At 70.6% G+C, this 54465-nt stretch carries 54 protein-coding genes and 1 riboswitch (1 of these 55 only partly in view); of the genes, 33 read left to right on the top strand and 21 right to left on the bottom strand.

Features of this window, described 5'->3' with window-relative positions; all coding sequences use genetic code 11:
- On the top strand, positions 1-739 hold the 3' portion of the coding sequence (locus tag BM140_RS05440; RefSeq protein WP_091942843.1) for a 2'-deoxycytidine 5'-triphosphate deaminase. The gene continues 359 nt to the left of window position 1, outside the view; 739 of the gene's 1098 nt are visible here — the last part of the coding sequence; its start codon lies beyond the left edge, outside the window; it ends in the stop codon at positions 737-739.
- Positions 740-798: 59 nt separating this feature from the next.
- Here BM140_RS05440 and BM140_RS05435 read toward each other — a convergent pair whose 3' ends face one another.
- Positions 799-1059: a PepSY domain-containing protein gene (locus BM140_RS05435; protein WP_091942841.1), complete on the bottom strand. Its 261-nt coding sequence runs from the start codon at positions 1057-1059 to the stop codon at positions 799-801.
- A gap of 165 nt (positions 1060-1224) precedes the next feature.
- On the opposite strand from BM140_RS05435, the gene BM140_RS05430 reads away from it, so the two are divergent.
- Positions 1225-2784 (top strand): YifB family Mg chelatase-like AAA ATPase, encoded by a 1560-nt coding sequence (locus BM140_RS05430; RefSeq protein ID WP_091942839.1) that lies wholly within the window; start codon positions 1225-1227, stop codon positions 2782-2784.
- Positions 2785-2887: 103 nt separating this feature from the next.
- Here BM140_RS05430 and BM140_RS05425 read toward each other — a convergent pair whose 3' ends face one another.
- Both BM140_RS05425 and BM140_RS26545 read right to left on the bottom strand, forming a co-directional pair.
- A complete protein-coding gene (locus BM140_RS05425) occupies positions 2888-3151 on the bottom strand; it encodes a hypothetical protein (protein ID WP_091942837.1) in 264 nt (87 codons plus the stop codon).
- A 195-nt stretch (positions 3152-3346) separates the two neighbouring features.
- Complete coding sequence (locus BM140_RS26545) at positions 3347-4414, bottom strand: PAS domain-containing protein (RefSeq protein WP_091942835.1); 1068 nt, start codon at positions 4412-4414, stop codon at positions 3347-3349.
- Between the two features lie 130 nt (positions 4415-4544).
- Between BM140_RS26545 and msrA the strand changes: the two genes are divergently transcribed.
- Together msrA and BM140_RS05410 are read left to right on the top strand one after the other, a co-directional pair.
- Entirely contained in the window at positions 4545-5204 is a 660-nt protein-coding gene (gene msrA / locus BM140_RS05415) for a peptide-methionine (S)-S-oxide reductase MsrA (RefSeq protein ID WP_091942833.1), read from the top strand.
- 209 nt (positions 5205-5413) lie between these two features.
- Positions 5414-5917 carry a TIGR00645 family protein gene (locus BM140_RS05410; protein ID WP_091942831.1) on the top strand — a complete coding sequence of 168 codons (504 nt, stop codon included), beginning with the start codon at positions 5414-5416 and terminating at the stop codon, positions 5915-5917.
- Between the two features lie 122 nt (positions 5918-6039).
- Here BM140_RS05410 and mepA read toward each other — a convergent pair whose 3' ends face one another.
- Positions 6040-6972: a penicillin-insensitive murein endopeptidase gene (gene mepA, locus BM140_RS05405; RefSeq protein ID WP_091942829.1), complete on the bottom strand. Its 933-nt coding sequence runs from the start codon at positions 6970-6972 to the stop codon at positions 6040-6042.
- Between the two features lie 145 nt (positions 6973-7117).
- Positions 7118-7465 carry a PetM family of cytochrome b6f complex subunit 7 gene (locus BM140_RS05400; RefSeq protein ID WP_091942827.1) on the bottom strand — a complete coding sequence of 116 codons (348 nt, stop codon included), beginning with the start codon at positions 7463-7465 and terminating at the stop codon, positions 7118-7120.
- Between the two features lie 133 nt (positions 7466-7598).
- On the opposite strand from BM140_RS05400, the gene BM140_RS05395 reads away from it, so the two are divergent.
- Positions 7599-8276 carry an HAD family hydrolase gene (locus tag BM140_RS05395; protein WP_091942825.1) on the top strand — a complete coding sequence of 226 codons (678 nt, stop codon included), beginning with the start codon at positions 7599-7601 and terminating at the stop codon, positions 8274-8276.
- A 551-nt stretch (positions 8277-8827) separates the two neighbouring features.
- Complete coding sequence (locus tag BM140_RS05390; protein WP_165616396.1) at positions 8828-9061, top strand: hypothetical protein; 234 nt, start codon at positions 8828-8830, stop codon at positions 9059-9061.
- A 147-nt stretch (positions 9062-9208) separates the two neighbouring features.
- On the opposite strand, the gene BM140_RS05385 is transcribed toward BM140_RS05390, so the two are convergent.
- From BM140_RS05385 to BM140_RS05375, 3 genes are all read right to left on the bottom strand, one after another.
- Positions 9209-9949, bottom strand: a complete 741-nt coding sequence (locus BM140_RS05385) for a phasin family protein (RefSeq protein ID WP_091942821.1) — start codon at positions 9947-9949, stop codon at positions 9209-9211.
- Positions 9950-10176: 227 nt separating this feature from the next.
- On the bottom strand, positions 10177-10530 hold the full coding sequence (locus BM140_RS05380) for a phasin (RefSeq protein ID WP_091942820.1): 354 nt from the start codon (positions 10528-10530) through the stop codon (positions 10177-10179).
- A gap of 286 nt (positions 10531-10816) precedes the next feature.
- Positions 10817-12088, bottom strand: a complete 1272-nt coding sequence (locus BM140_RS05375; protein ID WP_091942818.1) for a glycosyltransferase — start codon at positions 12086-12088, stop codon at positions 10817-10819.
- Positions 12089-12256: 168 nt separating this feature from the next.
- Between BM140_RS05375 and BM140_RS25730 the strand changes: the two genes are divergently transcribed.
- Positions 12257-12433, top strand: a complete 177-nt coding sequence (locus tag BM140_RS25730; protein WP_165616395.1) for a hypothetical protein — start codon at positions 12257-12259, stop codon at positions 12431-12433.
- A 6-nt stretch (positions 12434-12439) separates the two neighbouring features.
- Here BM140_RS25730 and BM140_RS05370 read toward each other — a convergent pair whose 3' ends face one another.
- Positions 12440-14803: a putative bifunctional diguanylate cyclase/phosphodiesterase gene (locus BM140_RS05370; protein WP_091942816.1), complete on the bottom strand. Its 2364-nt coding sequence runs from the start codon at positions 14801-14803 to the stop codon at positions 12440-12442.
- A 533-nt stretch (positions 14804-15336) separates the two neighbouring features.
- On the opposite strand from BM140_RS05370, the gene BM140_RS26655 reads away from it, so the two are divergent.
- Complete coding sequence (locus tag BM140_RS26655) at positions 15337-15954, top strand: hypothetical protein (RefSeq protein WP_207549431.1); 618 nt, start codon at positions 15337-15339, stop codon at positions 15952-15954.
- Positions 15955-16459: 505 nt separating this feature from the next.
- Here BM140_RS26655 and guaB read toward each other — a convergent pair.
- Positions 16460-17953 carry an IMP dehydrogenase gene (gene guaB / locus BM140_RS05360; RefSeq protein WP_091942814.1) on the bottom strand — a complete coding sequence of 498 codons (1494 nt, stop codon included), beginning with the start codon at positions 17951-17953 and terminating at the stop codon, positions 16460-16462.
- A 316-nt stretch (positions 17954-18269) separates the two neighbouring features.
- Here guaB and BM140_RS05355 point away from each other — a divergent pair, with 316 nt between their 5' ends.
- From BM140_RS05355 to murC, 3 genes are all read left to right on the top strand, one after another.
- Complete coding sequence (locus BM140_RS05355; RefSeq protein ID WP_091942812.1) at positions 18270-19436, top strand: FtsW/RodA/SpoVE family cell cycle protein; 1167 nt, start codon at positions 18270-18272, stop codon at positions 19434-19436.
- Between the two features lie 82 nt (positions 19437-19518).
- The gene (gene murG / locus BM140_RS05350; RefSeq protein WP_091942810.1) at positions 19519-20631 is read left to right on the top strand and encodes an undecaprenyldiphospho-muramoylpentapeptide beta-N-acetylglucosaminyltransferase; all 1113 of its coding nucleotides are present in this window, start codon (positions 19519-19521) and stop codon (positions 20629-20631) included.
- 140 nt (positions 20632-20771) lie between these two features.
- Positions 20772-22178, top strand: coding sequence for a UDP-N-acetylmuramate--L-alanine ligase (murC, locus tag BM140_RS05345; protein ID WP_091942808.1), 1407 nt, complete (start codon positions 20772-20774; stop codon positions 22176-22178).
- A gap of 16 nt (positions 22179-22194) precedes the next feature.
- Here the strand turns inward: murC and BM140_RS05340 are convergent, their stop codons facing one another.
- On the bottom strand, positions 22195-22584 hold the full coding sequence (locus BM140_RS05340) for a helix-turn-helix domain-containing protein (protein ID WP_091942806.1): 390 nt from the start codon (positions 22582-22584) through the stop codon (positions 22195-22197).
- A 10-nt stretch (positions 22585-22594) separates the two neighbouring features.
- Positions 22595-22852, bottom strand: a complete 258-nt coding sequence (locus BM140_RS05335; RefSeq protein WP_244535307.1) for a type II toxin-antitoxin system RelE family toxin — start codon at positions 22850-22852, stop codon at positions 22595-22597.
- A gap of 44 nt (positions 22853-22896) precedes the next feature.
- On the opposite strand from BM140_RS05335, the gene murB reads away from it, so the two are divergent.
- The 7 genes from murB (at position 22897) to BM140_RS05300 (ending at position 31297) form a co-directional block, all read left to right on the top strand.
- The gene (murB, locus tag BM140_RS05330) at positions 22897-23823 is read left to right on the top strand and encodes a UDP-N-acetylmuramate dehydrogenase (RefSeq protein WP_091942804.1); all 927 of its coding nucleotides are present in this window, start codon (positions 22897-22899) and stop codon (positions 23821-23823) included.
- A 49-nt stretch (positions 23824-23872) separates the two neighbouring features.
- The gene (locus tag BM140_RS05325) at positions 23873-24796 is read left to right on the top strand and encodes a D-alanine--D-alanine ligase (protein WP_091942802.1); all 924 of its coding nucleotides are present in this window, start codon (positions 23873-23875) and stop codon (positions 24794-24796) included.
- A complete protein-coding gene (locus tag BM140_RS05320; protein WP_091942800.1) occupies positions 24763-25701 on the top strand; it encodes a cell division protein FtsQ/DivIB in 939 nt (312 codons plus the stop codon). The genes BM140_RS05325 and BM140_RS05320 overlap by 34 nt, the downstream gene beginning before the upstream one ends.
- Before the next feature lie 62 nt (positions 25702-25763).
- Entirely contained in the window at positions 25764-27086 is a 1323-nt protein-coding gene (gene ftsA / locus BM140_RS05315) for a cell division protein FtsA (RefSeq protein WP_091942798.1), read from the top strand.
- Positions 27087-27193: 107 nt separating this feature from the next.
- Complete coding sequence (gene ftsZ, locus BM140_RS05310) at positions 27194-28969, top strand: cell division protein FtsZ (protein WP_091942796.1); 1776 nt, start codon at positions 27194-27196, stop codon at positions 28967-28969.
- Positions 28970-29306: 337 nt separating this feature from the next.
- Positions 29307-30254: a UDP-3-O-acyl-N-acetylglucosamine deacetylase gene (lpxC, locus tag BM140_RS05305; protein ID WP_091942794.1), complete on the top strand. Its 948-nt coding sequence runs from the start codon at positions 29307-29309 to the stop codon at positions 30252-30254.
- A gap of 164 nt (positions 30255-30418) precedes the next feature.
- Positions 30419-31297 carry an outer membrane protein assembly factor BamD gene (locus BM140_RS05300; RefSeq protein WP_091942791.1) on the top strand — a complete coding sequence of 293 codons (879 nt, stop codon included), beginning with the start codon at positions 30419-30421 and terminating at the stop codon, positions 31295-31297.
- Between the two features lie 130 nt (positions 31298-31427).
- On the opposite strand, the gene BM140_RS05295 is transcribed toward BM140_RS05300, so the two are convergent.
- The gene (locus BM140_RS05295) at positions 31428-32414 is read right to left on the bottom strand and encodes a glycosyltransferase family 2 protein (protein ID WP_091943297.1); all 987 of its coding nucleotides are present in this window, start codon (positions 32412-32414) and stop codon (positions 31428-31430) included.
- 311 nt (positions 32415-32725) lie between these two features.
- On the opposite strand from BM140_RS05295, the gene recN reads away from it, so the two are divergent.
- The 8 genes from recN to BM140_RS05255 all read left to right on the top strand — a co-directional run bounded on the left by recN (position 32726) and on the right by BM140_RS05255 (position 40038).
- Complete coding sequence (recN, locus tag BM140_RS05290) at positions 32726-34435, top strand: DNA repair protein RecN (protein WP_091943295.1); 1710 nt, start codon at positions 32726-32728, stop codon at positions 34433-34435.
- A gap of 96 nt (positions 34436-34531) precedes the next feature.
- Positions 34532-34654: riboswitch (TPP riboswitch) on the top strand.
- A 73-nt stretch (positions 34655-34727) separates the two neighbouring features.
- Positions 34728-35942 (top strand): glycine oxidase ThiO, encoded by a 1215-nt coding sequence (gene thiO, locus BM140_RS05285; RefSeq protein WP_091942789.1) that lies wholly within the window; start codon positions 34728-34730, stop codon positions 35940-35942.
- Positions 35939-36151: a sulfur carrier protein ThiS gene (gene thiS, locus BM140_RS05280; protein WP_091942787.1), complete on the top strand. Its 213-nt coding sequence runs from the start codon at positions 35939-35941 to the stop codon at positions 36149-36151. Before thiO ends, thiS begins: the two co-directional genes overlap by 4 nt.
- A gap of 4 nt (positions 36152-36155) precedes the next feature.
- Positions 36156-36959 (top strand): thiazole synthase, encoded by an 804-nt coding sequence (thiG, locus tag BM140_RS05275; RefSeq protein WP_091942784.1) that lies wholly within the window; start codon positions 36156-36158, stop codon positions 36957-36959.
- Positions 36956-37585, top strand: coding sequence for a thiamine phosphate synthase (locus tag BM140_RS05270; RefSeq protein WP_244535306.1), 630 nt, complete (start codon positions 36956-36958; stop codon positions 37583-37585). Before thiG ends, BM140_RS05270 begins: the two co-directional genes overlap by 4 nt.
- Before the next feature lie 137 nt (positions 37586-37722).
- Positions 37723-38520: an inositol monophosphatase family protein gene (locus tag BM140_RS05265; RefSeq protein ID WP_091942782.1), complete on the top strand. Its 798-nt coding sequence runs from the start codon at positions 37723-37725 to the stop codon at positions 38518-38520.
- 252 nt (positions 38521-38772) lie between these two features.
- Entirely contained in the window at positions 38773-39318 is a 546-nt protein-coding gene (locus tag BM140_RS05260) for an adenine phosphoribosyltransferase (protein ID WP_091942780.1), read from the top strand.
- A 129-nt stretch (positions 39319-39447) separates the two neighbouring features.
- Positions 39448-40038 carry a PepSY domain-containing protein gene (locus tag BM140_RS05255; protein ID WP_091942778.1) on the top strand — a complete coding sequence of 197 codons (591 nt, stop codon included), beginning with the start codon at positions 39448-39450 and terminating at the stop codon, positions 40036-40038.
- A 191-nt stretch (positions 40039-40229) separates the two neighbouring features.
- Here BM140_RS05255 and purQ read toward each other — a convergent pair whose 3' ends face one another.
- From purQ to BM140_RS05230, 5 genes are all read right to left on the bottom strand, one after another.
- Positions 40230-40910 carry a phosphoribosylformylglycinamidine synthase subunit PurQ gene (gene purQ, locus BM140_RS05250; RefSeq protein ID WP_091942776.1) on the bottom strand — a complete coding sequence of 227 codons (681 nt, stop codon included), beginning with the start codon at positions 40908-40910 and terminating at the stop codon, positions 40230-40232.
- Positions 40910-41149 (bottom strand): phosphoribosylformylglycinamidine synthase subunit PurS, encoded by a 240-nt coding sequence (purS, locus tag BM140_RS05245; protein ID WP_091943291.1) that lies wholly within the window; start codon positions 41147-41149, stop codon positions 40910-40912. Before purS ends, purQ begins: the two co-directional genes overlap by 1 nt.
- Before the next feature lie 113 nt (positions 41150-41262).
- Positions 41263-41487 (bottom strand): hypothetical protein, encoded by a 225-nt coding sequence (locus BM140_RS05240; RefSeq protein ID WP_091942774.1) that lies wholly within the window; start codon positions 41485-41487, stop codon positions 41263-41265.
- A 278-nt stretch (positions 41488-41765) separates the two neighbouring features.
- A complete protein-coding gene (locus tag BM140_RS05235) occupies positions 41766-42368 on the bottom strand; it encodes an ActR/PrrA/RegA family redox response regulator transcription factor (RefSeq protein WP_091943289.1) in 603 nt (200 codons plus the stop codon).
- A gap of 36 nt (positions 42369-42404) precedes the next feature.
- Entirely contained in the window at positions 42405-43823 is a 1419-nt protein-coding gene (locus BM140_RS05230; RefSeq protein WP_091942772.1) for an ActS/PrrB/RegB family redox-sensitive histidine kinase, read from the bottom strand.
- Positions 43824-43957: 134 nt separating this feature from the next.
- Between BM140_RS05230 and BM140_RS05225 the strand changes: the two genes are divergently transcribed.
- Both BM140_RS05225 and BM140_RS05220 read left to right on the top strand, forming a co-directional pair.
- Complete coding sequence (locus tag BM140_RS05225) at positions 43958-45205, top strand: polyhydroxyalkanoate depolymerase (RefSeq protein WP_091942770.1); 1248 nt, start codon at positions 43958-43960, stop codon at positions 45203-45205.
- Positions 45206-45290: 85 nt separating this feature from the next.
- Positions 45291-46016: a M48 family metallopeptidase gene (locus BM140_RS05220; protein ID WP_091942768.1), complete on the top strand. Its 726-nt coding sequence runs from the start codon at positions 45291-45293 to the stop codon at positions 46014-46016.
- A gap of 61 nt (positions 46017-46077) precedes the next feature.
- On the opposite strand, the gene BM140_RS05215 is transcribed toward BM140_RS05220, so the two are convergent.
- Positions 46078-46491: a hypothetical protein gene (locus tag BM140_RS05215; RefSeq protein ID WP_091943287.1), complete on the bottom strand. Its 414-nt coding sequence runs from the start codon at positions 46489-46491 to the stop codon at positions 46078-46080.
- Between the two features lie 247 nt (positions 46492-46738).
- On the opposite strand from BM140_RS05215, the gene BM140_RS05210 reads away from it, so the two are divergent.
- The 4 genes from BM140_RS05210 to BM140_RS05195 are packed head-to-tail and all read left to right on the top strand — an operon-like array spanning position 46739 to position 51691.
- Positions 46739-47251 carry an invasion associated locus B family protein gene (locus BM140_RS05210; protein WP_091943285.1) on the top strand — a complete coding sequence of 171 codons (513 nt, stop codon included), beginning with the start codon at positions 46739-46741 and terminating at the stop codon, positions 47249-47251.
- Between the two features lie 12 nt (positions 47252-47263).
- Positions 47264-47917, top strand: coding sequence for a hypothetical protein (locus BM140_RS05205; RefSeq protein WP_342030020.1), 654 nt, complete (start codon positions 47264-47266; stop codon positions 47915-47917).
- 31 nt (positions 47918-47948) lie between these two features.
- Positions 47949-49979 (top strand): glycosyltransferase, encoded by a 2031-nt coding sequence (locus BM140_RS05200; protein ID WP_091942766.1) that lies wholly within the window; start codon positions 47949-47951, stop codon positions 49977-49979.
- Positions 49976-51691, top strand: a complete 1716-nt coding sequence (locus tag BM140_RS05195; RefSeq protein ID WP_091942764.1) for a glycosyltransferase family 2 protein — start codon at positions 49976-49978, stop codon at positions 51689-51691. Before BM140_RS05200 ends, BM140_RS05195 begins: the two co-directional genes overlap by 4 nt.
- On the opposite strand, the gene purC is transcribed toward BM140_RS05195, so the two are convergent.
- Both purC and nth read right to left on the bottom strand, forming a co-directional pair.
- A complete protein-coding gene (purC, locus tag BM140_RS05190) occupies positions 51639-52433 on the bottom strand; it encodes a phosphoribosylaminoimidazolesuccinocarboxamide synthase (protein WP_012452496.1) in 795 nt (264 codons plus the stop codon). The genes BM140_RS05195 and purC overlap by 53 nt on opposite strands.
- Positions 52434-52658: 225 nt before the next feature.
- Positions 52659-53447, bottom strand: coding sequence for an endonuclease III (gene nth / locus BM140_RS05185; RefSeq protein WP_091942762.1), 789 nt, complete (start codon positions 53445-53447; stop codon positions 52659-52661).
- Positions 53448-53509: 62 nt separating this feature from the next.
- Between nth and BM140_RS05180 the strand changes: the two genes are divergently transcribed.
- Positions 53510-54031 carry a DUF2244 domain-containing protein gene (locus BM140_RS05180; RefSeq protein ID WP_091942760.1) on the top strand — a complete coding sequence of 174 codons (522 nt, stop codon included), beginning with the start codon at positions 53510-53512 and terminating at the stop codon, positions 54029-54031.
- Positions 54032-54465: the final 434 nt, after the last annotated feature.

Raw genomic sequence — 54465 nt, 5'->3', positions numbered from 1 at the left:
CGTGTTCACCCGCGTCATCACCGATTACGCCAGCGCCTTCGACCAGATCGAGGCCGGCTATCGCGGGCCGCTCTATGCCGAGATCTCGCCGCGCACCTTTCCGGTGCGGGTGCGGACCGGCTCGCGGCTGTCGCAGGTGCGCTTCCGCCGGGGCGAGCCGCGGCTGACGCTGGACGCCCTCTCGGCCCTGCACGCCCGCGACCCGCTGGTCGACGTCGCGAGCCCGTCGCTGCACGGGGGGGTCGCCGTCTCGGTCGATCTCTCGGGCTTCGGCGGCCTGATCGGCTACCGCGCCAAACGCTTCACCGGCCTGATCGACGTGGACCGCCCCGGTGCCCACCGCACCGGCGACTTCTGGGAGAAGCTGCCGGCCGACGGCACCCGCACGCTGATCCTCGATCCGGGCCAGTTCTACATCCTGGCCTCCAAGGAAGCGGTGCGCGTACCCGCCGACTTCGCGGCCGAAATGGTGCCGTTCGATCCTCTGGTCGGCGAGTTCCGCGTCCACTACGCCGGCTTCTTCGATCCGGGCTTCGGCCTCGGCGAGGCGGGCGGCACGGGGGCCCGGGCGGTGCTGGAGGTGCGCTCCCGCGACGTGCCGTTCCTGCTGGAGGACGGCCAGATCGTCGGCCGCCTCGTCTACGAGCGCATGCTGGAACGGCCGGCGACGCTCTACGGCGCGGGGGCGGGCTCCAATTATCAGGCCCAGGGGCTCAAGCTCTCGAAGCACTTCGCCTGAGCAGCGTGGCGGCGTGATCGGGGCGCGTCCATGCGCGCCCCGATCCGACAGCCGGAAGGCTATTCCGCCTTGCGCTTGACGATCTCCAGCGTCTTCGGATCGAGCTTGAGATCGAACTGCTTGCCGTTGGCGTCGATGGCGTCGTCCACCTCGATCATGCCGTCGTCGAGCTCGACCTCTTTCCACTTGGTGAAGCCCTCCTTCTTCAGGATTTCTTCCACCTTGGCCTGCTGATCCGGCGGCAGCTTCTCGTCGGCCAGGGCCGGGCCGGTGAGCAGGGCCACGCCGACGAGGGCAGCGGCGAGCGGGCGAAACGACATTCAGGCACTCCATCACGGGGGACGTACCGAGCGAACGGCCGGATTTCCCCGCGGTTCCGTCTTCTTTTGCCGGCTCGTCTTCGCCGTGACGGCTCAGCTCGTGATTGTCAGCCCGCGAAGGGCCGCCTAGGCTGCAACTTCCACGATTCGAGACGTCTCCGCCGCATGGTCACCCGCGTCGCCACCGTCGCCTTCGAGGGGATCGAGGCGCGTGCCGTCGACGTGCAGGTGCAGATCGCCCCCGGCGCCGTCGCCTTCACCGTGGTCGGGCTGCCCGACAAGGCGGTGGCGGAATCGCGCGAGCGGGTGCGCTCCGCGCTGATCGCCTCGGGGCTCGCGCTGCCGGCCAAGCGCATCACCGTCAACCTCGCCCCCGCGGACCTGCCCAAGGAGGGTTCGCATTACGATCTGCCGATCGCGCTGGCCGTGATGGGGGCCATCGGCGCGCTGCCGGAGGACGCGCTCTCCGGCTATTGCGTGCTCGGCGAACTCGCCCTCGACGGCTCGATCACCGCGGTCGCGGGCGTGCTGCCGGCCGCGATGGCGGCGAACGGCCGGGGGCTCGGGCTGATCTGCCCGGCCGCGACCGGGCCGGAGGCGGCCTGGGCGGCGGGCGACATGGACGTGCTGGCGCCGCGCTCGCTCATCCAGCTCGCCAACCATTTCAAGGGCAGCCAGGTGATGGCCCGGCCGCAACCGGCCATCGCGGCACCATCCGGTGCGATGCCGGATCTGCGCGACATCAAGGGACAGGAAGGCGCCAAGCGCGCCCTGGAGATCGCCGCGGCGGGCGGCCACAACCTGATCTTCAACGGCCCCCCCGGTGCCGGCAAGTCGATGCTGGCGGCGCGTCTCCCCTCGATCCTGCCGCCCCTCGGCCCCCGCGAGCTGCTCGAAGTGTCGATGATCCAGTCGGTGGCGGGCGTGCTGAAGGATGGGGCTCTGTCGAACCGTCGTCCGTTCCGCCAGCCGCATCATTCGGCCTCCATGGCGGCGCTGGTCGGCGGCGGCCTCAACGCGCGGCCGGGCGAGGTGTCGCTGGCCCATGGCGGGGTGCTGTTCCTCGACGAATTGCCCGAATTCACCCCCCAGGTGCTCGATTCCCTGCGCCAGCCGATGGAGACCGGCGAGGTGATGATCGCGCGGGCCAACCATCGGGTCACCTATCCGGCCCGCTTCCAGTTGGTCGCCGCGATGAATCCGTGCCGCTGCGGCATGGCGCTGGAGCCGGGCTATACCTGCCGCAAGGGCCCGAACGAGCGCTGCGCCGCGCAATACGGCGCCCGCATCTCCGGCCCGCTCCTCGACCGGATCGACCTGCGGGTCGAGGTCGCCGCCGTCACCGCCGCCGACCTGATCCTGCCGCCGCCCGTGGAAGGCTCCGCGGAAGCCGCCGCCCGCGTCGCCGCGGCCCGCGCCCGGCAGGTCGCGCGCTTTGCCGCCAAGGACTTGCCCGCCTCCACCACCAACGCGACCTGCCCGGCGCCGGTGATCGAGGAGGCCGCCGCCCCCGATGCGGAGGGCGCCGCCCTCATCCGCAACGCCGCCGAGACGATGCGGCTGTCGGCCCGCGGCTTCCACCGGACCCTGCGGGTCGCCCGGACGCTCGCCGACCTCGACGGTGAGGCGCGGGTGCGGCGGATGCATCTGGCGGAGGCGCTGTCCTATCGCGGCCGCGGTGAAGCGCCGCCCGGCCGCCGGCCCGAAGCGCAGCCGCGGGCGTGAGCTTGAGAATCGTCCCGGATCTCACAGCCCGGGCGATTCTTTGGGTTGCGGAGCCGCATCGTCGCTTTCCCGAACGCCGGAAGCCGGCCTTCGGGACGATGCCCTATCGGCACTGCTCCTCGAGCATCCGCGCGATGTCGAGCCCGCCGAACGACATGCCGGGCTTGAACGGCGGCCCGGGCATGATCCGGACGCGCCCGTTGTCGCTGAACAGTTCGAGGGGCTGCTTCACGCTCCACGATCCGTCCGGGTTGCGCGTGAACTGCGCGCAGTTCAGCTCCGTCTGCCCGGTCGGCTGCTGCGCCTGAGCCGCACTCGTGACGAGCGCCAGGGCGGACAGACCCAGCAGGGCGGATCGCGACGGCATGGACGGTTCCTCGGCATCGGGTTTCCCGCGAGGAAGTAGGCGGCTCGATGGCGAAGGCCAGGCGGGGCGCCGTCGCGACCGGCCCCGAGACCGGCTAGAGCATCGTCCCGAAAGGTGGTTTCCGGCTTTCGGAAACAGACGATGCGGCACAACAACGTAGAGCATCGTCCTGGATCCGATATCCGGGACGATGCTCTAAAGGCCGATCCGCCGCGCCGGAAAGCGGAACACGATCCGGGTGCCGCCGGCGGGCTCCGGTTCGACGCTGCGGGTGCCGTCGAGCTGACGCACCAGGATATCGACCAAGCCCCTGCCGGCCGCCGCGTGCTCCCCCGAGGGCGCGGGCAAGCCGATCCCGTCATCCGCCACGGTCAGCACCCACGCGTCGTCCTCCGGTGCGAGGCGGATCGCGAGCCGGCCGGGTCGGTCGGGGAAGGCTTGGCGCAGCGCGTCGGAGACGCTCTCGCTGAGGACGAGCGCGAGCGGCCCGGCCGCGTCGGCCCGGATCGGGGCCGGCGCGAGGTCGAGGATGAGGGCGACGTCGTCGCGTCCGGTCGCCTCCACCAGCGTTCCGGCGACCTCGCGCGTCAGGTCGGCGAGGTCGCGCCCCTCCTGCTCGCCCTGCGGCATCCGGTAGAGCGCGGCCAGCGCGTCGATCCGGCCGATGGCGATGGCGAGGGCCGCCCGCACCGCCGGGTCGAGGCTGTCGCCGCTCTGGTGGACCAGCATCGCGCTGATCATCTGCAGATCGTTGCGGGAGCGGTGCCCGACCTCGCGCAGCAGATGCGCGTTGGCATCGAGCGCGGCACGGGTGCGGTCACGCTCGTCGCGCAGCGCGTAGCGGTCGCTCACGTCGAGCTGGGAGGCGAAGAAGAACAGCAGCTGGCCGTCCTCGTCGTGGACGGGGCTGAGGAACAGCGCGTTGTGGAAGGCCGTGCCGTCCTTGCGGTAGTTCAGCAGCTCGGCGTGGATGTCCTGCTCGGCGGCGATGGCTTCGCGCACCCGCGCGACCTCGTTGCGGTCGGTGCCCGGCCCCTGCAGGAAACGGCAATTGCGGCCCGCGACCTCGGAACGGGTGTAGCCGGTGAGCGCCAGGAAGGCGTCGTTGGCGAAGACGATCGGGTTGTCGGGCTGGCGCGGGTCCGTGATGATCATCGCCATCCGGGTCGCCCGCACGGCGGCGGCGAAGGGGTCGCCCTTGCCGGATCGGCGGGCGCTGGCCCGCACCCGCTCGGTCAACTGCCAGTCGTCGTCGGGCCCCATCCGCTGCTGAAAGCTCCCGTATCGCGGTCCTCGGATCAGACTCGCCGGGCCGTCGTCAACGCACGCGGCAATGACCATATCAGGGAAATCGTTCCGCGACGCGAATCTCCACCACGATCGAGGGAAGTCTATGCTGTTCTTCCGCAAGCGACCCGAGATGCCCAAGGCCTCCGAGGCCCTGCCGGGCCGCGCCCGGCCGTTGCCGACGGCGCAGGCCCACTTCGTCAACGGCCATCCGCTCAAAGGCCCCTATCCGCCGGGCATCGAGACGATCGTACTCGGGCTCGGCTGCTTCTGGGGCGCCGAGCGCAAGTTCTGGCAATGGCCCCGCGGCGTCTACGTGACGGCGGTCGGCTATGCCGGCGGCTTCACGCCGAACCCGACATACGAGGAGGTCTGCACCGGCGGCACCGGCCACAACGAGGTCGTGCTGGTGGCCTTCGATCCGGCCGTGCTGCCCTTGGCCGAACTCCTCAAGGTGTTCTTCGAGAGTCACGACCCGACGCAAGGCTATCGCCAGGGCAACGATGTCGGCACGCAGTACCGCTCCGGCATCTACACCGCGGACGCGGCACAGGCCGAGACGGCGCGGGCCGTGCGCGACGCCTACGCCGCCGCGCTCCAGGCCCGCGGCTACGGGCCGATCACCACCGAGATCGAGCCGCTCGACGCGTTCTACTTCGCCGAAGAATACCACCAGCAATATCTGGCCAAGAATCCGGGCGGCTATTGCGGGCTCGGCGGCACCGGCGTGTCCTGCCCGATCGGAACCGGCCTCGCCGCGCCGTGACGACCCCACGCCGGGGACCGCCCCGGTGTGAAGCCCCGTTGCCGCATGACCGGCCCAAGCTCGGCCGTCTTGCGGCGGCCGCGAGGCCCGTGGCATCCCGCCCGTCTCTCCATCGGTGCCCCACGCAAACCCGCATGTCTCCGCCCGGACGGGGCGGCGTGGCGGGCCTTCCCGCGAGGGGCGCCCAGACGGCCGGGACGCCTGACGACATGCTGGAACGCGCTTTCGAACGCTATCTCTTCGCCTGCCGCTGGCTGCTGGCGCCGTTCTACGCGGCGCTGACCGTCGCGCTCGCCGTGCTGCTCATCAAGCTTCTGCAGGAGCTGGGACATTTCGCGATGCACGCCTGGGAGGCCGGTGAGTCGCAGACCGTGCTCGGCGTGCTGACGATGGTCGATCTGACCTTCACCGCCTCGCTGCTGATCATCGTGATCTTCTCCGGCTACGAGAACTTCGTCTCGAAGCTCGATTTGTCGGAGCACAAGGACTGGCCGGAATGGATGGGCACCATCGATTTCACCGGCCTCAAGCTGAAGCTCATCTCCTCGATCGTCGCGATCTCGGCGATTCAGCTCCTCAAGTCCTTCATGGACATCAAGAGCTACAGCGATCGCGACCTCGCCTGGCTGGTCGGCATCCATATGATCTTCGTCGTCTCCGGCATCCTCATGGCGCTGACGGACCGGATCTCGGCGGGACATCACGAGAAGTAGGGACGGTTCGGACGGCCCGATGCGTATCGGGCGCGGTGCCGGAGCCGCAAGGCCGGGTGCTCCCCTCTCGATCAGGAGAGGAGAGCGCTTATCCGTGCTGCCTCGGCGCCCGAGGAATGTCCCTATCGCGCGTGCAGCACCGCGCGGCAGGCATCCGGCAGTCCGGCCAGCGTCATCGGCGGCCGGGGCTTGGGCGGAGTCTTGGGCTTGGGCGGGTGGAGGATCGCCGGGCTGAACCAGTAGTCGAGTTCGGCGCCGCAGCCGTCGCCGGGGGGCGGCGGGGCCTGGTCGTCGCAGGAGCCCTCGCCGCCGGGGCAGGCGAGGCGGATATGGTAGTGATAATTGTGCCCGTACATCGGGCGCACCTTGTTGAGCCAGCCGCGGTCCCCGCCGGCCTCGCGGCAGAGCGCCTTCTTGATCGCCGGGTTGACGAAGATGCGCGCCACCTCAGGCTGGCGCGCCGTCATGCGGATCAGCGCGGTGTGCTGCGGCGTCCAGGTGTCGGGGTCGATGTCGAGCCGGTCGGCGCGCACCACGTCGGTCGCCGAGGTCTCCTCGCGCTCGGCGCGGCTCATGCGGTGACCCGGCATCGGGGTGAGCCAGACGTCGACGTCGAGGCCGAGCTGGTGCGAGGCGTGGCCCGTCAGCATCGGCCCGCCGCGAGGCTGCGACATGTCGCCGACGAGCAGGCCCGGCCAGCCGGCCCGCGGCGCCTGGGCGGCCAAGCGCTCGATGAAGTTGACGAGATGCGGCACGCCCCACATCCGGTTGCGCGAGGGGCGCATCACCTGCCAGTTGGCCCCGTCCATCGGCAGGGCCTCGCCGCCGGCGAAGCAGCCCTTGGCGTAGGAACCGAAGGATTGCGGCTGGCCGCCGGTCGGCCCGGTCACGCGCCCGAACAGGGCCTTGGCCGGCGTCGAGGGATCGTTGGGGTTGGCGAGCGGCGGCAGTGGCTTCGGGTTCACGCTGCCGCGATCCTGCGCGGCGGCCGGCCCCAGGGCGGCCAGGACGGCCAGGGAGACGAGGGCGGAGAGGGACAGGCGGGGCAGCGTCATGCGCGTCGGTTCGTCCGGATGAGGGGCGGGACTCGATGAGTGGCAAGAGTCGGTCAGCGCCCCGACCGTGCCCGGCGAGGTGGGCGTTTTTCAAGGCAGGGCGTCACACTGTTGCAGCTCCGCCCGCGGCGAGGCTGCGTTCGCCTCACGGCCCGGTCAGGAAACCGATCGGCTCCCGCGGCGGCTGGCCGAGCCAGATCAGCACGGCGCCGAGCCCGAGGGCGAACAGCGAGGCGGGCACGAGGCCGAGCGGCGCCAGCAGCACCGCGTCGGCCCAGGGCGCGACCTTCTCGACGGTCTGGCCGAGGGCCGCGGTGCGGTCCTGGGGCAGGGTGTGGATCCAGTCGGCGAGGGTGGTGATGCGCAGGCCGTTGTTGGCGATGGAGCGTGCCCCGTCGTAGCAGAGCTGCACGAAGCCCCCCGCCATGACGACGAGCCCGATCGCGCGGCTGAGGAACGGCAGTCCGAGGAAGCGGGCGACGTTTCGCAGCATGTCCGACCTCGCGCGGGCTCGAGCCGCCGCGCTTGGCCGACTGACTAGGCCGAGCTCGGTCATCCTGGCAAGCCTTCCGGGCGCTCCCGCCGCGTTGCCAGGGCCCGCGCGCCCGTGCGAGAGGCCGGGTCCGATGACGGACGCGCATTCTCCTCCCGCCCTGGTGATCTTCGACTGCGACGGCGTGCTGGTCGACAGCGAGCCGATCAGCCTCGGCGTGCTGACCCGTGGGCTCAACCAAATCGGCCTCTGCCTCGACGTCGAGACGGTGCGGGCGCGCTATGCCGGCACCTCCATGGTCTCGATCATGCAGCGGGTTGCGACGGAGGACGGCATCGCGCCGCCGGAGGGCTTTGCCGAGCGGGTGAAGGCCGAGACGCTGGAGGCGTTCGAGGCGGAGCTCACGGCCATGGCCGGCATCGCCGCGGCGCTGACGGAGTTTCGCCTGCCGTTCTGCGTCGCCTCCAGCAGCGATCCGGTACGGCTGCGCCGATCCCTCGGCCTCACCGGCCTTTTGCCGTTCTTCGACGGCCGCATCTTCTCCTCCGCCGAGGTGGCCCGCGGGAAGCCGTTCCCGGACCTGTTCCTGCACGCCGCGGCGCGGATGGGGGCCGAACCGGCCGCCTGCCTCGTGATCGAGGATAGCGTGCCGGGCGTCCAGGCCGCCCGCGCCGCGGGGATGCGGGTCGCGGGCTTCACCGGCGGCGGCCATTGGGGCCATGACCGCACCGGGCGGGAACTGCTGGCGGCGGGGGCGGCTCGCGTCTTCACGGCCCATGCCGATCTCGGCCGGATCGTCGCCGCAGGCTGAGCCCCGGGCCTCGTCCCGAAAGGCGGTTTCCGGCTTTCGGAAAAAGACGATTCTCGTGCGCTGCGGCCCGCTCCTGTCGGGTCGCACCGTCACGTCGTCGCCCAAACGCGGCTGTCCCCGAGACGAGCCGGCTTCCGCCGTGGCGGACAGCGCTTCGGACCCGAAAGGTCGGACACGTCGGAATCGGGCCGAAGCCCGGCCTGATCTTTCCCTGTCAAGCTGATCTTCGAAAGAACATTCCGTTGACGGTTAAGGCCTGAGCGCTCATCTTGTGAGCGTGCGGTCGTCTCCGCACCGCGGTGATTTGTCATGGCACGCTTGCGCCGCGTTATCAAACGCTAATGCATCACGAAGCATTGTGCTTCGTGGTCCTCGCCAATCAGGAGGACTTGCCTTGAACGATATTTCGCATTTGAAAACTTCCAAACGTGCCGGCGGCGGGGCCGGGCGGGGGCGGTCGTGTTGTCGGGCAGTCATGTTGGTGGGTTAGGAGCCCACGCGAACGCCTCACCGACACCGGCCCTGAAGTGGCCGCAGGAGTTCACCCCGTCATGACCCGTGTTCAACCCTTCGCCGACGTCCTCTCTACCGAGGACGGCCCGCCCACGCGCGTGATCGAGATCGGCGATCTCACCGCCGGCATCGCCGTCCCCGAGCGCGGCGGCGTGCGCTTCTTCTCGTCCGAGTCCCGCTTCGACGGCCTCGACGGCACCCTGTTCCGCAATGTCGAGCAGGCGGCCCGCGCCGCCCGCGACAAGAGCCGCGTCGGCCGGTTGCGCGCCTAGAGCAACGATCCCGCGGCGAAACGCATGCCGGCGGCCTTCCGAGGGCCGCCGGTTTTTTCATGCGCCGACGGCCTGTCCTTCACAGCAAAAACCCCCGCACCGGCCGGTGCGGGGGTTTTTGCGGTTTGGGACCCGTTCGAAAAAGGATCAATTCCAGCGGGCTGGGCCGCCGAGGCGGTTGGCGCTGCGCAGGATGTGGCTGAAGCAGGTCAGCGAGGCGTCGGCGGCCCGCTGGAACTCACTCACCTGAAGGCGGATCGCCTCGGCCGGGGTCTTCACCTTCGTCAGCGCCTGGAGATGCGCCATCGCCGCCTCGCCCTCGCCGCGGGCAAAGGCCAGCAGGGTCGCGTTGATCTCGTTCAGCGGCTCGAAGGTCGGGATAAAGGCGAAGCGCCCGCCCGCCGTCCCGTCGAAGGCCTTGGCGCCGCCAAGCGGGGCGCGGGCGGCCTCGGTGACTGCCTCGGCGGCGGCGAGCGGAGCGGCCGCCAGCGCCATGGCGGTCTCGGCGACCTGATCGACCGTCTCGGCGGCGTGCTCGACGGCCCGATCCTGTACGGCCTCGACCGTGGTCTCGACCTGCGCGACCGCCTCGGCCGTCGGCTCGGTGGTCTCGGCGACGGTTGTGGCGGCCTCGTGCCGGACCGCCTCCACGCCGTCCGCCGCCTGCTCGGCCGTCTCGGACACGCTTTCCGTCACGGCCGCCTGCACCGTCTCGGGCGAGGTCTCGGCCGGAACCTCGGGAATCGCGGCCGTGTCGGTCTGCGCTTCGGCCGCCGCGCTCACGGCGTCGGTCGCCGCATCGGCGGCTTCGACCGGCGCTGTGGTGTGGGAATTCTCGTTCGCCTCGGCGGCGACCGCTTCCGGGACGGTCTCCGGTGCGGTGTCCACGGTGGAAGCCGGCCGGCCCGTGGCGGGCGATCCCGACGAACGTCCTCTGCGGCGGCTCGACGACATGGACTTCACTCCTCGATCAAGGGTCGCTCTCACCGGTCACCCCGGACCGGGGTCCGGGGCGCCGTGGGAGAGCGTAGCGTCGGTGCATGACACCTTCGGGACCTGAAACGTTCCCGACGGCTCAGGCCGTTGCGCCCCCGGTCAGGCCGGGGGCGTCGCCATCAGCGGGCGGCGCTCTGAGCGAGGGCGCCGTATTCCTTGAACTGGCTCTGGAGCGCGGCGAACTGCGACTTCACGAACTCCGACTGGATCTCGAACGCCTCGCGGACGTCCTTCGCGCGCACGACGCGCTGAGCGTAGTCGAAGGTGGCGTCGGCATTGGTCTTGGCGTGGTCGAGGCCCTTCAGCACGGCGGCGTGCAGGGTCGACTGAGCGGTGGTGGCCGAGGTGCGGAACTGCTCGGAGGTCTTCACGGCGCCGTTGAGGAGGGTGCCGAAGGCGTTGCGCGCCTGATCGACGCTCTTGTCGGCGAAGTCGCGGAACTCGGTGGGGATCTCGAAATTCGGGGTGCTCATGTCGCTCTCCTGTCTTGCAGGACCGGGAGATGGGCGCGCCGCCTGGAGCGGGCGCCTTCCGTGTCGGATGACCGGCCCGCCCTCCTTATGTTGCGGTGCAACATGGAAGTCAAGGGAGTATCCGGCGCGACGAAGCCCATTGGCGGGCCGCTTCTATGTTGCTGACTACAATAACGAACCGTCCGGCGCCCGCCCCGGCGTCCGACGCCCGTCGAACCGCGCGGACGGCACTATAATGACGGAAACCGTCTCGGCCAACCGCTTCGCCGCCGCGAAGGCCGCTTCGTCACCGCATTGCAGCGACGACCGGCTCGCCGTTCGAATGTCCCGCCCGGTCGCCGTGGTGATGCGCGGCCTCGTCCGTCAGCCCTCCGTAGAGACCGAGCAGCGCCTGCGCATGGGCCGCAAGCGTCGGCGGTGCCTGCCAATAGGCGGCATGCGCGGCCCGGCCGAGGCGCGCGACCAGGGAATCGTCCTTGAGGGTCCGGAACGCCTCGGCCAGGGCCTCCGCCTCCGGCGCGACCACGAGGCCGGTCTCGCCGTGCCGGACCTTTTCCGCCGCACCCGAGCGGTTCGAGGCGATGGCCGGGATGCCCTGGGCCAGCGCCTCGTAGATCGTGAGCGGCCCGGTCTCGTACCAGCGCGAGGGCGCGCAGACCGCCCGCGCCCGTGACCGCAGGATCTCTCCGACTTCCGAGGGGCTGCGCCAGCCGATCACCTCGGCTCCCTGCGCGCGCAACGCGTCGTCCAGCGGGCCGGCCCCGATGAACAGCGCCGGCAGCCCGGCGCGGCGGGCGGCCTCGGCCACGAGATCGGCCCCCTTCTCCGCCGTCAGCCGACCGACATAGGCGACCGCGTCGCCCCGCTCGGGCTCGGCCGGGGCGCCGGGGGCGACCCGCACGGGATTGTCGATGCGGTGATGGCGCAGGGCGCGGCCCGCCAGCATCCCGGCCATCCGGGCGAGGCTCGCGTCGCTGACATGGATCACGTCGAGGCGGTCCCGGCCCGCCGCGACCCGCAGGGCCGCGGCCCGCCCGACCCGGACCGCCTTGTGCAGGCGGCTCTTGGGATCGCAGGGGGCGGCCAGGCACCGGGCCGACATCGGCTCCAGGGAACAGGGCGCCCCCTGGTCGAAGCGGTAGAAGACGCCGTTCGGGCAGGCCAGGAAATAGTCGTGCAAGGTCAGGACCAGCGGCGCGGATTGGGCCAGCAGCACCGGCAGCACGGCGGGGGAGAAGGCGCGGCTCCACTGGTGCAGGTGCAAGCAATCGGCCGGCTCGGGCAACGCCGCGAGGGCCGCCGTGAGCCGCCGGGCGGCCTCGCCGTTCCAGATGCCCGCCACCGCCCCGCGCCAAGCGGGCAGAGACCATACGTCGGGCAGGCTCAAAGGCACCCGGCCGATGCCCGGATGATCGAGCAGGGCATCGGCCGGCCCGTCCACCGCCTGGATGAAGGTCACCCGCGCGCCCGCCTCGGCGAGGCCGCGGGCGGATTCCACCGCCACCTTCTCGGCGCCCCCGCTCGCGGTGGCGAACTCGGCCAGGATCACGACGTGCATGGGCGTTTCCGAACCGGCCAGGCCACGAGGATGGCGGCAAAGCTCCTGTCGTTCGGTAAACGGATCGCCGTCGATACGGCGGCGGCGACGAAACACCCCGCCGCCCCTCCGCGTTGAGTCTCCATCCCCCGCCGCCGGTTGCGCGGCGCACACCAGGCGAGACACCGGATGACCGACCAGACCACTCCGAAGGACGACCCCAAGGCCGCCGGCTTCCGCCAGGACGGCAAGGGCGACAAGGCCAACCCCGAGAACCGCCAGGACAAGGCCAGCGAACGCCTCGACGAGGCCCTGGAGGAGACGTTCCCCTCGAGCGATCCGGTCTCGGTGAAGATCACGAAGTAGGCGCCCTCAGGCGCAGGCGGCCCGGTCCGCCCAGTCCGCCCGGTCCCGTTCGGCGATCAGGCCGCGCGCCTCGGCCGCCGGCATCGGGCGGCCGAGGAGGTAGCCCTGCACCTCGTCGCAGCCTTCCTCCCGCAGCCATTCCAGCTGCGCGCCGGTCTCGATGCCCTCGGCGACGGTGACGATGCCGAGGCTGGCGCCGAGCCCGATCACCGCCTTCACGATGGCCGCCGACTGGGCGTTCTCGCCGACCTGCTGCACGAAGGAGCGATCGATCTTGATCTTGTCGAACGGGAAGGCGCGCAGGTAGCTCAGGGACGAGTAGCCCGTGCCGAAATCGTCCATGGCGATGTGCACGCCGAGGCGGCGCAGGGCGTGGAGCATGGCGACGTTGGCGTCGCTGGCGGCCAGCAGCACCGACTCGGTGACTTCGAGTTCCAGCCGGCTCGGATGGAGGCCGGTGGCATCGAGCGTCCGGCGCACCACCTGCACCAGCGACCCATCGCGGAACTGGGCCGGCGACAGGTTCACCGCCACCCGGGCCGAGCTCGGCCAGGAGGCGGCCTCACGGCAGGCGGTCTGCAGGACCCAGGCGCCGATCGTCCCGATCAGGCCGGTCTCCTCGGCGAGCGGCACGAACTCGCCCGGCGGAATCGGCCCCTCTACGGGATGATGCCAGCGCAGCAGCGCCTCGAAGGCCGTGAGCCGGCCGGACCGGCTCTCGATCACCGGCTGGTAGGCCAGGGAGAGTTCGCCGCGGGTGAGCGCCTCCCGCAGGTCCGTCTCCCGGCGGCGCCGGCGCCGGACCGCCTCGTCCATGTCGGCGGCGAAGCGTCGCCAGCCGCCGCGCCCCCCCGCCTTGGCGCGGTAGAGCGCGATGTCGGCGTTGCGCATCAGCACGTCCGGATCGGTCCCGTGCAGCGGCAGGTGGGCGATGCCGATGCTGGCGCCGACATGGCATTCCTGCTCCTGGATCAGGAACGGGCGGGCGAGCGCGGCGACGATGCGTTCCGCCACCGCCTCGGCGGCCGGCAGATCGGCGCCGCCCAGCAGAATCGCGAACTCGTCGCCGCCGAGACGGGCGACGGGATCCTCCGGTTTCAGGCAGCCGGCGATGCGCTGGGCCGCCTGCTGCAGCAGCTGGTCGCCCGCGGGATGGCCGAGGGTGTCGTTGACGAGCTTGAACTTGTCGAGGTCGAGGCAGAGCAGCGCGGCGGAGGTGCCCTCGCATTGATGGGCCGCGATGGTCTCGGTCAGGCGCACCATGAAGAGGACGCGGTTCGGCAGCCCGGTGAGCGCGTCGTGCTGCGCCATGTGGGCGATGCGGGCCTCGGCCCGGCGGCGCTCGGTCAGGTCGATCGCCGCCCCGAGCAGCACCGGCTTGCCCTCGAAGGCGAGGGAGCGCTCCACCAGCGTGACCTCGATGACCGAGCCGTCGGCCCGCCGCTGGCGGCGCAGGCCCGCCTCGTGGGCGACCAAGGGGGCCGCCGCTTCGCCCGGCTCGGCGAGGTCGCACAGGCGCCGGGTCAGGAATTCCGTCCGGCTGAAGCCGTAATGGGCGATGGCGGCCTCGTTGACCGCGACGAACCGGGCCGTGCCGGGTTCCACGAGCCACATCGGCAAGGGGTTGTTGTCGAACAGCAGGCGGAACGATTCCTCGCGGGCCTTGATGTCTCCGACATCGGTCATGGCGACGGCGATCAGGTCGCCGATCGCCCGCGCCTCCACCTTGAGATGGAGGGTCGGAGCGCCGGAGCGGGGGATGGCCAGTTCGAACGCCGCCCGTTCCGTCCGGGCGACGACGCCGGCCAGCACCCCGGTCATGCCGAGATGCCGGGGCACCAGCCCGCTCAGGCGTTGCCATTGCAGGGCGGAAGCGGGCCGGCCGAACAGCAGGGCCGCGCCCTGATTCAGGGCGACGATCTTGAAGTCGGTGATCGCTCCATCGGCATCGCGCACCGTCCCGAGGGCCATCAGCCCCTGGCCGGTGGCGCCGAACATCGCCTGCACCAGCTCGGTGCGGGTGCAAACCGGGTCGACATGCACGAGCACCAGGGTCGCCCCGTCTCCATGGGCGAGCGGCACGCCGACGAGGTTCCAGGTCGCGACGACGCCGTCGGTGATGCGGTCGCAGCGCGTGCGGGCCGGCTCGCCCGCCTGCAGGGCTGCCGTCACGATCTCCTCGATCGGCCAACGGACCTCGTCGGCGAGCCGGGCGACCGGATGGTCCTGCACCTCGTCGTCGAGCCAGTCGCGGAAGGCCGATCCCCCCCACAGGAGCCGTTCGGCCCGGCCCTCATGCGTGGCGACGAGGGCGCAGCGGTCCGCGAGCCGCCCGAGCCGGCCCAGCACGACCGCCTCGTAACGCGGCATCGCATCGGGATGAGGGCGGCAGCTGATCCAGTGATGAATCAGAGAACCGTCCTGCGGTGATGCGGTCGTGGAAGGCGGCACGAAGGAGAGCCTCAGTCGAATCCAGGGCTCTTCATGGTTCGGCCTTCGTTGAGACCAAGTATATGAGCCGGCTCATCGAAGGCGGCGGCCCCGTTGGGGCAGATCTCTGTGTCGGAAACGTCGGCAGCCGCGCCCGGCATACCAAGCGGCATGGAGCAGGCCGATGGTCCCCTTCCGTGCGTCCGGCGGACGCCCGCCGCCTCGCCGTCGCGGGGCAATCGGCTTGGTATGAGCCGGCGGCAGTCCGGAGGCGAGGCGCGAGGACCGTCCTCGGGCGGTCCGGCAACGGCTCAGCTAACCCGTTCACGCCGCTTGTGATTTGCATCGCCGGCCGATGCTGTGGTCTCCTGTCGGCTCACGCCGCCGCCTCGAAGCCGAGCGGTGAATCGAACCGTTCGGGGCCGTTCGTCCACGTGCGAGGCTCCGTCCGAACCGTGAACGGAGGCTCGCTCTTGACCACCTTCCCGAAGCTCGCCCTGCTTCTGCCGCTGCTGGCCGCCTCGCCGGCGCTTGCGCAGGGAACCGAGGCGCAGCGCGCCGCCTGCGGGCCGGATGCGTTCCGGCTCTGCGCCTCGTCGATCCCCGATCCGGGCCGCACCGCCGCCTGCCTCCGGCGCGAGCGCGAGCGGCTGAGCAGCGATTGCCGGGCGATGTTCGACGCGGCCGATGCCAAAACCGGCACGGCGGCCAAAACCGGCACGGCGGCCAAGACCCGTACGGCGGCCAAGCCCGCCGAGGCCGCGGCACCGGTGCGTACGGCCCGCGCCGCCGCGCCGCGGCTTCCGCGCCAGGAGACACAGCGAGAGGCCGCCGCCACGCCGCGCGCGCATCCGGCCCGAGCCGAGACCCGTCGGACGGCGCGGGTGGCGCGGCTCGATCGGACAGCGCGGACTAATCCCGGCACCGTGACCGGCGCCGACGATTTCGGGGGCTTCTCCGGCCTGGAAGCGCAGGCTCACGGCTGGCACCGGACGCTCGCCGGCTATGCCGACTCGATCGAGCGGCGCTTCGCCCGTCTGGGCAGCGCCGATGCGGGCGGGCTGGATCTCGGGCGTCTGCCCGGCCTGTGACGCCGCTCGGGGCCGTTGCGGCGGATCCTGCGATGGCCCCGGCGGTGTGGACGTCGCCGGTCCCGGGCATGGGCCCCCCGTCCGGTTCGGCCAGAAAATGCCGCCACGCTCAATCCATGTGAAGGATTTCGGACGGCATCGCGGCTGATCTGGGTGCAGGCCGCGTGGTCCACCCGGTCTGACTCCGGCGGTCGATATTGCCTTCCGCCGGGGCCGGTTTCTCTCGAGACTTCAGCTCCGCGGCCCCGAGGGCTCGCGGAGTTTTTTTCTTCCCGTGGAAAGTGTTTCCGGCGTTTGGCCTAAACTACGTCAACGCGTGGCGAAAACGGCCCGCCTACCCATCGTGACGGACGGGGAGGCGGCGATGACCGAAGACGACCTTGCGGACCCGTCGGCAGGCGACGATCACTGGGTGACCTACCTGCTCGGGACGCTGCTCGCCTTCGAATGCACGATCCTCGTCGTCAGCCTGATCTGGCTGTGAAACGGCCCGATGGCCGGGCGATCAGGCCCGGCTCGGATAGTTCGGGCTCTCGCGGGTGATGGTCACGTCGTGGACGTGGCTCTCGCGCAGGCCCGCATTGGTGATGCGCACGAACTGCGCCCGCTCCTGGAATTCCGGCACGGTCGCGGCGCCGACATAGCCCATGGCGGCGCGCAGGCCCCCGGCGAGCTGGTGCAGCACGGCGGCCACCGGGCCCTTGTAAGGCACCTGGCCTTCGATGCCCTCCGGCACGAGCTTGTGGGTGTCGCTGACCTCGGCCTGGAAGTAGCGGTCGGCCGAGCCGCGAGCCATGGCGCCCACCGAGCCCATGCCCCGGTAGCTCTTGTACGAACGCCCCTGATACAAAAAGACCTCGCCCGGCGCCTCGTCGGTGCCGGCGAGCAGCGAGCCGAGCATGGCGACCGAGGCGCCGGCCGCGATCGCCTTGGCGAGGTCGCCCGAGAACTTGATGCCGCCGTCGGCGATCACCGGCACGTCCGCGCCTTGAGCGGCCTCGACGGCCTCCATCAGCGCGGTGAGCTGGGGCACGCCGACGCCCGCGACGATGCGGGTGGTGCAGATCGAGCCCGGGCCGATGCCGACCTTGATCGCGTCCGCGCCCGCATCGATCAGCGCGCGGGCGCCTTCCGCCGTGGCGACGTTGCCCGCGATGATCTGCACGGCGTTGGAGAGCTGCTTCACCCGGGCGACGCTGTCGAGCACCTTGCGGGAATGGCCGTGGGCGGTGTCGACCACGATCACGTCGCAGCCCGCATCGATCAGGCGCTCGGCCCGCTCGAAGCCGGAATCGCCTGTGGTCGTGGCGGCAGCGACCCGCAGGCGGCCCTGCTCGTCCTTGACGGCGTTGGGGTAGGCGACCTGCTTCTCGATGTCCTTGACGGTGATCAGGCCGATGCAACGGTAGTGGTCGTCGACGACGAGCAGCTTCTCGATGCGGAATTGGTGCAGCAGGCGCTTGGCCTCGTCCTGGGTCACGCCCTCGCGCACCGTGATGAGGCGGTCGCGGGTCATCAGCTCGGCCACCGGCTGGCCGGTGTTCGTCGCGAAGCGCACGTCGCGGTTCGTCAGGATGCCGACGAGCTTGCCGCGCGAGCCGTTGGGGCCGCGCTCGACCACCGGGATGCCGGAGATCCGGTTCTTCTTCATCACCTCGAAGGCGTCGGCCAGCGTCTCGTCGGGGTGGATGGTGATCGGGTTGAGCACCATGCCCGACTCGTACTTCTTGACGAGGCGGACCTGCTCGGCCTGCTCGGCCGGCTCGAGGTTGCGGTGGATGACGCCGAGCCCCCCGTTCTGCGCCATGGCGATGGCCATGGGCGCCTCCGTCACCGTGTCCATGGCGGAGGCGATGATCGGCAGGTTGAGGTGGATCGTGCGGGTCAGCCGCGTGGCCACGTCGACTTCCGTCGGCATCACCGAGGAGGCGGCGGGACGCAGCAGCACGTCGTCGAAGGTGAGGCCCTCGATGATCGAATCTGCGCTGATACGGGCCATGAACCAACTCCGGTGACGAAGAAAGCGCCGGGCCGAAGCGTTCGGCCAGCGGTATCGGGTTGGCAGGGGCCAGTATCACGCGACCGGCCCCGCGCCTAGCGGCGGATGCGCGCGGATGTGCATGGCTGGGGGATTGTTTTCGGGTGGCCTCCGTCGCCTTTCGCTCCCCCCTCCGCGGGGGAGGGGGATTTGCGTTGCGCTTCACGAGGGCATCCACGTTCGGCGCAACAGACCATTAACCCTTACGGACCACGATCACGGCGGGCCGCCCGCGTCTCGTCGCGGGATGACGCGCCCTTCGGAGTCGAGCCCCGCCATGATGTCGCGCGCCGAACGCAGCCCCCTGGCAGATTGGTGGTGGACGGTGGATCGCGGCCTGCTCGCGGGCCTCGGCTGCCTGATGGTGGCCGGCCTCGTCTTCCTGATGGGCGGCGGCCCCCCGGTGGCCGAGCGCATCGGCCTGCCGACCTTCTACTTCCTCAACCGTCAGGCGCTCTACCTCGCGCCCACGATCCTGCTCATCATCGCGGTCTCGTTCCTGTCGGTGCGCCACATCCGGCGCTTCGCCCTGGTGACGTGGATGAGCGGCGTCGCCCTCTGCATCCTGGCCGGCAAGTTCGGCCCCGAGATCAAGGGCGCGCATCGCTGGATCCAGTTCGGCTCCTTCGGCCTGCAGCCCTCCGAGTTCGTGAAGCCGGCCTTCGTGGTGGTGGCCGCCTGGGCCTTCTCGGAAGGCGCGCAGCGCCGCGACATGCCGGGCGGGTTCCTCGCCATCCTGCTCCTGCCGGTCACCATCGTGCCGCTGATCCTCCAGCCGGATTTCGGCCAGACCATGCTGATCACCATGGTGTGGTGCGCGCTGTTCTTCGTCGCCGGCCTGCACTGGTTCTGGGTGGCGGGGCTCGGCGCGCTGGGGCTCACCGGCGTGTTCGCCGCCTACACCTTCCTCCACCACGTGCGCGAGCGCATCAACCGCTTCATGGACCGCGATTCGGGCGACAGCTTCCAGGAGTTCTGGTCGCGGGAATCGTTCAATTCCGGCGGCTGGTTCGGCACCGGGCCGGGCGAGGGCGTGGCCAAGCGTCACCTGCCCGACGCGCATACCGACTTCATCTTCTCCGTCACCGGCGAGGAATTCGGCGTGATCGTCTGCCTGGGCCTCGTGGCCCTCTTCGCCTACATCGTCCTGCGCGGGCTCAAGCTCGCGCGCCGCACCGACGACACGTTTTCGAGGCTCGCCATCACCGGTCTGACCACCCTGTTCGGCCTCCAGGCCTGCATCAACATGGCGGTGAACACGCAGCTCATGCCGGCCAAGGGCATGACCCTGCCGTTCGTCTCCTATGGCGGCTCGTCGCTGATCTCGCTGGCGCTCGGCATGGGCTTCCTCGTGGCGCTCACTCGCAAGCGCCCGCGCACGACGATGGTGAGCCAGCGCCCGCCCGGCACGCTGCCCTCGGCCGTTCCGGGGATCATGCAGTGAATCCGACGGCGCGCCCGACCCTCACCGCCTCGCCGACGCCACCTGCCCGCACGCAGGGGCGTCGGCATCGAGGACACGCTCAATGACCGTCTTCACGCCTCTGGTTCTGGTCTGTGCCGGCGGCACGGGCGGCCACCTGTTCCCGGCCCAGAGCCTCGCCTACGCCCTGAAGGCGCGCGGCATCCGGGTTGCGCTCGCCACCGACGCGCGGGTCGATTCCATCGCCGGCGACTTCCCCGCCGACGAGGTCGTCACCATCGCCTCGGCCACGCCCTCGGGCCGCTCGCCCCTGCGGCGGGCCGGTGCCATGGTGACGCTGGGGCGCGGCTTCGGGCAGGCGGCCCGCGCCGTGCGGCGGCTCAACCCGGCCGCGGTCGTGGGCTTCGGCGGCTACCCGACCGTGCCGCCGATGCTGGCCGCGCAACTTCTCAAGGTGCCGACGATCCTGCACGAGCAGAACGCCGTGATGGGCCGCGCCAACGGCTTCCTGGCCAAGGGCGCCCGGGTCATCGCCACCGGTTTCAAGGACGTGCGCGGCGTGCCCGAGAAGGCGACGGCGCGCCGCGTCCACACCGGCAACCCGATCCGCCCGGCGGTGCTGAGCGTGGCCGACACGCCCTATCCGTCCGTCGAGGGGGAGGCGCCCCTGCGCCTCCTCGTGTTCGGCGGCAGCCAGGGCGCCCGCGTGATGAGCGAGGTCGTGCCCGCCGCCCTGGAAAAGCTGCCGAATGACCTGCGCGCGCGGATCCATCTCGTCCAGCAGGCCCGGCCCGAGGACCTGACCGCGGTGCAGAACCGCTATCTGGCGATGGGTCTCGGCGGGATCGAGGCGGCGCCCTTCTTCAAGGACTTGCCCGGCCGGATGGCCGCCGCCCACCTCGTCGTGGCGCGCTCGGGCGCCTCCACGGTGTCGGAACTCGCCGCCATCGGCCGCCCTGCGATCCTCGTGCCGCTGCCCGGCGCCCTCGATCAGGATCAGGCCGCCAACGCCGCGACGCTGGCCGGCATCGGCGCGGCGCTCTCGATCCAGCAGAGCGGCTTCACGCCGGATCGGCTGGCCGCCGAACTTGTGGACCTGTTCGGCGCCCCCCGGAAATTGACCGAAGCGGCGGCGGCGGCCAAAACCGCCCGCATCCTCGATGCCGCCGACCGCCTCGCCGCCGTGGTGGTCGAGACGGCTGCCGCATCATCCTAGGTGCGACAGGTCCTTCGGACCTATCGCGTCCGGCGGACGACCGCCGCCCCGCAGCCGCGGGGGCGGATCGCGCATCGGCGCGTTCCGGTAGAGAATTCATCGGGGCGCGCTTGCGCCCCGGACCCGCGAAGGTTCGAGACATGAAGCTGCCCGAAAAGCTCGGCCCCATCCATTTCATCGGCATCGGCGGCATCGGCATGTCCGGCATCGCCGAGGTGATGGCCAATCTCGGCTACACCGTGCAGGGCTCGGACGCGAACGACAACGCCAACGTCCGGCGGCTGGCCGAGAAGGGCATCCGCACCTTCGTCGGCCACCGGGCCGAGAACGTCGAGAACGCCGCCCTCGTCGTGGTCTCGACCGCGATCCGCCGCGACAACCCGGAGCTGGTCGAGGCCCGCGAGCGCCGCCTGCCCGTCGTGCGCCGGGCCGAGATGCTGGCCGAGCTGATGCGGTTCAAGTCCTGCGTCGCGGTCGCCGGCACCCACGGCAAGACCACGACGACCTCGCTGGTCGCCACCCTGCTCGACGCCGGTAATCTCGACCCGACGGTGATCAACGGCGGCATCATCAACGCCTACGGCACCAACGCCCGCATGGGCGCGGGCGACTGGATGGTGGTGGAGGCCGACGAATCCGACGGCACTTTCCTCAAGCTGCCGGCGGACGTGGCCATCGTCACCAACATCGACCCCGAGCATCTCGACCATTTCGGCTCGTTCGACGCGATCAAGGACGCCTTCCGGCGCTTCATCGACAACATCCCGTTCTACGGCTTCGCGGTGATGTGCATCGACCACCCGATCGTGCAGGACCTCGTCGGCCATATCGAGGACCGGCGCATCATCACCTACGGCGAGAACCCGCAGGCCGACGTGCGCCTCCTCGACATCGACCTGAAGGGGGGGCAGAGCCGCTTCCGGGTGATGATCCGCGACCGCCGCCCCGGCTTCCGCTTGGAGATGCAGGATCTCGTCCTGCCGATGCCGGGCAAGCACAACGCGCTCAACGCCACCGCGGCGCTGGCGGTGGCCCACGAACTCGGCGTCTCCGAGGACGCGATCCGCAAGGCGCTGTCGGGCTTCGGCGGCGTCAAGCGCCGCTTCACCCGCACCGGCGAGTGGAACGGCGCGACGATCTTCGACGATTACGGCCATCACCCGGTGGAGATCGCGGCCGTCCTGCGGGCCGCCCGCGCCTCGACCGACGGCAACGTCGTCGCCGTGGTGCAGCCGCACCGCTATACCCGGCTGCAATCCCTGTTCGAGGATTTCTGCACCTGCTTCAACGACGCCGACACGGTGATCGTCGCGCCCGTCTACGCCGCGGGCGAGGCGCCGATCGAGGGCTTCGACCGCGATTCGCTGGTGGCGGGTCTGAAGTCCCGCGGCCACCGCGACGCGCTGGCGCTGAACGCCCCGGAAGAGCTGGCCGGGCTCGTCGCCGGCCGGGCGCAGGCCGGCGATTACGTGGTGTGCCTGGGCGCCGGCACGATCACCCAGTGGGCCTACGCACTGCCGGGGGAGCTGGCGGCGTTGAAGGGGTGAGGCGCGTGAGCCGGTCTCACGCCTCGGCCGGCTCCGGCATCAGATCCTCGGCATCGATGCCGAGGATTTTTGCCAATCGCGCCGTCGTAGCGGGATCGGCCGCGCGCTCGCCCCGCTCGATCGCCGCCAGAAGCTCCGGCTCGATGGCTGTGTCCTGCGCCAGCGCGCTCGCCGCCATGCCGCGGCGCTCGCGCCAGAAGGCGAGCGGGCTCGGGGCGGCGCGCAGAGCATCGAGGGCGGCCTCATCCAGCAGCTCCTCGGTGCCGGCCTGCAGGCGCGCTTCGGACGCATCGACGGCGCGCGCATCGAGCGCGTCCTCGGCCAGCTCCCGCAGCCGCTCGAACTCGGCTTCGGGCAGGATCACGATCGCCTCGCCCGACGGGGTCCGGGTGCGCACGACGGTCATCGGGCCGCTCCTATCCATAGATCGAGCCCCGCGGGCCGACCTCGTGGACAATGATCCGATCCGGCTCGATGGTGAAGACCGCGCGCCAATCGCCGACCCGCAGGCGGTAGCGTTCTTCCCCGCCCTTGAGCGCCTTGACGTTGTTGGCGAGCGCGGACGGGTCGTCGGCGAGCTGTCGGAGCTTGCCGCGGATCAATTCCTCGGTATTGCGCGGCATCCGGCTCAAAACGCGCGCGGCGGCGCGGGTGAAGACGACGCTCCTGCCCAAACCCGCCTCCCGTCGATTCCGCCCGCTCCAGGCGACAGGCTAGCATGACTTCGAACGCCCTCACCGACGCCATCCGCGCCGCCGCGCCCAACCTCCGCGGCCGGCTCCTCGAAAACCAGTCGCTGGCCGACCTCACGTGGTTCCGCGTCGGCGGGCCGGCGCAGGTGCTGTTCAGCCCGGCCGACGAGGAAGATCTCTCCGTCTTCCTCGCCGCCCTCGATCCGGCCGTCCCGGTCACCGTGATCGGCCTCGGCTCGAACTTGATCGTGCGCGACGGCGGGATTCCCGGCGTGACGATCCGGCTCGGCGGCAAGGCGTTCGGCTCGGTCGAGATCGACGGCGAGACCATCCGGGCCGGTACCGCCGTGCCCGACATGCGGTTGGCGAAGGCGGCGGCGGAGGCCTCGCTGGACGGGCTCGCCTTCTTCCGCGGCATCCCCGGCTCGGTCGGCGGGGCGCTGCGCATGAACGCCGGGGCGCATGGCGGCGAGACCACTGACGTGCTGATCCAGGCCCGCGGCATCGACCGCAAGGGCGAGGCCCGGACCTTCACCCATGCCGAGATGGGCTTCCGCTATCGCCACTCCTCGGCCCCCGACGACGTGATCTTTACCCAAGCCACGTTCCGTGGACGCCCCGGACACCGCGAAGAGATCGAAGCCGAGATGGAGCGGGTGACTGCGGCCCGCGAGGCTGCCCAGCCGATCCGCGAACGCACCGGCGGCTCGACCTTCAAGAACCCCGACGGCGGCAAGGCCTGGCAGCTCATCGACGCCGCCGGTTGCCGCGGGCTCACCATGGGCGGGGCCCAGGTCTCGGAGATGCACTGCAACTTCCTGATCAACCGCGGTGGCGCGACGGCCGCCGACATCGAGGGCCTCGGCGAAGAGGTCCGCCGCCGGGTCCGCGAGTCGTCCGGTGTCGAGCTCCACTGGGAGATCAAGCGGATCGGCGTCGCCGCCGAAGCCTGATCGCCGCACCGCCTCACCGATCGCCGAAATCCCCGACGGAGAAGCCACCATGTCCAAGCACGTCGCCGTCCTGATGGGTGGCTGGTCCTCCGAGCGGGAGATCTCGCTCCGTTCCGGCAATGCCTGCGCCCGCGCGCTCGAAGGGGAGGGGTTCCGGGTCACGCCGGTCGATGTCGGGCCCGACATCGCCACCGTGCTGACCGAACTGAAGCCCGATGTGGCTCTGAACGCCCTGCACGGGCCGGCGGGCGAGGACGGGACGATCCAGGGCCTCCTAGAGATCCTCAAGATCCCCTACACCCATTCCGGCGTGCTGGCCTCCGCGCTCGCCATGCACAAGGAGCGTGCCAAAACGGTCATGAAAGCGGCCGGCGTGTCCGTGCCGGAGGGCCGCGTCGTTAACCGTCATGATGCGGCGAAGTCACACCCGTTAACTCCTCCCTATGTCGTGAAGCCCATCGCCGAGGGCTCTTCCATGGGGGTCATCATCGTCCGCGAGGAGCGATCGCATCCGCCGCAAATTCTCGCCTCCGAGGCGTGGACCTACGGCGAGGAAGTCCTTGCAGAGACTTACGTTGCCGGCCGTGAGCTGACCTGCGCCGTGATCGGCGACCGGGCGCTGGGGGTGACCGAGATCAAGCCGGTGTCGGGGGAGTGGTACGACTTCGATGCGAAGTACGCCGGAGGGGGGTCGATCCACGTCCTTCCCGCCGATCTTAAACCAAATGTTTACCAGCGTGTCCAAGAGTTGGCGTTAACGGCGCATCAAGCACTGGGATGCCGTGGCGTCAGCCGTGCCGACCTACGTTACGACGATACGCCGGGGGGAACCGGCGCCCTCGTCGTGCTGGAGGTCAACACGCAGCCCGGCATGACCCAGACGAGCCTTGTGCCGGAGATCGCGGCCCACGCAGGCCTGAGTTTCGGTGAACTCGTCCGATGGATGGTGGAGGACGCTTCTCTCAGTCGCTGAACGCTTCCGGCCTCGGAAGCGGCGGAGCCCCTGCGGGGTTCCGGCTGCGGCTGCCCCGGTTCCTGCGGCGGTTCTCCGCCCGGCGCCTGCGCGCGGCTGCGCCGATCGAGCAGCGCGTGCCGCGGCTCGCGGGCATCGCCCTGGTCTCCGGTCTCTCCGGAGTCCTGGCGCTCGCTGGCTTCGTCGCGAGCGGGCGCTACGACGCCTTCGTCATCGAGAACGGGCGCCCCCTCGACATCGCCGCGCGCCTCGCCGGCTTCGGCGTCGAGCGGGTGACCATCACCGGCATCTCCCGGATGTACGAGCGCGAGGTGCTCTCCGCCGCCGGGATCGACTGGCGCTCCTCCGTGCCGTTCCTCGATCTCGAGAAGGCGCGCGAGCGCCTGCTCGCCGAGCCGCTGATCGCCAGCGTGTCGGTGCGCAAGCTCTATCCCAATGAGATCGTGATCAATCAGGTCGAGCGCGAGCCCGCCGCCCTGTGGCAGCGCAACGGCGAGATCCAAGTGATCGCCGCCGATGGCACCGTGATCGACGAGATGCGCGACGAGCGCTACGTCAACCTGCCGCTGGTGGTGGGGGAGGGGGCCAATGCCCGCCTCACCGAATACCTCGGCCTGATCGAGGCCGCCGGCCCGCTGGGCTCCCGCATCAAGGCCGGCACCTTCGTGTCCGGCCGGCGCTGGACGCTCAAGCTCGACGGCGTCGACATCCGCCTGCCCGAGACCGGGGCCGCCGAGGCGCTGACCCGGCTGGTGCGGCTGGAGCGCGACAACCGCATCCTCGAGAAGGACATCATCGCCGTCGACCTGCGCATGGCCGACCGCGTCGTGGTGCGCCTCACCGAGGAAGCCGCCGCCGCCCGGGCCGAGAGTCGCAAGAAGCCGAAGAAGGCGCAGCCCACATGAGCGCGCCCCGCCGTTACGCCCTCCGCTCCGTTCCCCGTCGCGTTTTCGCAAAGTAGCGTCCGATGCAGACCTCCCACTGCCTCACGCCGCGCCTGAAGCCGCTCTCCGCCCGCCGGAGCGCGACGATGTCGGTGCTCGACATCGGCACCAGCAAGGTCGTGTGCCTCATCGCCGAGCTGCAGCCGGCCGAGGCGATCTCGACCCTGCGGGGCCGGACGCACCTCGCCCGCATCATCGGCATCGGCCATCAGCGCTCGCTCGGGCTGAAGGGCGGCGCCATCGTCGATCTGGAGGCCGCCGAGGGCGCGATCCGTCACGCGGTCCACGCCGCCGAGCGGATGGCCAAGGCCGAGGTCCAGTCGGTCATCGTCAACATCTCCGGCGGGCGCCTCGCCTCGCAGCATTTCGAGGCGCGGGTGAACGTCCGCTCCGGCACCGTCACGGGCTCGGACGTCGAGCGCGTGCTGGAGACCGCGAGCGCCCACGGCGTCAGCCCCGGCCGCGCCGTGCTCCACGCCCTGCCGACCGGCTACGCGCTGGACGGCCAGGGCGCGGTGATCGACCCCTCGGGCATGATCGGCGACGCGCTCGGCGTCGATCTCCACGTCGTCACCGCGGAAGCGGCCGCCGCCCGCAACCTGATGCTCGCGGTGGAGCATTGCCATCTCGGCGTCGATGCCGTGATCGCGACCCCCTACGCCGCCGGCCTCTCGGCGCTGGTCGACGACGAGGCCGAACTCGGCTGCGCCGTCGTCGACATGGGCGGCGGCACCACCAGCGTCGGCGTGTTCACCGGCGGGCACCTCGTCCATTGCGACGCCGTCGCGGTCGGCGGGCACCACGTCACCATGGACATCGCCCGCGGCCTCTCGACCCGCGTCTCGGTCGCCGAGCGGCTGAAGACCCTCTACGGCTCGGCCATCGCCACGCCGTCCGACGAGCGCGACATGATCGCGGTCCACGGCGTCGGCGAGGACGAGGGCGAGGCTCCCTCCCACGTGCCGCGCTCGCAGCTCGTGCGCATCGTCAAGCCGCGGGTCGAAGAGGTGCTCGAACTGGTGCGCGACCGCCTGCGCGGGGCCGGCTTCGGTGCCCAGGCCGGCCGCCGGGTGATCCTGACGGGCGGCGCGAGCCAGCTCGTCGGCCTGCCGGAGACGGCGCGGCGCATCCTCCAGGGACAGGTCCGCATCGGTCGCCCGCTGGGCATCCGCGGCCTGCCGGAGGCCGCCAAGGGCCCCGCCTTCTCGGCCTCGGTCGGGATGCTGGTCTACCCGCAGGTCGCCCATGCGGAGCATTTCGAGCCGCGGGGGCAGGGCGCCTTCGCCGGCACGGGAACGGACGGATACTTCTCGCGGGTCGGTCGCTGGATCCGCGAGAGCTTCTGAAAAACGGCCCGTCCCGCCGGAAGGTGAGGGCGGAGAAAACAACAGGGCAGGCGTCCTCAGGGCGTCGATCAGGCAATCGCTTCAAAAGTCACGAAGGGCACGACCAAATGGCCATCTCTCTTCAGGCTCCGGACATCCGGGAACTCAAGCCCCGCATCACCGTCTTCGGCGTCGGCGGCGCGGGCGGCAACGCCGTCAACAACATGATCGAGTCCGGCCTGCTGGGCTGCGAATTCGTCGTGGCCAACACCGACGCCCAGGCGCTCACCTCCTCGAAGGCCGAGCGGGTGATCCAGATGGGCATCGGCGTCACGCAGGGTCTCGGCGCCGGCTCGCACCCGGAAGTCGGCTCGGCGGCCGCCGAAGAGGTGATCGACGAGATCCGCGACCAGCTCTCAGGCGCGCATATGTGCTTCATCACCGCCGGCATGGGCGGCGGCACCGGCACCGGCGCGGCCCCGGTCATCGCCCGCGCGGCGCGGGATATGGGCATCCTCACCGTCGGCGTCGTGACCAAGCCGTTCCAGTTCGAGGGCATGCGCCGGATGCGCACGGCCGAGGCCGGCATCCAGGAGCTTCAGGCCGCGGTCGATACCCTGATCGTGATCCCGAACCAGAACCTGTTCCGCGTCGCCAACGAGAAGACCACCTTCGCCGACGCCTTCGCGATGGCCGACCAGGTGCTCTATTCGGGCGTGGCCTGCATCACCGACCTGATGGTCAAGGAAGGCCTGATCAACCTCGACTTCGCCGACGTGCGCGCGATCATGCGCGGCATGGGCAAGGCGATGATGGGCACCGGCGAGGCGTCCGGCGAGAACCGCGCCAACCGCGCCGCGGAAGCCGCCATCGCCAACCCGCTCCTCGACGAGGTGTCGATGAAGGGCGCCCGCGGCCTGCTGATCTCGATCACCGGCGGCTCGGACCTCACCCTCTACGAACTCGACGAGGCCGCCACCCGCATCCGCGAGGAGGTCGATCAGGACGCCAACATCATCCTCGGCGCCACCTTCGACGAGAGCCTCGACGGCATCATCCGCGTGTCGGTGGTGGCCACCGGCATCGAGCCGGCGCTGATCTCGGCCGATTCGCCGAACAACCCGGAGATCGCCCAGACCGAGCAGCGCATCGCCGAGGTGGCCGAGCGCCTGCGCGCCGAAGCCCGCGCCCGGGCCTCGGCCGCGCTCTCGCCCGCCAGCCAGACCGCCGCCCCGCTTCACGCCCAGCGCCCGGCCCCCGAGCCGGTGCGGGCGGCCGAGCCGGCGCCGGCCCCCGCCCCGCGTCCGGTGATGCCGGAGGCGGTCGCCCCCGAGCCGATCCGTGCCGAGACCTTTCGCCCCGAGCCGGCTTCGGTGATGCACCACCACGACGTGATGCTGACCCAGGCGCCCGCCCGCGTCGCCGCCCCGGCCTACGAGCCGCCGGCGCCGGTCGCTCCGGTGCAGGACGCCGCGCCGCTCGGTGCCGGCCCCTACGTGCCCCCGCGTCCGCAGCTCGCCCGCCCGCCGCGCATGCCGCAGATCTCGGACCTGCCGCCCCACACCCAGGCGCAGATCCTCAAGAGCCGCGGCGACGAGCAGCCGGCGGAGCCCGCCCCGGACTCCAAGCGCATGACCCTGCTGCGCCGTCTCGCCACCGTCGGCTTCGGCGGACGCCGCGAGGAGGCCGAGGCGGCCCCGATGCCGGCCCCCCGCGCCGCCGCGCCGGCCCCGTCGATCCCGGCGCCCCGCGTCGAGCATGCGGTACGCGCGCCGGCCCCCCAGGCGCCGCAATACCGCCCGGCGGCCGGCAACCTCGACCCGCAGGGTCGCGCGCTGCCGCCGCGGATGATGGAGGACGATCAGCTGGAGATTCCGGCCTTCCTGCGCCGTCAGGCGAACTGAGAAGCGTCGCCGTGATGGTCTGACGCCGCGCGTCAGCCGTCACTGGGATATTTCGGCCACAGACCCGGGACCGTAAGGTCCCGGGTTTAGCTGCTTGTTAACGCCCTGCCGATAAAAGGCTTTTCAGAGATCGTGGCGAAACCGTGGCTGTAACAGATCGTAAGAATCCGTGATTTGGCCGAGGTGTGCGCCGCAGCTATACACCTCTCCGGAACGACGAAAGGCGCGAACGGCGGTCACAGCCGGAGCGCCCGCAGGGGCTTCAAGCAGCGGACGGACTTCACGCATCGTGCCTCCACAAGGGGTCGCGCGAAGGATCCTGGCCGAGGGCTAAGGTATGCGGACGAACCAACAAACAACCATCAAGGCGTCCGTGACCCTCACGGGGATCGGCGTCCACTCCGGGAACCCGGCGGAGATCGTTCTCCATCCCGCTCCCGCCAATCACGGCATCGCCTTCCTCCGCACCGGGACGCCCACCGGCAACGACCGGCTCATCAAGGCCCATTACGCCTGCGTCTCCGCCACCGAACTCTGCACCGTCATCGGTGACAACGAGACCGGCGCCGTCGCCACCATCGAGCACCTGATGTCCGCCCTCTACGGGCTCGGCATTGACAACGCTCTGGTCGAGATCGACGGACCCGAGATGCCGATCCTCGACGGCAGCGCCCGCCTCTTCGTCCAAGCGATCGACGGCGTCGGCGTCACCACCTGCGGCGCCCCGCGCCGCTGGATCAAGGTGCTCCAGCCGGTCCGGATCGAGCAGGGCCGCGCCTTCGCCGAACTCCGCCCGCTCGACCGCGGCTTCCGCCTCGACGTCGAGATCGACTTCGAATCCCCGGTGATCGGCCGCTCGCGCAAGGCGATGGACCTGACGCCCGCCGCCTACCGCAAGGAGATCGCGGGCGCCCGCACCTTCGGCATGATGAAGGACGTCGAGCGCTACTGGAAAGCCGGCTTCGCGCTGGGCGCCTCCCTCGACAACACGGTCGCCGTCGGCGAAACCGCGGTCGTCAACCCCGAGGGCCTGCGCTATCCGGACGAGTTCGTCCGCCACAAGTTCCTCGATGCCGTCGGCGACCTCGCGCTGGCCGGCCTTCCGATCCAGGGCGCCTACCGCTCCTATTGCGGCGGCCACCGCATGAATGTCGGCATCCTCCAGGCCCTGTTCGCCGACCGCGCGAACTACGCCATCGTCGAGGGCCAGGGCACCCGCCGCGAGCCCGCTCGGGCCGAGTACGGCACCGCCCTCGGTCTGGCCGCCTTCGCCGCCGAACTGTAACCGCCAAGACACAGGTCCGCCGCTCCGGCGCGCCGCACGGGATTCCTTAACGTCTCGTCGGAACCTGCCGCTTTCGCGCCAGAATCGGACTTCAACGCTAGAGCCTGCGCGTAGGACGCGTGCCGCTCCCGAAGTGGCCCGTGCCTGACAGGGATTTGACCGCGATGCCTCTGACCTTCCCGACCCGTGGCGCGATGGCGGCCGTGCTCCTCAGCCTCGGGGTCGGCCTCGGCGGCTGCGACGCCCTCGACCCGACGAACCTGTTCGCCGAGAAGTACAAGCCCGAGGTGGTCGCCGACACGCCGGCCGACAAGCTGTACAGCGACGGCCTCGCCAAGATGGAGGACCGCGACTTCGATGGCGCGGCCAAGTCCTTCGATCAGCTCGACAAGCAGTATTCCTATTCCGACTGGTCGCGCAAAGCGCTGCTGATGACCGCCTACTCGAACTACGAAGGCGCGAAGTACGACGACGCGATCAACGCCTCGAAGCGCTATCTCCAGCGCCATCCCGCCAGCAAGGATGCGGCCTACGCCCAGTACCTGATGGCGATGTCGCAATATAAGCAGATCCCGGACGCGACCCGCGATCAGGAGCGCTCGGAGCGCGCCCTCGTGGCCCTGACCGAACTCGTCCAGAAATACCCGAATTCCGAATACGCCACCGACGCCAAGGCCAAGATCCAGATCACCCGCGACCAGCTCGCGGCGAAAGAGATGGAGATCGGCCGCTTCTACCTCGAGAAGCGCTCGTTTCCGGCGGCGATCAACCGCTTCCGCGACGTGATCTCGAAGTACCAGACCACTCGCCACACCGAGGAGGCGCTGGAGCGTCTGGTCGAGGCCTACATGGCGCTCGGCATCACCGGCGAGGCGCAGAACGCCGCGGCCGTGCTCGGCCACAACTTCCCGGACAGCCCCTGGTACAAGGACGCCTACGCGCTCCTGCAGACCGGCGGCCTGGAGCCCCGCGAGGAGAAGGGCTCCTGGCTGAGCCGCGCCTTCCGCAGCGTGACGGGCCAGAAGACCGCCTCGGCGGATTAACGATCGGGCCTCGTCCCGAAAGCCGGCCCGCCTCTGAGGCGCGGCCGGCTTTTTTGGTTGGAGCATCGGCCCGGAAGGTGGAAACAGGCTTTCGGGAACGAGCCGAGGCGGCACGATCCGCGAGCGTCTCTCAGAACAGCCGGTCGATGCGCCGTTCGATGCTCTCCGAATGCGCCCTCGCCTCCGGCACCGCGTCCAGAAGCTCGCCGTAGCGGGTCGTCACCGCCGAGAGATAGCCGACGAGCGCCCGGACCGCCTGCATCTCGGGATCGTAGGGCGGCGTGTAGCGCAGGGGCCCGCCGCGGTAATCCATCGGATCGTTCACGGCGTTGCGGCCCTCGTTCTTGCGGGTCAGGAAGGCCTCGGAGCGCAAAAGTTTGTGCGGCCGGTCCCGCAGCAGCTCGAACGGGCCGCGATAATGCCCATTGAACCCTTGGGCGCGGGCATGCTCCCCGGCCGATAGGACCTTGGCCCAGCCGCGTACGAACTTGGTGACGTATTGGGCGGGGTTCCGCTCCGAGAAATGGGCGATCCAGGCCCGCTCCTCGGTCACCACCTTGCCGGTGCTCTCTGGGGGCAGCTGCACGCCGTGCTGCCCCTCGACCACCAGCCCCTTCTCCTTGGCGAGCCGCCAGCTGACGATGACCTTGTAATCCTTCGACACCTCTGCGCGATGGGTGATGCGGCGCGGCACGATCCGCTCGGAGGCGTCGTCCTTCCGGGTGTAGTTGTAATGGGCCCAGGGCAGGCGGACCGCCACGACGTTCTCGCGCGAGTTCTCCAACGCGGCGAGGGTGGCCCGCAACCCGCCGGGCAGGCCGCGCTCGTCGTAGAACTCGTCCCCGTCGAGACAGGCGACCCAGTCGGCATCGTGCTGGCGGACGGCTTGGTCGTAGAGCCAGTTGTTCATGTCCCGCTCCGAGAAGCAGATCGAAGGGGACCGGTAGACCGTCAGCGGCAGGCCTTCCGCGGCCAGCGATTTCAGCACCTCGATCGTGCCGTCGCAGCTGCCGTTGTCCAGGACGATGTGGTGATCGACGAAGGCCGCACTGTGCCGGATGAACGCCTCGATGATGTCGACCTCATCGAGGATGCGGCTGACGGCGACGATACGCATGAACGTCTTCCCTCCGCCGATGGGCGGATTCCGGTCGGTTGCGGCTTCCTCGGTCTCCCCGTCCTCGGCCGTTTCGCTCGGTCTCGCGGCGCCCATCGTGCCGGATCGAAAGCGACCGCGATGGGGAGCTTCGTGACGGACGCTCAGAGACACCAAGTCCGGGACCGGATCAACCGGAGCGGTGCCGCGCGGGGCGGTGCGCGCGCCGTCCCGGCCCCGCGACCCGGCGCCCCTTACTTTCCGGGTGAAGTTCCGGCCGCTTGCGGCTACACCGGCCCGAATTCCCGTTCATGGGCCCCGGCGCCGCCTGCATGCTCGTCCAGCTCGCGATCCGCGACATCGTTCTGATCGACAAGCTCGACCTCGCCTTTTCCGGGGGGCTCACGGTCCTCACCGGCGAGACCGGCGCGGGCAAGTCGATCCTCCTCGACGCTTTCGCTCTCGCCCTCGGCGGACGCGGCGATGGCGGGCTCGTGCGCCACGGCGAGGCGCAGGGCGGCGTCACCGCGGTGTTCGACGTGGCCCTGGATCACCCCGCCCGCGCCATCGCGGCCTCGGCCGAGATCGACACCGACGGCGACCTGATCCTGCGCCGCACCCAGTTCGCCGACGGGCGCACCCGCGCCTTCGTCAACGACCAGCCGGTCGGCGTGCAGACCATGCGGGCGATCGGCACGGCGCTCGTGGAGATCCACGGCCAGCACGACGACCGGGCGCTCGCCGACCCCACCACCCACCGCGCCATCCTCGACGCCTTCGGCGGCCTGCAAGGGCCGCTCGCTTCGGTCGCGGCGGCGGCCAAGCGCGTGCGCGCCGCCCGCACGGCGCTCACCGAGCAGCGCGCCCGCGTGGAAGCCGCGCAGAAGGAGGCCGACTTCCTGCGCCACGCGGTGGAGGAACTCGGCGCCCTCGATCCGCAGGCCGGCGAGGAGGCGAGTCTGGCCGAGCGCCGCACCCTGATGCAGCAGGGCGAGAAGGTGGCCCGCGAGCTGAACGAGGCGCTCGACCTCGTCGGCGGCTCGGGCTCGATGGTGCCGCACCTGTCGTCCGCCGTGCGCAAGCTGGAGCGCCGCGCCGCCACCGTGCCGAGCCTGGTCGAGCCGAGCATCGCGGCCCTCGACGCGGCGCTGACCGCGCTGGACGAGGCCCGCACGGCGCTCGACGCGGCGGTGCTCGCCGCCGAGTTCGATCCGCGTGAGCTGGAGCGGGTCGAGGAGCGGCTGTTCGCCCTGCGCGCCGCCTCGCGCAAATACGCGGTGCCGGCCGACGACCTCGCCGACCTGCGCAGCCGCTACGACGCCGACGTCGCCGCGCTCGACGCGGGCGAGAAGGCACTTTCGGGTTTGGAGGCCGAGCAGAACGCGGCGGAAGCCGCCTACGCGGCAGCCGCGAAAAAACTCGGCGACGGGCGCCGCCGCGCCGCCAAGGCGCTCGACGCCGCGGTCCAGGCCGAGCTGCCGCCGCTGAAGCTGGAGGGCGCCCGCTTCATCACCCAGATCAGCGTCGACGAGACCTCGCGCGACGCCGCCGGCACCGAGCGGGTCGAGTTCTGGGCCCAGACCAATCCGGGCACCCGCGCCGGCCCGATGATGAAGGTCGCCTCCGGCGGCGAACTCTCGCGCTTCATGCTGGCGCTCAAGGTCGTGCTCGCCGGCAAGGGCTCGGCCCCGACGCTGATCTTCGACGAGATCGACACCGGCCTCGGCGGCGCGGTGGCCGACGCCATCGGCGCCCGCCTCGGGCGGCTCGCCGCGCAGGTTCAGGTGGTGGCCGTCACCCACGCCCCCCAGGTGGCGGCGCGGGCCGGCACGCATTTCCGCATCGCCAAGGATACCGTGAAGGATGCCGTGAAGGGGGCGGCCAGGGCGAAGGGCAAGGCCGAGGAGCGTGTTACCACCCGGGTCGTCGGCCTCGCCGCGGAGGCGCGCCGGGAGGAGATCGCCCGGATGCTGGCCGGCGCCACCATCACCGACGAGGCCCGCGCGGCTGCGGCGCGCCTGCTTCAGGGGGCCGAGGGCTGAGGGGCGACGGCCGGGCCGATCGGCGCCCCGCGTGACAGCGACACGATCCCGTTGTGACGGGGGATTGACCCGCGGCGCCCGTGGGCCCACATCGAAAATCGTTCCAGGGAGATCCCCGCCAAGGGGCTGAGAAACCGCTAGAGCCGTCACCGGCAGCGCGGAAATCCTTCGAACCTGATCCGGCTCATACCGGCGTAGGGATTGGACCTGAAGGGTTGCCGCGAGGCGGACCCGCTTCATCGGAAGCGCACGGTATCCAGTTCCTGCGGGCAACCCCGCGGACGGCGTAGCGATGTCCGAGACCTTGATTTCCCCGTTCGAGCGGCGGCGCGGCCTCGACGCGCGCCCTCGCTTCGCAACTCTGCCTCCGCGCGCCGATGTCGTCGTGGTCGGCGGCGGGCTGATCGGCCTGTCGATCGCGTGGCGGCTGGCGCAAGGCCGCCGCTCCGTCGCGGTGATCGAGCGTGGCCGCGTCGGCGACGGCGCGAGCCTCGCCGCCACCGGCATGCTGGCGCCGGCCGCCGAGCACGAGCCCGGCTCCGACCACCTGCTGCCGCTGGCGCTCGAATCGCTGCATCGCTGGCCGGGTTTTCGCGATGCGCTTCGGGCAGCATCGGGCACCGATATCGATTATCGCGAGGACGGCACCGTGGTGCTGGCGGTCGGCCGCGACGAGGTCGAGCGCCTGCGCTTCCGTTACGATCTCCAGAAACGTTCCGGCGTCGCCGCCGAGTGGCTGAGCGGCCCCCAGGTCCGCGCCCGCGAGCCGTTGCTGCGCCCGAACGTGACCGCGGGCATCCTCTGTCCGCTGGACGCCCAGGTCGATCCCCGCCTCGTCATGGCGGCCCTGCTGCGCGCCTGCGAGGCAGCGGGCGTTGATATCATCGAGGAAACCGCGGTCGATGGCCTGGAGCGCCGCGGCGGCCGGGTCGTCGGGGTGCGGGCCGGTGAGACCACGATCTCCGCCGAAACGGTGATTCTCGCCGCCGGCGCCTGGAGCGGGCAGCCCGGGCTGCTGCCCGATGGCCTCGCTCTCCCGGTTCGGCCGCTCAAGGGGCAGTCGCTGGCGCTCCGCACCACGCGGCGCACCGGCACGCTCTCCGGCATGGTCTGGACCGCCGAGGTCCACATGGCGCCGAAGGGCGATGGCGGGCTCATCGTCGGCGCCACGGTGGAGGATTGCGGTTTCAAGCCCGGCGTCACAGCGGGCGGCCTGTTCGCCTTGCTCGAAGGGGCGCGACGTATCCTGCCGGGCGTCGAGGAGATGGAGGTCGAGGCGGTGTGGAGCGGCTTCCGCCCGACCTCGGACGACGACGCGCCGATCATCGAGGAGGCCGCCCGCGGCCTCGTCGTCGCCACCGGCCACCACCGCAACGGATACCTGCTGGCGCCGGCCACCGCCGACGCCGTCGCCGCCCTGGTTCAGGACGGTGCGCTGCCGGACTTCGCCCGCGGCTTCGGCCGGGCGCGCTTCCCATCGACGGGCGAGGGGAGGGCCGTCGCATGAGGCTGACCGTCAACGGAGAGGCCTGCGAGCGGGAGGCTTCGGATCTCGCCGCCCTGTTCGCCGCGGAGGCCGAGGAGCGGGGCATCGAGAGCCCCGAAGGCATCGCCATCGCGGTCAACGGCCGCGTCGTGCGCCGCGCCGCCTGGGGGCAGACGACGATCAACGAGGGCGACCGCATCGAGATCGTCCGCGCCATGCAGGGAGGCTGAGGCCATGAACCATCACGACACCACGCTGCATCCCGCTCTCGCCGACGACGCCCTGGAGATCGCGGGCGTTCGACTGAGTTCGCGCCTGTTCATCGGCACCGCGGGCTATCCGAGCCAGGAGATCATGGCGCAATCGGTGCGCGCCTCGGGCGCCGAGGTCGTCACCGCCTCGATCCGCCGGGTCTCGCTCCAGGGCCACGGCTCGGACACGTTCCAGAAGCTCAAAGGGGCCCGCTTCCTGCCCAACACCGCCGGCTGCGAGACGGCGCGGGACGCGATCATGACCGCCGAGCTCGCCCGCGAGGCGCTGGGGACCGACTGGATCAAGGTCGAGGTGATCGGCGACCGCGAGACGCTCTACCCGGACGTCACCGAGCTGATGGAGGCCTGCCGCCACCTCGTGGACGACGGCTTCACCGTGCTGCCCTATTGCAACGACGATCCCGTCATCTGCGAGCGGCTCGCCGACATCGGCTGCGCCGCGGTGATGCCGATGGGCTCGCTGATCGGCTCCGGCATGGGCATCGCCAACCCGGCCAACATCGAACTCATCTGCCGTCGGGCCAAGGTGCCGGTGATCGTCGATGCCGGCATCGGCACCGCCTCGGATGCGGTGATCGCCATGGAACTCGGGGCGGCGGCCTGCCTCATCAACACCGCGGTCGCCAAGGCGGACGATCCGGTGCGGATGGCGGGCGCCATGCGCCACGCCGTCGAGGCGGGCCGTCTCGCGCATCTCGCCGGCCGCATCCCCCGCCGCGGCCGGGCCGAGCCGTCGAGCCCACAGCTCGGCCTCGTCGGATCGTGACCGGCCTCGGCCTGCCGCCGCTCCTCGTCGTCACCGACCGGCACGGCGCGCCTCGGCCGCTCGCCGAGACGGTGCGGGCGGCGGTGTCGGGCGGCGCCCGCTTCGTCTGGCTGCGCGACCGCGACCTCGACCGCGCGGCCCGCCGGGCCTTCGCCCTCGATGTTTTGGCCGCTTTGGCGCCTCTCGGTGGACGTCTCGTCATCGGGGGCGATGTCGCGCTCGCCGCGGAAACGGGTGCCCACGGCGTCCATCTCGGCGGCGCGGCGACGGCGGCGGACATCGCGCAGGCGCGGGCCGCGCTCGGTCCGAAGGCCCCGATCGGCGTCTCGGCACATAGCCCCACTGAGGTCGCCGCCGCGGCGGAAGCCGGTGCCGACTACGCGACCCTGAGCCCGATCTTTCCGACCGCCAGCAAGCCCGGCTACGGCCCGGCCCTGGGCCTCTCTGCCCTCGAAGCCTGCCGCGGCCTGCCGATCCCGGTCTTCGCGCTCGGCGGCGTCGGGGCGGCGCAGGCACCCGCCTGCCTCGGCGCGGGCGCGGCCGGGATCGCCGTGATGGGCGGGCTGATGCGCGCGGCCGATTCCGAGGCCGAAACCCGCATTCTGCTGCAAACCCTCGCCGGCTGAGGCCTTTTGCGGTCTCGCGACATGCCCGATCTGCGGAAGAGCCATGGCATGCGGCGCCAACCCGTATAGAACCGGGCCGAGAATCATTTCCCCGCTATCCAAAGAGCGCGCCCGTCCGGGGCCCTGAGCCGAATCGCATGATCAACTCTCCCCTCATGACCGTGATGGTCGATGCCGTGCGCAAGGCCGCCCGCGGGCTCAAGCGCGATTTCGGCGAGATCGAGAATCTTCAGGTCTCGCGGAAAGGCCCCGGCAACTTCGTCTCCGCCGCCGACCGGAAGGCCGAGGAGGTGCTGAAGGAGGCGCTGATGAAGGCGCGTCCCGGCTACGGCCTCATCCTGGAAGAGACCGGCAACATCGAGGGCACCGACAAGAGCCACACCTGGCACGTCGATCCCCTCGACGGCACCACCAACTTCCTCCACGGCATCCCGCATTTCGCGATCTCGGTCGGGCTGGAGCGCGACGGGCAGATCGTGGCCGGCGTGATCTACGATCCGATCAAGGACGAGCTGTTCATCGCCGAGCGCGGCAAGGGCGCCTATCTCAACAACCGCCGCCTGCGCGTCTCCGGCCGCCAGGATTTCGCCGACGCCCTGGTCGCCTACGGCACCCCCTATCTCGGCCGCGGCAGCCACGGGCGCCTGCTCAAGGAAGTCGCCGCCGTGATGGCGGTCTCCGGCGGCACCCGTCGCTTCGGCTCGGCGGCGCTCGATCTCGCCTACGTCGCCTGCGGCCGCACCGATCTCTACTGGGAGCGCGATCTCCAGACCTGGGACATCGCGGCGGGCATCATCCTCGTGCGCGAGGCCGGCGGGTTCGTCTCCAGCGCCGATGGCGGCGCCGAGCCGCTGGCCGCCCGCTCGGTCGCCTGCGGCAACGAAGTGTTGCAACGGGAGCTGGTCGCGCTGCTGCGGAAGGCCAACGCGTCCTGAGCGCCACCGCCGTCATTCCGGGGCCGCGCAGCGGAACCCGGAATCCACGACGGGCCGCGACCCCGACCGAAGCCGCGCATCACGGGTGGATTCCGGGTTCTCGCCTTCGGCGAGCCCCGGAATGACGGCGGTGGCGGGTAAGGCTCGGATCGCTTCAGCGTTTCGGCAACGCGACCTTTCCCCGGCCGCTGGCCCTCCACGCCGCCATCTGATCTAACCCGCGGCAAGTCTTCGAAAAAAGCGAGTCCGAGCATGGAAGCCCGCCGCCACTCCGCCCTCAAGGAATCGATCCGCTCGATTCCCGATTACCCGAAGCCCGGCATCATATTCCGCGACATCACCACCCTGTTGAGCGACCCGCGGGCGTTCCGGCGGGCGGTCGATTCGCTGGTGCATCCCTTCGCGGGCGGGCGGATCGATCAGGTGGCCGGCATCGAGGCGCGCGGCTTCATCCTCGGCGGCGCGGTGGCGCACCAGCTCTCGTCGGGCTTCGTGCCGATCCGCAAGAAGGGCAAGCTGCCCCACAAGACCGTCTCGACCGCCTACGCCCTCGAATACGGCACCGACGAGATCGAGATTCACGTGGACGCCATCCGCCCCGGCGACCGGGTGATTTTGGTGGACGACCTCATCGCCACCGGCGGCACGGCGACCGCGGCGGTGAACCTTCTGCGCCAGCTCGGCGCCGAGGTGGTGGCCGCCTGCTTCGTCATCGACCTGCCGGAGATCGGTGGCGCCCAGCGCCTGCGCGACCTCGGCGTGACCGTCCGCACCCTCATGGAGTTCGAGGGACACTGAACTTGCTGCGTAAGCGGCAAAAGGTTCCCTATCCTATGTAAAATCCTGTTGTTGCTGCGCGGCAACCAACGGGCGGGATTGGCGTTTCCAGCGACCCGATAAGGGCCTCGCCAGAAGGAAAGTCCCGCCATGTTCACGCGTTTGACCACCGCCGCCGCCCTCGTGGCGCTCTCCGCCGGCTTCGCTTCGGCCCAGACCAACACGACCACCACGGCTCCGGCCGACAAGCCCGCCGCCTCCGGCACGGCGACGGCCGCCGGCAAGGACATGAAGGAGTGGCAGGCCGCTCCGCTCGCCAAGACCAGCCTCGCCACGGCGATCGCCACCGCCGAGGGCAAGGAAGCCGGCGGTCGCGCCATCGACGCCGACTTCGAACTCGCCGACGGCAAGAACCCGGCTCATTACAGCATCAAGGTCGTCTATCCCGACGGCAAGCTGGTCGAGCACGGCATCAACGCCGACACCGGTGAGCTCTACAAGAGCGAGAACCAGCCGTTCGAGCGTTACTTCACCCGCCTGAAGGTGGCCGACTTCAACAACGCCAAGGTTTCTCTGAAGGACGCGCTGAAAATCGCCGAGCAGAAGGCCGGCGGCGGCAAGGCCTACGAGGCCGAGGTCGAGCGCGAGGGCAACGCGGTCGAGTACGAGATCTCGGTGGCGCTCCCCGACGGTTCGAAGGAGATCAAGGTCGGTCCGGACGGCGTCGCGAAGGCCGACTGATTTTTCCGCCATTGCAAGCGGAGCGAAGCAATCCAGCGGCGCGACCTCTCCGGAGCGTTCGGAGCCCTGGATTGCTTCGGCTCCGCCTCGCAATGGCGGCGTGAGGGGAAATCGACGCGTTCCAGCCCTTGCCCGAAGGCAACAAAAAAGCTCCTCCCGCGAGGGAGGAGCTTTTTTCGTCGAGATGAGGCTTACGCAGCGAGGCTGTCGAACAACCCGCGTCCGTCGGTGCCGCCGACCAGATCGTCCACGAAGTTCTCCGGATGGGGCATCATGCCGAGCACGTTGCGCTGCTCCGAATAGATGCCGGCGATGGAGTTGAGCGAGCCGTTGCGGTTGGCGTCCTCGGTGAGGGTGCCGGCGGCGTCGCAGTAGCGGAAGGCGACGCGGCCCTCGCCCTCGAGCCGGGCCAGCGTGTCGGCATCGGCGAAGTAGTTGCCCTCGCCATGCGCCACGCAGACATCGATCACCTGGCCCTTGCGATAGGCCGAGGCGAAGCGGGTGTCGGTCTGCTCGACCCGCAGGAACTGCCGGTGGCAGATGAAGCGGCGCTGGACGTTGCGCATCAGCACCCCGGGCAGCAGGCCCGATTCGCACAGGATCTGGAAGCCGTTGCAGATGCCGAGCACGAGCCCGCCGCGGGCCGCGTGCGCCCGCACCGCGTCCATGGCGGCGGCGCGCCCCGCGATGGCGCCGCAGCGCAGGTAATCGCCGTAGGAGAAGCCGCCGGGGACGACGGCGAGGTCGGTGCCGGCGGGAAGCTCGGTCTCGGCGTGCCAGACCTTGACGACGTCGGCGCCGGAGCGGGTCAGGGCCCGGGCGACGTCGCCGTCGCGGTTCGAGCCGGGGAAGACGACGACGGCCGCGCGCATCAGGCGATCTCGATCGTGTAGTTCTCGACCACGGTGTTCGCGAGCAGCTTCTCGCAGGCTGCCTTCAGCGTCGCCTCGGCCTGCTCCCGGTTCTCGGAGGCGATCTCGAGGTCGAACACCTTGCCCTGGCGGACACCCGAGACGTCGTCGATGCTCAGCGACTTCAGCGCCGCCTCGATCGCCTTACCCTGAGGGTCGAGGACGCCGGACTTCAAGGTGACGACGATGCGGGCTTTCATGATGGGCACTCGGTTGAGATACGCGACGGATGCCGGTTCGTCGGCACCGGGGAAGAGCGGAGAACCTCTGAGGCGCGAACGGACGACGGTTGCGCGACGTCGCTGCGAGCGCCTCAGGAGCCCTTGACCGGCCGCAGCGGCTCGGCCTTGACCGCGCGCTGCCAGAGTTGAAGCATGATCCAGGCGGCCAGCAGGCTGAACAGGCCCATCAGCACGTGGCCCACGGTGTCGCCGAGGTCGAACAAGCCGGCGAGCGCCCAGCCTGCCGCGATGGCGGCGGCGAACACTTCCGTTCCGACGAGCACCATCAGGCTCAGAATCGTGATCATGTTGCGCATGCGCAGGCGGTCCGTTCGAGTCCGGTCGCGCACGGACTAGCCCGACGCTCATGCTCCGCGCAACTGTCAGCGGCGCATGACACGGGGACGTCGGGGCGCAAATCTGACTTTCGCCGGAGGGGAACCGGTAACATCGGGAAACAAAAGCCTGACGATTCCGGCCTGGACCTCTGCCGCCACGGATCCCGAGGCACAATATTCGGGGCTTGGGTGCGGCCCGATCGGGAATAAAAAAAGCCGGCGCGTCGGCGCCGGCCTGTTTCCATCGTATTGCGCGATCAGCGCGGGGCGCGCTTGGCCAGGATCCGCTGCAAGGTGCGGCGATGCATGTTGAGGCGCCGCGCCGTCTCGGAGACGTTGCGCCCACACAGCTCGTAGACCCGCTGGATATGTTCCCAGCGCACCCGGTCGGCCGACATCGGGTTCTCCGGCGGGTCGGCCCGCTCGCCCGGCTGCGCCATCAGCGTGCCGTGGATTTCGTCCGCGTCCGCCGGCTTGGCGAGGTAGTCGAAGGCGCCGAGCTTCACCGCCGTCACGGCGGTCGCGATGTTGCCGTAGCCGGTCAGGATCACGCCGCGGGCCTCGGGCCGGCGCTCCTTCAGGCGGGCGATCACGTCGAGGCCGTTGCCATCGCCGAGGCGCATGTCGATCACGGCGAAGGCGGGCGCCCTGGCCTCGACGGCGGCGACGCCCTCGCTGACGCTCTCGGCGACCTGCACGGCGTAGCCGCGGCCTTCCATCGCCCGGGCGAGGCGGGTGGAGAAGGGCTTGTCGTCGTCCACGATCAGCAGGCTGCGGTCGGAGAAGGCGGACAGGGGATCGGTTTCGGAAAGGAAGGCGGTGTCCTGGCTCGGCACCGACGTCCCGCTCTGCGTCAGCATGCGGTGCTCCTCATCGCTCGCATTCATCTGAATGTTTTATATGGGTGCGGCATCGCGTTCTGGCAGGGGTCGTAGAGAATTGTGCGCAACAGGCTGCGCCGCAATCACGTCCCTCTCGAAAATGTGACGAGCCCAGGACACCCGCACCAATGCGCCGTGGTCGTCGGCCCCGGTGATGTTGGATAGGACCAGCTGCGCGCCCGAGCGCTCGATCAGGGTCTTGGCGATGAACAGCCCGAGACCGAGGCCCGCGCCGACAGCGTCGCCGCCGGCATCCGCGCCCCGCGCGCCCCCCTTCGAGCGTTCCGGGCCGCGGGTCGTCACGTAGGGTTCGCCGGCCCGCAACAGGACCTCGCTGGGGAAGCCCGGGCCGTCGTCGCGGATGGTGAGCCAGACCCGGTCGAGGTTCCAGCGCGCCTCGATCTCGACGCGGGTGTCGGCGAAGTCGACCGCGTTGTCGACGATATTGGCGAGACCGAACATGACGCCGGGGTTGCGGCGGCAGACCGGCTCGGGCCCCTCGCCCTGCTTCTTCACCGCCACCGCGACGCCGAGCGCGCGTTGCGGCGCCACCAGCTCCTCGACGACGTGGCCGAAGGTGACGGTCTGGAGGAAGCCCTCGCCCTCCTCGTTGTCCTCGCCGAGCGAGGTCAGCTTCGAGAGGATGCCGCGGCAGCGCGACACCTGATCGCGTAGCAGCGCCAGATCCTCGGCGACTTCCGGCGTGGCGGTGGGGCCGAGCAGGCGGTCGAGTTCCTTGGCCACCACCATGATGGTGCCGAGCGGCGTGCCGAGTTCATGCGCGGCGGCCGCCGCCAGCCCGTCGAGCTGCGACAGGTGCTGCTCGCGGGCGAGCACGAGTTCGGTCGCCGCCAGCGCCTGGGCGAGCTGGCGGGTCTCCTCGGCGACTCGCCACGCATAGACGCCGGTGAAGGCGGTGCCGAGCAGGATCGCGGTCCAGACCCCCGACACGTAGAGGAAGGGCAGTTCGATCCGCCCGTCGGCGAACCAGGGCAGGGGCCGGTGGACCAGGGCGAGCAGCGTCGCGAGCCCGACCGCGAGGAGCCCGAGCGCCAGCGTGCGGTCCGGCGGGAGCGCGGTGGCCGAGATCAGCACGGGGGCGAGGAACAGCAGAGAGAACGGGTTCTGCAGTCCGCCGGTCAGGAACAGGAGGGCGGCGAGCTGGACGATGTCGAAGGCGAGCAGCAGCGCGGCCGAATCGTCGCTGAGCCGGTAGCTTGCCGGAAAGCGGATGCGCAGCGCGAGGTTCAGCCAGCAGGAGGCCGCGATGACGAGGAAGCACCAGCCGAACGGCAGGTTCAGCCCGAGCCCGAACTGCGCGCCCACCACCGCCGCGCTCTGGCCCGTGAGCGCGAGCCAGCGCAGCCGGACGAAGGTGTCGAGCCGCAGGTGGCGGCCGGCCGGTCGGCCGATTTCGGGGGCAGCATCGATCATGGTGCGGCAGACGATAGGGTCGCGCGCGGCGTCGGAAATGGGTGTCGCGGCGCCGCACCCGAAAATCCGGGGTCCGCTCGAAACCAACATCGGTTAAGAGAGGCGCGAAGACGGTCGCGAAGGGGAGCGACGAGATGGACTTGGCCTACGCTTGGTACGAGACGGCGCGCGCGATGCTGGCGCCCGCCCGCCTCGCCGCGGACATGACGCGGCACAGCCTGGAACATCCCGGCAACCCCTTCGCCTACGGCCCCTATGCCCGTTCGACCGCGGCGGCGCTGCAGATGTTCGAGCGCGCGACCCGGCGCTACGGCAAGCCGCATTTCGGCATTGCGACCACGAACGTCGAGGGGCAATCCGCCTCGGTGTTCGAGCGCGTGGTGTGGGAACGGCCGTTCTGCCGCGTCATCGCCTTCGAGCGGGCGCTGGCCCGGGGCCCGTCGGAGCCGCAGCCCAAGCTCCTCGTGGTGGCGCCGATGTCCGGCCATTACGCGACGCTCCTGCGCGGCACGGTCGAGGCGATGCTGCCGAACCATCAGGTGTTCATCACCGACTGGTCGGACGCCCGCATGGTGCCGCTGTTGGAAGGCCGCTTCGATCTCGACACCTATATCGAATACCTGACCGCGATGTTCCGCGACCTCGGTCCGGATCTGCACGTGATGGCGGTGTGCCAGCCCGCCGTTCCGGTCTTCGCCGCGGTGGCCCTGATGGAGGCCGAGAACGATCCCGCCGTCCCGGTCTCGATGACCCTGATGGGCGGACCGATCGACACCCGCCGCTCGCCCACCGCCGTGAACTGCCTCGCCCAGGAGCGCGGCATGGGCTGGTTCGAGAAAAACTGCATCACGGTGGTGCCGCCGCCCAATCCGGGGGCCCTGCGCCGGGTCTATCCGGGCTTCCTGCAACTGTCGGGCTTCATGGCGATGAACCTCGACCGGCATGTCACGGCCCATTCCGACATGTTCCACCACCTCGTCACCGGCGACGGTGATTCGGCGGAGAAGCACCGCGAGTTCTACGACGAGTACCTCGCCGTGATGGACCTGACCGCCGAGTTCTATCTCCAGACGGTGCAGACGGTGTTCGTCGATCACGCCCTGCCGCGCGGCCTGATGCGGCACAGGGGCCAACCGGTCGATCTCTCGGCGATCCGCCGTTGCGCGATCCTCGCGGTCGAGGGCGAGAACGACGACATCTCCGGCGTCGGCCAGACCAAGGCGGCGCTGGACCTGACGCCGAATCTGCCCGATTCCCGCAAGGCCTACCACCTGCAGGAGAAGGTCGGGCATTACGGCGTGTTCAACGGCTCGCGCTTCCGCGCGGTCATCGCCCCGCGCATCGCCGCCTTCATCCGCGAGATGCAGGCAAATCCCGCCTGATCGGCGTGGCTTGGGTGCCGAAAATCACGTGAACGGGCTTCGGGCGGGATGGTTCGGGCGGCGCCCGCCGGTTAACGTCCCCTCCATGTTGCGCGCGCTCCTGCGACGGCCCGATCCGGATCATATCGAGATCGACCACGACGGCCGGACCTTCCGCATCGCCGTCCTCCGGCGCCCGACGGCCCGCCGCCTGACCCTGCGGGTGTCGAGCGCGACCGGCGCGGTGATCCTGACGCTTCCGACCCGCTCCTCGCTGTCGGCGGCCCAGAAATTCGCGCAAGCCCATGGCGGCTGGATCGCCGCCCGCCTCGCCCGCATCCCCGAACGGGTGCCGTTCGTGCCCGGCGCCACGATCCCCCTGCGGGGCGTGCCGCACGCGCTGATTCATCGCGAGGGGCGCGGCACGGTCGAGGTCGATCCGGAGGCCGCCACCGTCACGGTGCCGGGGGAGGCGCCGCACGTGCCCCGCCGCGTGCGCGAGTTCCTGCAGCGCGAGGCCCGGCGCGACCTGTCGGAGGCGATCGCTGCCTATTCCGACCGGCTCGGCCGGCGCCCGGCCGGGCTGACCCTGCGCGACACCCGCAGCCGCTGGGGCTCCTGCACCGCGAAGGGCGAGCTGAACTTTTCCTGGCGGCTGATCCTCGCGCCCCCGATCGTGCTGGACTACCTCGTCGCCCACGAGATGGCGCACTTGCGCGAGATGAACCACTCGGCCCGCTTCTGGGCGCTGGCGCACGAACTCTGCCCGAACGTCGATGCGGCGGAGGCGTGGCTGAAGCGGCACGGCTCGGAGCTGCACCGCTACGGCTGATCCGGCATCGGCCCGAAAGCCGCTCGCGGCTTCCGGAGAAGGCAAGTGTTCGAGGCCGGTCTCAGTACTTCGTCACGATCGCCCGGCTGCGCACGCGCGCCCGCTCCGCCGGCCAGGCCGGGCGCGGATCGACGTGGCCGGGCCACATCTGGCGCGGGGAGACGTTGTCGCAGACCTCGCGCTGCCGGAGATAGGCCGGGCGGCCGAGCTCGTCGCGGCGCATGATCGTGCCGCCGTCGCGGCAGAAGCCGGCGATGGCCGCGGAATCGCCCCGGCGCCCGCGCGGATTCCGCTCGACCGGCGGGTGCTCGATGGTGAGCGGGGCCTGATGGTTGAGGGAGCGCTCCACGTAGGTCGTGGTCGCCTCCGGCGGCAGGTAGGTCGATTCCTCGAAGGGCAGCGACAGGGCGAAGGCGCTTCCGCTGCCGGCGATGAGGAGAGCCGGCAGAAGAGCCGAGAGGGCGAGGCGGCGCATGGTGTGGATCCCGGTGAGGGCGAGCTTGACCATTATGTAGAGCAGGCGGCGTCCCGGCGGTAGCCGCCGACATCCGAGGCCCGACAGGATGCGGGGTGATCTCGCCGCGATTGCCCCGTGACACATCCTCGCCGCGATTGCTTGACACCGGGTGACCCGCATGGTCCCACCCTCGGGCTTTCGCGGGATGGGGGCGAGAGCGGCGAGGGACTGGCGCGTGAGTGTGTTTTCGGACCTGGGTCGGGCGATGCGGTCGGTTGCGGGGCGCCGTCTCGCCCTGGCCTCTCTCTCGGCCGGCGCGGGTCTGCTCCTGGTCGGCCCGGCCGCGGCGCAGGGCACCGTGCGCAACACCTTCGACGATTGGCAGCTGCGCTGCGAGACGCCCGCCGGCGCCAAGGCCGAGCAATGCGCCCTCGTGCAGTACGTGGCGGCCGAGGATCGGCCAAATCTGACGCTGGTCGTCATCATCCTCAAGACGGCCGACAACCGCGGCTACCTGCTGCGGGTGGTGGCGCCGCTCGGCGTGCTCCTGCCCTCCGGCCTCGGCCTCAAGATCGATCAGACCGATATCGGCCGGGCCAGCTTCGTGCGCTGCCTGACCACCGGCTGCGTCGCCGAGGTCGTGATGGACGACGGCCTGATCCGCTCGCTCAAGAACGGCGCGCAGGCGACCTTCAGCGTGTTCCAGACTCCGGAAGAGGGAGTCGGCATCCCGGTCTCGATGAAGGGATTCGGCCCCGGCTTCGATGCCCTGAAGTAAGAGGGAAACGGCATGCGCGGGATGACCACGACGGCGCGGCTCGCCGCGATCATCGGGCTGGCGCTCACCGGCGGCGCGCAGGCCGAGTCCGGCGGCTTCTTCAAGAACATGTTCGGTGGCGGCAGCGGTGAGGGCGGCGGCGGAGGCGGCAGTCTCATGGCCCCGAAGGCGTTCGACCCCAACGACGTCTATTGCCCCAACGTGTTCGTGCCGGATGGCGGCGCCGCGATCCAGTCGTTTGCGGGAGCGGCCGGCGACAACACCCGCCTGCGCCATCAGATCGTGGTGTCGCGCCTCAGCCGGGAGTGCCGGGCAATGGGCGACGGCTCGGTCTCGGTGCGGGTCGGCGTCGAGCTGCGCGCCATGCTCGGGCCTGCGGGCGCTCCCGGCCGCTTCGACGCGCCGGTCACCGTCTCGATCACGTATGGCGACAAGCCGGTGATGAGCCGACCCCACCGCGTCACGATCCCGATAGCCGCCGGCACCGCCCAGGGCGAGGCGAGTCTGATCGAGAACGATCTCGTCGTGCCCGCCGACAAGGCCTGGGGCTACGACATCGAGGTGACCCTGGCCGGCCGAAAGGCTGCCCCGGTCGCGCGCCGCCGCAAGTCTGCCCCGGCGGCCGCCGAAGCGGCTCAGACCGAAGCCCCGGTGCCGGGTCAATGACGGCCGGTCGCCCCGCCCGGGGAGCGGCCGCCTGACGAACCCCAAGGACGGCTCCGCCCCGGCGGCCGGTGCATGGCAGGGCCGTGAGACGCCCTTCTCCTTCATCGCGAACGACGACCCGCTCTTCGATCGCCGTCTCGTCCTGCCGCCCGAGGTGGCGGGCCGCTGGATCGTGCTGCGCTACACGATGCCGGTGCGCGCCCGGCCGCAGCGCCCGCTGCTGCGCCTGCGCCGCGCGAGGGGGCGCATCGACCGCTTCGTCCTGCCGGGCATCGCCCTCGGCGGCGCCGTCTGGCTCGGCTACGTCCCCGCCGATTGCGAGGGAATCGAGATCGCCGGAGGCGAAGGCTTCGAGCTGGAGCGGGTCGGCGTGCGAAGCGCGCGCCACGTCTTCGCCGAATGCCTCGCCAAGCGTCCCCTGCGCGCCGCCGGGGCGTTGCGCGCGCTCCTGCGGCGCGACGAGCGGCGCTGGCGCGATTCCCTGCGCGGCGCCTGCGCGGTCACGCCCCTGTCCGGCTACGCCGCTTGGCGGGCAGCCCGCGGCACGCCGCCTGCGCCGGACAAGCCCGCCCCGGACATCGGCATCCGCCTCGTCCTCGCGGCGGAGGGCGCGTCGGCCGCGGCGGTGGCCGACACGCTCGCGGCGCTGACGGCGCAAAGCCATACGCATTGGACGCTGCGTCTCTCCGGCGCCGAGGCCGGAATCGCCGCGGATCCGCGCATCCATCTCACCGCCTGGGATCCGGACGCCCCGGCACTCTCCCTCTGCGGTGAGGCCGATCTGTTCGGGATCCTGCAACCCGGCGACCGCCTCGCGCCGCACGCCCTCGCCCTTCTGGCGGCGGCGTTCCATGAGGCGAACCCGGATCTGATCTATGCCGACGAAGAGATCGGCGCCGCCGATCCCGTGCCCCGGCTCAAGCCGGATTGGAGCCCCGACCTCGCCCGCGTCACCGGCTTCCTCGGGGGCCCGGCCCTCGTCGCCCGCAATTTCCTCGCCGGGCTGCCCGCGCGCCCGGTCGGCGCCGCCGACGCCTTCGCGACGAGTCTCGATCTCGACTGCGCCGGTGCGACCCGCGTCGTCCATCTCCCGCGCATCCTGTGTCGGCGCGCCGACCTGCCCGACGACACGGCGAAGCGCTCCGCTCTCCTCGAAGCGCGGCTGTCCGCAGCGGGCGACCCCGCGCGCCCGATCCTGCGCAGCGGAATCCTCGACCTGCACCGTCCCCGGCCCGAGCCCGCGCCGCTCGTCACCGTCGTCATCCCGTCCCGCGACCGCCCCGACCTGATCACCCGCGTCACGGGGGACATCTTGGGGCGGACCGACTATCCGGCGATCGAACTCGTCATCGTCGATAACGGCTCGACCGATCCGGCGGTGCTGGCGCTCTACGAGCGGTTGCGGGGCGACGGCCGCGTGCGCATCGAAGCGTTTCCGCAACCGTTCAACTTCGCCGCGATGGTCAATCGGGGCGCCGCGGTCGCGCGCGGAGACATCCTCGTGCTGCTCAACAACGACGTGGCCGTGCTGCGGCCCGACTGGCTCGACGCCCTGGTCGCCGAGGCCGTGCGGCCGGAGGTCGGCGCCGTGGGCGCAAAACTCCTCTACGGCGATGGGCGTCTCCAGCATGCCGGCGTCGTCGTCGGCCTCGGCGGCGAGGCCGGTCACATCCTGCGCCGCCGTCCCGCCGATACGCCGGGCCATCTCTGCCGGTTGGGCGTCGCCCACGAGGTCTCTGCGGTCACCGCCGCCTGCCTCGCCGTCGGCGCGGAGAAGTACCGCGCGGTCGGCGGCTTCGACGCCGCCACCTTCGCGGTCGATTTCAACGATGTCGATTTCTGCCTGCGCCTCGGGGCGGCCGGCTGGAAGACGGTCTGGACGCCCCACGCCGTCCTGTCCCACCTCGAATCGGTGAGCCGGGGCCGTCCGTCGGGCGCCGCCCGCCGACTGTTCGAGCGCGAGGCTTCCGCCTTTGCGGAACGCTGGCGCGACATCATCCGCCACGACCCGTTCTACCACCCCGCCCTGTCGCTCACGACCTTCGGCGAGGATCTCGAATGACGGGCGCGCCGCTCCCCGACGCCCTGCTCTTCGCCGCCGAGACTGCCCCGAGCCTTTTCAGGCGTATCGTCGGCGCGGCCGGGCATCCGTCGCGCTTGGTGCCGATCCTGATCGCCCGACTGACCGGCCGCCGGGTGCGGGCCGCCACGGCCCTGACCGCGCTGACCGGCGCGCATCATCGCCTCCGGTGGCCCGGCCCGGTGCCGCCTGCCGAGCCGGACGCGAGCCTCGCACGTCACGGAATCGAGCGGATCGAGCCCATGGCGGACGGCACCGTGCGGATCGCCCCCGCGGGCACGCCGCTCGTTCTCCTCGCCGGCCCCGGCCACACCCTCGTCGACGGTGCGGCGGAAGCCATCGCCGCCGCCTTCGCGGACCCGTCGATCCACGCCCTCTACGGCGACGCCCTCGTCCGCATCCGGCCGGGCGGCCCCTGGTTGCCGCTCCTGCGCCCTGCCTTCGACCCGGATTTCCTGCGCGCGGTCGATTGGCTCGGGCCCGTTCTCGCCCTGCGCCGGGCGAGCGCGGCGGCGATCGAGCCCGTGCCCGGTGCCGCTGCATCGGACATCGCCCTCGACCTCGCCGCCCGCCTCGGCCCGCGCGCCCTGCGCCACCTGCCGCGCCTCCTCTCGTTCTCGGCCTTGCCCGCCGAGGGGGGAGGGGAGGGGGCCCGCGCCGAGACCCGCCGCGCCCGCCTCAAGGCCGTGCGGCGCGACCTCGACCGGAGGGGGGAGGGCGACACCCTCGCCTTCGTCGAGCCCGACGGCGTGATCCGCCTGGAGCGGCCCCTGCCGGTGCCGCGCCCCCTCGTCAGCCTGATCGTGCCGACCCGCGACCGACTCGACCTGCTGCGCCCCTGCATCGAGAGCCTGCGCGCCCGAACCGACTGGCCGGCGAAAGACATTCTGATCTGCGACAACGGCAGCCGGGAGCCGGAGACGCTCGCCTATTTCGACGAGCTTCGCGCCGCGGGGGCCGCGCGCATCCTCGACTGCGCCGGTCCGTTCGATTTCGCCGCCATCAACAACCGCGCCGCCCACGCCGCCCGGGGAACCCTGCTCGCCTTCGTCAACAACGATGTCGAGGCCGAGCGTCCCGACTGGCTGGAACGCATGGTGCGCGAAGCCCTGCGCCCCGAGATCGGCGCCGTCGGCGCCCGGCTGATCGACGGCGAGGGCCGCATCCAGCATGGCGGCATCGTGCTGGGCACCGGCGGGCTCGCCACCCACGGCCACCGACACTTCTCAGGAGACGCGCCGGGCTATCTTTCGGGGTTGCGGGCGACCCGCTCCGTCGCCGCGGTGACGGCTGCCTGTCTCGTGATCGAGACGCGCAAATTTGGGGAGGTAGGCGGCTTCGATCCGACCTTCGCGGTCGATTTCAACGATCTCGACCTCTGTTTGCGCCTGAACGCGGCGGGCCTGCGCACGCTCTATGTCGGCGGCGCGAGGCTCCACCACCGCGAATCGGCGAGCCGCCGCCCCTCGCCGCAGGCCGCCGCCCGCCACGCCGAAGAGATCGCGGCGCTCGAAAAGCGATGGGGGCCGCTGCTGGCGCAGGACCCCCATTATCATCCGGGCTTCGACCCGGATCTCTCGACCCATATCCGCCTGCGGCGCGGCTGGACCGGCCTCGCGCCGGCCGCGCCGCGGTCGGCGGTTACTGCACCAGACGGGGCCCGCCGGCCTGCACCTTCTCGTTCTCGGACATGATGCCGAGCCGCTTGGCGACTTCCGTGTAGGCCTCGATCAAGCCGCCGAGATCCTTGCGGAACCGGTCCTTGTCGAGCTTGTCCGAGGACTTGATGTCCCACAGACGGCAGGAATCCGGGGAGATCTCGTCGGCGACGACGATGCGCATCAGGTCGCCTTCCCACAGGCGCCCGGTCTCCATCTTGAAGTCGACGAGGCGGATGCCGACGCCGAGGAAGAGGCCGGACAGGAAGTCGTTGACGCGGATGGCCAGCGCCATGATGTCGTCGATCTCCTGCGGCGTCGCCCAGCCGAAGGCGGTGATGTGCTCTTCCGACACCATCGGGTCGTTGAGCTGGTCGTTCTTGTAGTAGAACTCGATGATCGAGCGCGGCAGCTGCGTGCCTTCCTCCAGGCCGAGGCGCTGCGCCAGCGAGCCGGCGGCGACGTTGCGCACCACCACCTCGAGCGGGATGATCTCGACCTCGCGGATCAGCTGCTCGCGCATGTTGAGCCGGCGGATGAAGTGCGTCGGCACGCCGATGTCGTTGAGGTGCTGGAAAACGAACTCGGAAATCCGGTTGTTCAGCACGCCCTTGCCATCGATCACCTCGTGCTTCTTCGCGTTGAAGGCGGTCGCGTCGTCCTTGAAGTGCTGGATGAGCGTCCCCGGCTCGGGTCCCTCGTAGAGGACCTTCGCCTTGCCCTCGTAGATGCGACGGCGGCGGTTCATAGGCGTGTACCGTGGTTTGAGGAAGTCCATGGGGCCGGGGCTCCTTCCGAACTGGCCTGTGAAGCGAATCCGCGGCGCGGCGACCCGTCTGGCGGGTGGACGGACGGAGCCCTTCCCTGGGACCCGAACAGTCCGCGGGAAATAGTCCCGGCCGCCGTATCATCTCTGTACCGGAACGGGCTTTGCAGCACAACGCGTTGGCCTTGCACGGCAATGCCTGCAGGGCTGCGGCGGGAGCCGGTGCGCCGGACGGCGTCAGCCCGATATGGGCGTGAGGTCCGTCGTCTTGGAGGGGTAGCCACACAGATCCGCGATCCGGCAGCGGGGGCAATCCGGCCGTCTCGCCTTGCAGGTGTAGCGCCCGTGCAGGATCAGCCAGTGATGCGCGTTGAGCCGGTAGGGCTCCGGCACGCGGGCCTCCAACCCGGCCTGGACCTTGTCGGTCGTCGCCGCCGGGAACAGCGGGATCCGATTCGAGACCCGGAAGATGTGGGTGTCCACCGCGATTCGCGGCACCCCGAAGGCGACGTTGAGCACCACGCTCGCGGTCTTGGTGCCGACGCCGGGCAGCACCTCCAGCGCGGCGGCGTCGCGCGGCACCTCGCCCCCGTGTCGCTCCAAAAGGATGCGCGAGAGCGCGATGACGTTCTTGGCCTTGGTGTTGAACAGCCCGATGGTGCGGATGAAGTGGCGCACCCGCTCCTCGCCGAGTTCCAGCATCTTTTCCGGTGTGTCGGCGATGGCGAAGAGCGGTTCGGTGGCGAGGTTCACGCTTCGATCGGTGGCCTGGGCCGAGAGCACCACGGCGACGAGCAGCGTATAGGGATTGAGGTACTGAAGTTCCGAGCGCGGCTCCGGATCGGCTTCGCGCAGCCGCGCGAAGATGGCGACCAGGGTCTCGTCGTCCACCGGCGCGGGCGCCGTCTCGACTTTGCCTTTCAGGACAGTGCCGAGGGTCGCACGCGCCTGACCGGGTTTGCCGGCCGGCTTCCCCGCTGCCGTCTTGACCGCCTTCTTGGCTGCGTCAGGTTTCGAAGGGCGCATATCCGTATCGGAAACGCGCGAGGCGGGCTTTCTGGGGGGCATCGGCGCGTTATATTGCCTGCATGGTGAGCGGCAACCTCTCTGCGCATCCCGACGGCCTCGACCCGGCGACCCTGGATCGCCCGCTCTACACGGCCGTGATTCGACCCAACCAATCGCTCGGGCGCGACGGGTTCCGGATCGTGATGGTCCTGTGCTGCGCCGTCTCCCTCGTGACCTCGATCGCTTGCTGGCGGGCGGGATTCTGGCCCATCGCCGGCTTCTTCGGCCTCGACATGCTGGCGCTCTACGTTGCGCTGAAGGTCAGCTTCAAGCGCGGGCGCTCGTTCGAGGAAGTCGCGATCTCGCCCCTCGAAGTCTCGCTGGCGCGTATCGATCCGCGGGGAGGGCGGCGGGAATGGCGCTTCAACCCGCTCTGGACCAAGCTCGCCCGCCTCGACGACGAGGAGTTCGGCCTGCGCCGCCTCACCCTGATCTCGCGCCGCGAGCACGTCGTCGTCGCCCGCGACGCCGATCCGGCCGAGCGTGAGCGCGTCGCCGAGGGCCTCGCTTCGGCGCTCGCCCAGGTGAAGAAAGGATTTTGACGGCAAGATCGAGCGCACCCCTCTTCTGAACGGGGTCGCGAGGGCCCGACGCCGGCCCGTGGCGGCGTTTCTCGCACTTTTCTGGATTTTTCGATTGACGCCGGGGTTGGGGGCTCGTAGAAGCACCTCACCGACGGGGCGCCGCGGCCCACCCACTGGGTGGCACGGTGGTCTTGAGGTCTTCGGGACTGTTTTGGCGGCACGGCTGATCCGGGCGACTGGATCGGACGATCGCTGTCCTCGGTGTCTCGGATGTGTCAGCCGGATCGACGGTTGACAGGACGGTTCGCCGGCTCTAGACGCCACGGACCGCTCGGGCGGACTTCCCGGCGGCGACTGCGGTCGCTGCGTGAACGGGACCGCCGCGGTACTATCGCTGAAGACGGGGCTGATCGGGCCGGGCAACCGGAGCGATGGCGCGTTCTCGGCAGAAG

It is taken from the genome of Methylorubrum salsuginis (assembly GCF_900114375.1).
Lineage (GTDB): Bacteria > Pseudomonadota > Alphaproteobacteria > Rhizobiales > Beijerinckiaceae > Methylobacterium > Methylobacterium salsuginis.
The sequence above is the reverse complement of the archived record's forward strand: the minus strand, read 5'-3'. Positions and strand labels throughout refer to the sequence as shown.

Excerpts from the sequence above, each read along its gene's own strand:
- BM140_RS05435 (WP_091942841.1), bottom strand. The coding sequence starts at position 1,059 with ATGTCGTTTCGCCCGCTCGCCGCTGCCCTCGTCGGCGTGGCCCTGCTC.
- BM140_RS05430 (WP_091942839.1), top strand. The coding sequence starts at position 1,225 with ATGGTCACCCGCGTCGCCACCGTCGCCTTCGAGGGGATCGAGGCGCGT.
- BM140_RS05425 (WP_091942837.1), bottom strand. The coding sequence starts at position 3,151 with ATGCCGTCGCGATCCGCCCTGCTGGGTCTGTCCGCCCTGGCGCTCGTC.
- BM140_RS26545 (WP_091942835.1), bottom strand. The coding sequence starts at position 4,414 with ATGGGGCCCGACGACGACTGGCAGTTGACCGAGCGGGTGCGGGCCAGC.
- msrA (WP_091942833.1), top strand. The coding sequence starts at position 4,545 with ATGCTGTTCTTCCGCAAGCGACCCGAGATGCCCAAGGCCTCCGAGGCC.
- BM140_RS05410 (WP_091942831.1), top strand. The coding sequence starts at position 5,414 with ATGCTGGAACGCGCTTTCGAACGCTATCTCTTCGCCTGCCGCTGGCTG.
- mepA (WP_091942829.1), bottom strand. The coding sequence starts at position 6,972 with ATGACGCTGCCCCGCCTGTCCCTCTCCGCCCTCGTCTCCCTGGCCGTC.
- BM140_RS05400 (WP_091942827.1), bottom strand. The coding sequence starts at position 7,465 with ATGCTGCGAAACGTCGCCCGCTTCCTCGGACTGCCGTTCCTCAGCCGC.
- BM140_RS05395 (WP_091942825.1), top strand. The coding sequence starts at position 7,599 with ATGACGGACGCGCATTCTCCTCCCGCCCTGGTGATCTTCGACTGCGAC.
- BM140_RS05390 (WP_165616396.1), top strand. The coding sequence starts at position 8,828 with ATGACCCGTGTTCAACCCTTCGCCGACGTCCTCTCTACCGAGGACGGC.
- BM140_RS05380 (WP_091942820.1), bottom strand. The coding sequence starts at position 10,530 with ATGAGCACCCCGAATTTCGAGATCCCCACCGAGTTCCGCGACTTCGCC.
- BM140_RS05375 (WP_091942818.1), bottom strand. The coding sequence starts at position 12,088 with ATGCACGTCGTGATCCTGGCCGAGTTCGCCACCGCGAGCGGGGGCGCC.
- BM140_RS25730 (WP_165616395.1), top strand. The coding sequence starts at position 12,257 with ATGACCGACCAGACCACTCCGAAGGACGACCCCAAGGCCGCCGGCTTC.
- BM140_RS05370 (WP_091942816.1), bottom strand. The coding sequence starts at position 14,803 with ATGCCGCGTTACGAGGCGGTCGTGCTGGGCCGGCTCGGGCGGCTCGCG.
- guaB (WP_091942814.1), bottom strand. The coding sequence starts at position 17,953 with ATGGCCCGTATCAGCGCAGATTCGATCATCGAGGGCCTCACCTTCGAC.
- BM140_RS05355 (WP_091942812.1), top strand. The coding sequence starts at position 18,270 with ATGATGTCGCGCGCCGAACGCAGCCCCCTGGCAGATTGGTGGTGGACG.
- murG (WP_091942810.1), top strand. The coding sequence starts at position 19,519 with ATGACCGTCTTCACGCCTCTGGTTCTGGTCTGTGCCGGCGGCACGGGC.
- murC (WP_091942808.1), top strand. The coding sequence starts at position 20,772 with ATGAAGCTGCCCGAAAAGCTCGGCCCCATCCATTTCATCGGCATCGGC.
- BM140_RS05340 (WP_091942806.1), bottom strand. The coding sequence starts at position 22,584 with ATGACCGTCGTGCGCACCCGGACCCCGTCGGGCGAGGCGATCGTGATC.
- murB (WP_091942804.1), top strand. The coding sequence starts at position 22,897 with ATGACTTCGAACGCCCTCACCGACGCCATCCGCGCCGCCGCGCCCAAC.
- BM140_RS05325 (WP_091942802.1), top strand. The coding sequence starts at position 23,873 with ATGTCCAAGCACGTCGCCGTCCTGATGGGTGGCTGGTCCTCCGAGCGG.
- BM140_RS05320 (WP_091942800.1), top strand. The coding sequence starts at position 24,763 with ATGGATGGTGGAGGACGCTTCTCTCAGTCGCTGAACGCTTCCGGCCTC.
- ftsA (WP_091942798.1), top strand. The coding sequence starts at position 25,764 with ATGCAGACCTCCCACTGCCTCACGCCGCGCCTGAAGCCGCTCTCCGCC.
- ftsZ (WP_091942796.1), top strand. The coding sequence starts at position 27,194 with ATGGCCATCTCTCTTCAGGCTCCGGACATCCGGGAACTCAAGCCCCGC.
- lpxC (WP_091942794.1), top strand. The coding sequence starts at position 29,307 with ATGCGGACGAACCAACAAACAACCATCAAGGCGTCCGTGACCCTCACG.
- BM140_RS05300 (WP_091942791.1), top strand. The coding sequence starts at position 30,419 with ATGCCTCTGACCTTCCCGACCCGTGGCGCGATGGCGGCCGTGCTCCTC.
- BM140_RS05295 (WP_091943297.1), bottom strand. The coding sequence starts at position 32,414 with ATGCGTATCGTCGCCGTCAGCCGCATCCTCGATGAGGTCGACATCATC.
- recN (WP_091943295.1), top strand. The coding sequence starts at position 32,726 with ATGCTCGTCCAGCTCGCGATCCGCGACATCGTTCTGATCGACAAGCTC.
- thiO (WP_091942789.1), top strand. The coding sequence starts at position 34,728 with ATGTCCGAGACCTTGATTTCCCCGTTCGAGCGGCGGCGCGGCCTCGAC.
- thiS (WP_091942787.1), top strand. The coding sequence starts at position 35,939 with ATGAGGCTGACCGTCAACGGAGAGGCCTGCGAGCGGGAGGCTTCGGAT.
- thiG (WP_091942784.1), top strand. The coding sequence starts at position 36,156 with ATGAACCATCACGACACCACGCTGCATCCCGCTCTCGCCGACGACGCC.
- BM140_RS05265 (WP_091942782.1), top strand. The coding sequence starts at position 37,723 with ATGATCAACTCTCCCCTCATGACCGTGATGGTCGATGCCGTGCGCAAG.
- BM140_RS05260 (WP_091942780.1), top strand. The coding sequence starts at position 38,773 with ATGGAAGCCCGCCGCCACTCCGCCCTCAAGGAATCGATCCGCTCGATT.
- BM140_RS05255 (WP_091942778.1), top strand. The coding sequence starts at position 39,448 with ATGTTCACGCGTTTGACCACCGCCGCCGCCCTCGTGGCGCTCTCCGCC.
- purQ (WP_091942776.1), bottom strand. The coding sequence starts at position 40,910 with ATGCGCGCGGCCGTCGTCGTCTTCCCCGGCTCGAACCGCGACGGCGAC.
- purS (WP_091943291.1), bottom strand. The coding sequence starts at position 41,149 with ATGAAAGCCCGCATCGTCGTCACCTTGAAGTCCGGCGTCCTCGACCCT.
- BM140_RS05240 (WP_091942774.1), bottom strand. The coding sequence starts at position 41,487 with ATGCGCAACATGATCACGATTCTGAGCCTGATGGTGCTCGTCGGAACG.
- BM140_RS05235 (WP_091943289.1), bottom strand. The coding sequence starts at position 42,368 with ATGCTGACGCAGAGCGGGACGTCGGTGCCGAGCCAGGACACCGCCTTC.
- BM140_RS05230 (WP_091942772.1), bottom strand. The coding sequence starts at position 43,823 with ATGATCGATGCTGCCCCCGAAATCGGCCGACCGGCCGGCCGCCACCTG.
- BM140_RS05225 (WP_091942770.1), top strand. The coding sequence starts at position 43,958 with ATGGACTTGGCCTACGCTTGGTACGAGACGGCGCGCGCGATGCTGGCG.
- BM140_RS05220 (WP_091942768.1), top strand. The coding sequence starts at position 45,291 with ATGTTGCGCGCGCTCCTGCGACGGCCCGATCCGGATCATATCGAGATC.
- BM140_RS05215 (WP_091943287.1), bottom strand. The coding sequence starts at position 46,491 with ATGCGCCGCCTCGCCCTCTCGGCTCTTCTGCCGGCTCTCCTCATCGCC.
- BM140_RS05210 (WP_091943285.1), top strand. The coding sequence starts at position 46,739 with ATGCGGTCGGTTGCGGGGCGCCGTCTCGCCCTGGCCTCTCTCTCGGCC.
- BM140_RS05205 (WP_342030020.1), top strand. The coding sequence starts at position 47,264 with ATGCGCGGGATGACCACGACGGCGCGGCTCGCCGCGATCATCGGGCTG.
- BM140_RS05195 (WP_091942764.1), top strand. The coding sequence starts at position 49,976 with ATGACGGGCGCGCCGCTCCCCGACGCCCTGCTCTTCGCCGCCGAGACT.
- purC (WP_012452496.1), bottom strand. The coding sequence starts at position 52,433 with ATGGACTTCCTCAAACCACGGTACACGCCTATGAACCGCCGCCGTCGC.
- nth (WP_091942762.1), bottom strand. The coding sequence starts at position 53,447 with ATGCGCCCTTCGAAACCTGACGCAGCCAAGAAGGCGGTCAAGACGGCA.
- BM140_RS05180 (WP_091942760.1), top strand. The coding sequence starts at position 53,510 with ATGGTGAGCGGCAACCTCTCTGCGCATCCCGACGGCCTCGACCCGGCG.